Below are 57671 nucleotides of genomic sequence, written 5' to 3'. Positions count from 1 at the left end.
ACCCATCGGCGCTGTGGTCTTCGGCCACTTCGGTGACAAGATCGGCCGCAAGGGCACCCTGGTCGCGTCTCTGTTGACCATGGGTATCGCCACGTTCCTCATCGGCCTCCTGCCTGAGGCAGCCCTCCCCGGCTGGGCCGTCCTCGCGCCGCTCCTCCTTGTTGTCCTGAGGTTCTTCCAGGGCCTGGCACTGGGTGGTGAATGGTCCGGGGCCGCGCTGCTTGCCACGGAGAACGCCCCGGAAGGCAAGCGCGCCATCTACGGAACTTTCCCGCAGCTGGGTGCGCCCATCGGGTTCATCATCGCCAACGTCATCTTCATTTGGATGAACACCGCACTGTCTGCGGAACAGTTCCTTGCCTGGGGTTGGCGTGTGCCGTTCCTCTTGAGCGCCGTCCTGGTCATCGTGGGCCTCTACGTCCGCCTGAAGTTGGTGGAGAGCGCGTCCTTCACGAAGGTGGTCCAGCAGGACAAGGTCCAGAAACTGCCGTTGGGCGCGACGTTCAAGAAGCACTGGCGGCCCGTCATCGCCGGAACCTTCATCATGCTCGCCACCTACGTGCTCTTCTACATCATGACCACGTTCACGCTGTCCTACGGCACCAAGCCCACGCTGGCCGGGGCCCAGGCAGCAGCTGACGCCGCCGGGAAGCCGATGACGGCAGAGCAGGTCGCCGCCTTTGTCCCCGGCCTGGGAATCCCTCGCTCCGACTTCCTGTGGATGCTGATCATCGGCGTAGTCTTCTTCGGCATCTTCACGGTGGTCTCCGGACCGTTGGCTGAGAAGTGGGGCCGCCGGAAGTTCCTGCTGGGCGTCACTGCGGGCATCTTCGTCTTCGGCGCACTCTGGTTCACCATGTTCGGACCCGGCCAGGCGGCCGCGATGGTCGGCCTCATTGTCGGATTCACGCTCATGGGCCTGACCTTCGGTCCCATGGCGGCCATCCTGCCTGAACTGTTCCCGGCAAACGTCCGCTACACCGGTTCGGCGGTTGCGTACAACCTGTCCTCGATGATTGGTGCCGCTCCAGCGTCCTTCGTCGCCATCGCCCTCTGGTCGGTGGCCAACGGAAGCACCTGGCTGGTGGGCGTTTACATGGCTCTTGCTGCCGTGATCACCTTCATCGCGCTGTGGTTCACGCGCGAAACCAAGGACACGGACTACGAGAACAACGTCGCCTGAGTACCCCAATTACGACGTCGGCCCCGCACCGTTTGGTGCGGGGCCGACGTCGTTAGGGGTACTTGCCGTTAGTCCTCGATAGTGGCGATCACTGCGCCGGCAGCGACTGTTTCGCCTGCCTGGGCTGCAAGGCCGCGGACCGTTCCGGCCTTGTGGGCGGTGAGGGGCTGCTCCATCTTCATGGCCTCGAGGACCACGATCAGGTCGCCTTCGGCAACGACATCGCCGTCGGCTGCAGCAATCTTGACGATCGTGCCCTGCATGGGGGAAGTCAGCGCGTCTCCACCGGCAGCCGCAGCCGCGGCACCCGCAGAACGGGAACGCTTCTTCGACTTGCCGCCCTTGGCTCCGGAAGCGCCGGACGTTGCAGCGACACCGGCACCCAAACCGGACGGCAGGACCACTTCGAGGCGCTTTCCACCGACCTCGACGACGACGCGCTGGCGATCGCCCGCGTCGGGCGTTTCCGCACCCGCGCCGTTGGCAGACCAAGCCGGGATGTTGTTCACGAACTCGGTCTCGATCCAGCGGGTGTGGACCTTGAATGGGCCCTCCGTGGGAGCGAAATCGGGATCGGTGACAACGGCGAGGTCGAACGGGATAACGGTGGGGATTCCTTCAACCACCATCTCCTCAAGTGCCCGGCGGGAGCGCTGCAGTGCCTGCTCACGGCTGGAGCCCGTCACGATCAGCTTCGACAGCATGGAGTCGAAGTTGCCGCTGATGACGTCGCCCTGCTCCACGCCGGAGTCAACACGGATGCCGGGGCCCGTGGGGTTCTTCAGCATGCTGATGGCGCCCGGGGCCGGCATGAAGTTGCGGCCCGGATCCTCGCCCGTGATGCGGAATTCGAAGGAGTGGCCGCGGACCTCGGGGTCGTCGTAGCCAAGGGCCTCACCGCGGGCAATGCGGAACTGCTCGCGGACGAGGTCGATTCCCGTGACTTCCTCGGACACGCAGTGCTCCACCTGAAGACGCGTGTTGACTTCGAGGAAGGAGATGGTGCCGTCCTGGCCCACCAGGAACTCGCAGGTGCCGGCGCCCAGGTAGTTGGCTTCCTTCAGGATCGCCTTGGACGACTCGTAGAGACGCTTGTTCTGCTCTTCGCTCAGGTACGGTGCGGGGGCCTCTTCCACCAGTTTCTGGTTGCGGCGCTGCAGCGAGCAGTCGCGGGTGGAGACCACAACCACGTTGCCGTAGCCGTCTGCCAGGCACTGGGTTTCCACGTGGCGCGGGGAGTCCAGGAAGCGCTCGATGAAGCACTCGCCACGGCCGAAGGCTGCCACGGCTTCGCGGACCGCGGATTCATAGAGTTCGGGGATTTCCTCCATGGTCCGGGCGACCTTGATGCCGCGGCCGCCGCCGCCGAAAGCTGCCTTGATGGCAACGGGGAGTCCGAACTCTTCGGCGAACTTCAGGATCTCATCTGCATCCTTGACCGGGTCGGCAGTGCCCGGGACAAGCGGTGCGCCAACCTTCTCGGCGATGTGGCGGGCCTGGACCTTGTCGCCCAAAGCAGAGATGGCTTCGGGTGAAGGGCCGATCCACGTGATGCCGGCGTCGATGACCTTGGCGGCAAACTCGGCATTCTCGGCGAGGAAGCCGTAGCCGGGGTGGATACCGTCCGCGCCGGACTGCTTGGCGACGTCGATGATCTTGTCCATGACAAGGTAGGACTCGGCCGCAGTGTTGCCACCCAGCGAGTAAGCCTCATCAGCCAGGCGGACGTGCAGTGCGTCCCGGTCCGGGTCTGCGTAAACGGCAACGGAGGCGATGCCTTCGTCCCGGGCTGCTCGGATGATGCGGACCGCGATTTCGCCGCGGTTGGCAATCAAGACCTTGGTAAGAGGGCTGGAAATGGGCTGCGCCGGGTTAGCTGACAAGTTTTTGACTCCTTCTGTCCTTGAGGAGCGTAGCGTGATTGTGAGGGTTCCGCCCATATTGATGGGGGATTCCGTGTGTGAGGCGGCGTTCCTTTGTAGGGTTGCTACAAACTGGTCTCTTGGGTCTGCGGCGCCCACAGTTCCGTGACGCTGACGTTCGCGTGGACCAGCAGTTCGCGGAGGGTCGAGATGGAAAGACCGACGACGGCGTGCGGGTCACCGTCCACCTTGCGGATGAACGCACCGCCCAAGCCGTCGATCGTGAACGAACCTGCACAGTGCAGGGGTTCACCCGTGGCGATGTATGCTTCGATGTCCTCCGGGGACATCTCCGCGAAGTGCACTTCCGCGCTGGAGACGGCACCCAAGGTGGCGCCCGTGCCCTCGGGGGTCTCGTCGTCGTCGACGTCCACGGCGGTGTCCCGGCAATCAACCAGCCAGTGCCCGGTGTGCAGGACGCCCTTGGAGCCGCTCATACGCAGCATGCGCTCGCGCGCAACCTCGGCTGTGTAGGGCTTGCCGTGGGACTCGCCGTCGAACTCGAACACCGAATCGCAGCCGATCACCAAGGCGCCCTCCGCCTCAGGAAGCGAAGCAACGGCCTCGGCCTTTGCGCGGGCCAGGAGCAGGGCGGTGTCGTGGGGATCCGTCACGCCGTAGCGCGCCTGGACCGCGTCCTCGTCCACGTCCGATACAAGTACGTCATGTTGAATGCCCGCCTCCGTGAGGAGCTTGGTGCGGGCAGGGGACTGGGAAGCAAGGATCAATCGGGTCACGCCTCCCAGCCTAATACCACGCTCTCTCACCGATGACCCGTTTTTCTGGCTCGCTCTCTCACGGATGGCCGGGTTTTCCTGGTCGCTCTCTCACTGACGGCAGGCCTAGGCAGGGTAGATGGTGCTTCTCGTGGTTCTGTTAACACCCTGGTCGACGGGACAGTGGCGTTCAGAAAGTAGAGCGGGTGTCGAGGGAACGCCAAACGCCCCCAGGTGAGAGAGCGATCGTCAAAAGGGGGCGTTTGGTGAGAGAGCGTTAGTGGACTAATTCCTCGGAGCTCGCCTTGCCGCGGTCGCTGCGGTTCAGTTTGGCGCCTTCGACGTCAACGTCCGGCAGGATCCGCTGGAGCCACTTCGGTAGCCACCAGGCCTTTTCACCCAGGAGGTACATGATGGCCGGAACGATGGTCATGCGGACCACGAAGGCATCGATCAGCACACCGAACGCCATGGCGAAACCGAGGGGCCGCACCATGGTGAGGTGGCTGAAGATGAAGCCCGCGAAGACGCTGACCATGATGATGGCGGCAGCCGTGACCACCGCTGCTGCATGGCTGAAGCCTGTTCGGACGGCATGGCGGGCGTCTTCACCGTGCATGAAGGACTCACGCATGCCCGATGTAATGAAGACCTGGTAGTCCATCGCGAGGCCAAACAACACACCGATCAGGATGATCGGCAGGAAGCTCAGGACAGCGCCTGGGTTGGCGACGTCGAACACCTGGCCCAGCCAGCCCCACTGGTACACCGCCACCACGGCACCGAATGCTGCAGCGAGAGAGAGGAGGAACCCGCCCGTGGCGAGCAAAGGCACAACGATCGAACGGAATACCAGCAGGAGCAGGATCAGGGACAGCCCGACGACGATCGCCAAATACGGCGGCAGTGCGGCACCGAGCTTGGCGGAGACGTCGATGTTGCCGGCTGTCTGCCCGGTCAGGCCGATAGTGGCGCCGGTGTCCTGGCGGATCTCGGTGCCTTTCCCCCGGAGTTCTGAAACCACCTTGACAGTGCTGGCGCTTGCCGGTCCTTCCTTGGGGATGACCTGGTAGACGGCGGTGCTGCGGTCCTCACTCAGCGCCACGGGCACTGCTGCGACCACGTTCTCCACGCTCCGCAACTCGTCCGCGACGTCGAATTGCTTGTTCTTGGCGTCCGTCTCACTGAGGCCTTCAGGGAATTCGGCCACGACGACGATCGGCCCGGTTACGCCTTCGCCGAAGCTGTCGCGGGTGAGGTCGTAGGCCTTGAAGGCCTGGGAATCGACCGGTTCCGAACCGCCGTCGGGCAATGCCAGACGCAGTTGGGAAGCCGGCAGCGCCAGGGCGCCAAGGAGCACAACGCTCGCGAGCAGGGCGACCCACGGATGACGCGTCACGAACCCACCCCAACCACGCGTGCTGCGTTTCTCGTCGAGGGCGCGGTCCGCGGCCTCGTGGCCGGGTTCGGCATTGTGCTTTGCGGCCTTCGCCCAGGCCCGCTTGGAGATCAGGCGGCGGCCGATCAGGCCCAGTATTGCGGGTGTCAGTGTCAAAGCCACGACGACGGCGACGGCAACTGTCGCTGCGGCAGCAACACCCATGACCGCGAGGAACGGAAGCCCGGGAACCACCAGAGCGGCCAAGGCAATAATGACGGTAAGGCCGGCGAACAGCACGGCGTTGCCGGACGTGCCTGTAGCCAACGCCGCCGATTCCTCGCCGTCCATTCCGGCCAGGAGCTGATTGCGGTGGCGGTTGACGATGAAGAGTGAGTAGTCGATTCCCACGGCCAGGCCCAGCATCAGGGCGAGCATGGGGGAGATGGAGCTCATGTCGATCACGCTGGTCAGTGCGAAGGTTCCGCCCACACCAACGGCGACGCCAACCAGCGCCATCACCAGCGGTAGCCCGGCGGCGATCAGCGTGCCGAGCATGAGGATCAGGACAAGGGCCGCGACTGCGACGCCGACAATTTCAGCCACACCGAAGATCTGCGAAACGTCTTCGGTGATTTCCTTGCTCGCGTAGGCAGTGACGCCGACGGATGAAACCCCGTGGACGATGTCCTGGACTTCCTTGCGGACGGCCGGATCCACGGCATTGATGGAGGTCTTGAACTGGACCTGCGCGATCGCGGCTTTGTTATCGCTGGAAACGAAGCGCATGCCTTCCGATGCTTGCAGTTGTCGCTTGGCGAGGGCCAGAGCCGTGGCGCCGTCGGCCGCTTCCTTCACACCGGCGTCGAGCTTTGCTTTCCCGGCGGCGAGTTCGGCACGCTGCTGTCCCAACTGGCCTTCAATCTGCGCGGGCGTCAGTCCCGCGGCGGCAAGCTGCTGCTCGGCGCCGGTCAACTGCGCTTCGCCCGCTGCCAGTTGAGCGCGCGAGGCGTCCAGCTGGGCCTGACCCTCGGCGGCCTTCGCTTCACCGGCAGCGATTTGGCCGGCGGCGTTGTCGAGCTGCTCCTGGGTGGTAAACGGGTTCACGGTTGCCTGCACGTCCGGCAGGGTCTCCAGCTTCTTCAAGGCGTCCGCAACGGCATCCCTGCCGGCCTGATCGAAACCGGAGTCACCGGCTTGGAACGCCACACTCGCTGAGCCGCCCGACGCATCAGGCAGCGCCTCTTTGAGTTTGTCGGCCATCCGCTGGGTTTCGGTCCCGGGGATGGTGAAGTTGTTGGACATCGTTCCGTGGAACGCTGCAGCTGATCCGCCCACGGCCACCAGGACCGCCAGCCATATCGAGATGACCAACCAGCGGCGGCGATACGAAAACTTGCCGAGGCGGTAAAGGAACGAGGCCATGTCAGAACCGATCTGTGGTGGTGGGAACGGAGGACGGTGCGGCGGCTGCCGCTGGATTATTAACGCCCGACGGCGGCGCGAAGCCGGCTCCCAGGAGCCCCATCGCATCGATGAGGTGCTGGCGGAGGACAGCGAGGGACCCGGCCGAAAGATCGGGTCCGCGCTGGGCGAACCAGACATTCATGGCCGCTTTGCCGCAGGAGATCACGGAGCCCGCCAAGGCATGGAGGTAGAGCTCGCTGACACCGGTGCCAAGCCTGTTGCGGGCGGCATCGATGATTTGCTCTGTGCAGTGTTCCCAGGCTTCGAGTTCGGAACGGGCCAGGGAACGGTTGTCCTGGGTGAGGCTGAACAGCTCGGCCATGGGTGCGACGGACATCGGGTCAGCCAGTGCCATCAGGGCTGCTTGGGCTGATTCGAGGATTGACTCGTCTGCGGGGCGCAGGCGGAACTGCTCGAGGGCGTGGTCCATGAAGCCATCGGCGACGGACGCCAGAGCCGCTTCAAGGCTGGGGAAGTAGTTGAAGAAGGTCCGGCGCGACACGCCTGCACTCGCGGCGATGTCTTCAACCGTGAAGTTTCCTGCCCCCTTGGTGCGTAGTAACTCAAGCGCTGCGGTTGCAATGGAGTTGCGCGTGGCAGCTTTGTTGAGTTCACGCCTTGAGGGGCTGGGGTCGGTTGTTGAAGGCAACGCCGTATCGGTTTGCGGTGAGGTCACTTATTTACACTAAGTGCAACTTTGCACTGTGCGCAACTTGCGGGTTTCTGCTGTTTCCGGGTACCGCCGGCTAATAATGTCGGACCCCTTTGGAAGAGTTGGGGCATGGACGGGATGAGGGCAGGGCAGGCGAGTAGTGCACGGGCGCTCCTGCCTGTTCCAGGCCCGACCTCTGTTCAGTCGGGCACGTCTGTTCGACCTGATACGGTTGCGGGTGACCTGATTGAGCAATTGCGTGTGCTGGAGGATATGAAGTCCGCCATTTCCGGTCTTCAGGCGAAGATCGCGGTGGCCTTTGACCTTGCCCAGCGACAAGCCCAGGCAGAGACCGGTGTTCCGGCCTCCGAGCAGGGCAGAGGGGTTGCGGCGCAGGTGGCCTTGGCCCGCCGCGAATCTCCGAACAAGGGCTCCCGGCTGCTCGGGCTCGCCAAAGCTCTGGTGACCGAGATGCCCCGGACCATGGCCGCGCTGGAGACCGGCCGGCTCAACGAGTGGCGGGCCACGCTTCTGGTCAAGGAAACAGCTTGCTTGTCTGCCGAAGACCGTGCTGCTGTGGACGAGGAGCTTGCCCCGGACGCCGGAACTTTTGAGGGTGCCGGCGATCGCGCCATCATCGCCGCAGTCAAGGCTGCCTCCTATCGGCGGGACCCGCGTTCCGTGACGCGGCGTGCGGCGCGGGCTGTCACGGAACGGCATGTAAGTCTTCGGCCTGCACCTGACACCATGGCCATCCTCACCGCCCTCTTGCCCGTTGCCCAGGGCGTAGCCGCGTACAAGGCGTTGAATGACGCCGCGGACTCGGCGCGCTCGTCGCGTGATGAGCGGTCACGCGGGCAGGTTATGGCGGACACCTTGGTTGAAAGGCTCACCGGCACACCTGGTGGGATCGGCAAAGTCGAGGTACAGCTCGTCATGACAGACCGCACACTGTTCCAAGGAGATGCTGAACCAGCACGGCTGAAGGGCTACGGCGTGGTGCCCGGCGGTTGGGCACGGGAATTTGTCGGACTGGCTGGCCAGGAGCCGGCGGAGGCGTTCGATCTGCCGCAGGCCGCTGGGGCGCTGCAAGCGACTGCCCACTGTCCGACTCCCCAGCATCCCACGCCGGAAAGGGCAGGCCCGGCGTTTGAGGTGTTCCTACGCCGTCTCTTCACGGCACCGGCCAGTGGGGAGCTTGTGGCCACGGATTCCAAAGCCAGGCTCTTTCCCCATGGTATGCGCCGCTTCATTGAAGCCCGCGACGATAGCTGCCGCATGCCCTACTGCGACGCACCCATCCGGCATATCGATCACATCGTCCCCTGGTCAAGGAGCGGTGGGACGGAGCTGAAAAACGGCGCAGGACTGTGTGAACGGTGCAATCACACCAAGGAAAATCCCGGTTGGAAATCAACGTCCGCATTGCCGAAGTCGGCCAGGCACACCCTTGAGATCAGCACACCCACGGGGCACAGCTACCGCTCCAAAGCGCCACCCCTCCCCGGGCACAGGCTCGTTCCAACGCCATCGTCCGTACCCTGATAACGGGACATGACAACTAAACCAGAGGCCCGGGGATACCAGGACTCAAGTCACACGCTAGAACTGCCCCGGCTGCTGGAAGCTGCCCTGCTGCGGGTGGCCTGGCTGTTGCGGGGAAGTGGGCTGTTGCGGGGATGCGGGCTGCTGCGCCGTGGTCTTGGTCAAGTAGACGGACTGTCCCGTAGCGCCCGGCTCGCCTTCGCCGAGGGGAAGTACGTACACAGCCGTGCCGTAGGCGCAGACTTCGGTCCAGTTGGTGCCCATTTCCGAGGTATCGAAGCGCATGGCCACAATCGCATTGGCGCCACGCTGTTGTGCCTCGTTGACCATGCGGGCCATCACTTCCTGGCGGCTCTCGTAGAGTGCCCTGGTCATCTCGGGCAGTTCGCCGCCGCCGAGGGAGCGGAACCCTGCCAGCATCTGCGAGCCAATATCACGGGAACGGACGGTAAGACCCATAACTTCGCCAAAGACGGCGTCAATGCGGTGGCCTGGAATTTCATTGGAGGTGACGATCAACATGATCCGAGCCTATCCAGCTTTCAGCCTTAAACCGTGCAATCCCCCGGGGAGAACTCCCCAGGGGATTGCAGCGGCCAGGAAAACCCTTGGTTGCTAGGCTTTCGTGTCCGCGAGGTTACGGTCAGCAGGCTGCTCGGCGGCGGTGCTGGCGGCGAACTCGTCGGCGAACGCGGCACCGTTGCGCGGCGCGTTGTACAGCGACTCGTCGAGGATGCCTTGGCGCTTGGCCACGATGGCCGGAACCAGGGCCTGGCCCGCTACGTTGACGGCAGTCCGGCCCATGTCCAGGATCGGGTCGATGGCGAGCAGGAGTCCGACGCCGGCAAGCGGCAGTCCCAGGGTGGACAGCGTCAGTGTGAGCATGACGACCGCACCGGTGGTGCCGGCTGTCGCAGCGGAGCCGAGGACTGACACCAGGACAATGAGCAGGTACTGGCTGAAGTCCAAGTTGATGCCGAAGAACTGTGCCACGAAGATTGCGGCGATGGCCGGATAGATGGCTGCGCAACCGTCCATCTTGGTGGTGGCGCCAAGGGGCACTGCGAAGGATGCGTATCCGGAGGGGACGCCGAGGTTCCGCTCGGTGACGCGCTGCGTGAGCGGCAGCGTGCCGATGGAGGAGCGGGAGACGAACGCCAGCTGCACTGCTGGCCACACTCCGGAGAAGTACTGCTTGATGGAGAGGCCGTGCACGCGTACCAGCACCGGGTAGAGGACGAAGAGCACCAGCGCCAGGCCGATGTAGATGGCGGCGGTGAACTTGCCGAGGGATCCGATCGTGTCCCAGCCGTAGATTGCGACTGCGTTGCCGATCAGGCCGATGGTGCCCAGCGGCGCGATGCGGATGATCCACCACAGGACCTTCTGGATCACGGCAAGGGCGGAAGCGTTGAACGTCAGGAAAGCTTCGGCCTGCTTGCCGACCTTAAGGGCGGCAATGCCGACGGCAATGGCGATCACCAGGATCTGTAGCACGTTGAAGCTCACGGAGGTGCTGACCGTGGTTGCGGCGTTCGCGCTCTCGGTGACCGTGGAGCTCGCCCCGAGTCCGAGGAAGTTCTTGGGGAACAAGCCAACCAGGAACGCCCACCAGTCACCGGTCTTTCCGGCGTACTCGGCCTTCTGCGTGATACCGGTGGCCGCACCCGGCTGCAACAGGACGCCCAGGCCGATGCCGATCAACACCGAAACCAGGGAGGTGATGGCAAACCAGAGCAGGGTGTTCCACGCAAGGCGCGCGGCGTTGGATACCTGCCGCAGGTTGGCGATAGAGCTCACCACTGCGGTGAAGATCAAGGGAACGACGGCGGTCTGCAGCAATGAGACGTAGCTGGAACCGATGGTTTGGAGGGTAGCACCAAGGCCATTGGGGGCGGCTTTGGTGCTGCCCGTGTACTTGGCGATAAGTCCAAGGACAAGGCCGATGATGAGGGCAGCGATGATCTGGACGCCGAAGGAGCCTGCCCACTTGGGCAGGCTGAAGCCGGTCTTGCCAGACGTCGGGGTGATGTTGGATGAGGTGCTCACCGGAACACGGTAGGTGCTCGTCAAATAACATAGCGAACGGACGTTTAGAAATGTTACGTGCGTAAAAGTTATTCCGTGTGCGTTTGTGATGTTGATCCCAGCAGCGCTTTCTTTAGCACGTCCAAACCGACCGAGCCGATGTTCAGCGCTTTGCTGTGGAAGGACTTGAGATCGAAATCTTCCCGGGTTTCGAGTTCGGAACGGATTTGCTCCCAGAGACGCTGGCCCACTTTGTAAGAAGGCGCCTGTCCCGGCCAGCCGAGGTAGCGCGCGAACTCGAATTGCAACTGCCCTTCGCTGATGTCCAGGTTGGCCTTGAGGAAGTCGAAGCCCTTCTCCGGCGTCCACGTCCCCGTACCCCAGCGTTCGGGGACAGGCAGTTCCAGGTGCACGCCGATGTCGAAGACCACACGTGCCGCTCGCATGCGTTGTCCATCGAGCATTCCCATGTGGTCGCCCGGATCTTTGAGGTAGCCAAGTTCCAGCATGAGCTGCTCGGCGTACAGTGCCCAGCCTTCGCCATGACCGGAAACCCAGCAAACGTTGCGGCGCCAGTTGTTGAGCAGCTCGCGGCGATAGGTTGCCGTGGCGACCTGGAGGTGGTGGCCCGGAACGCCTTCATGGAACACAGTGGTGGTTTCGGACCAGGTAGTGAAGGTGTCTTCGCCCGCGGGGACGGACCACCACATGCGCCCGGGGCGGGAGAAGTCGTCCGAGGGCCCCGTGTAGTAGATTCCGCCTTCGTCAGTAGGGGCGATCATGCATTCGAGGGTCTTCATGACGTCCGGGATGTCGAAGTGGACATCGGCGAGCTCTGATACAGCCCGGTCCGAGAGTTCCTGCATCCATGCCTTCAAGGCATCGGTGCCTTTGATCCGGCGTGCGGGATCGTTGTTCAGGATGCTCTTGGCTTCCTCAATCGACGCGCCGGATGTGATCTGCCCGGCCACCTTCTCCTGCTCGGCGATGAGCCGCTCGAGTTCCTGAACACCCCAGGCGTACGTCTCCTCCAGATCAATGCGGGCCCCGATGAAGGATCGTGAGGCCAGGGCGTAGCGCTCCCGGCCCACGGCGTCCTTCTCCGGAGCAACCGGGAGGAGTTCGTCCTGGAGGAACGCGGCCAGTGAACTGTACGCTTTCCGCGCGGCCAGCGCACCGGCGTCGAGCTTGTCCTGAAGTGCCGCGGGAAGCGGCGAGCCGCCGATGGCGGCCTGGGCAGCCATCTTTGCGAAGAACCCGTCGTCGGCCGCGTAGCGGGTGGTCTGTTCGATGACGATACGGACCTGACGGGCGGCAGCAACTTTGCCGGCCGCGGCAGCGGATCGCAATGATTCGATGTACCCGGCAATCGCCCCGGGAACGTTGGTGGCGCGCCCGGCGATGTGTTCCCATTGCTCAACGGTGTCCGTCGGCATGAGGTCGAAGATGGCGCGGATGTCCTGGGCGGGGGAGGCGATGTTGTTCAAGTCGGCAGCGCCCCAGCCTGACTCGTGGATCTCCAGCTCCAGCCCGAGCCGTTCGCGCATTGCGTCCAGCGTGACAACATCGGACTCATCGGAGGGCTCCAAGGCGGCCAGCGATTCCAACGCCTTCCGGGCCGCGTCCGCGTGGGCTTCTGCGCCGGCAGGCGAGAAATCCTGGTACTCGGTTTCGTGCCCGGGCAGGCCCAGCGTGGTCGCGAAACCGGGGTTGAGTTCGATCAGCTTTTCTGTGTAGGCGTCGGCAACGGCATCGATGGCGGACTTTGGCCGTACAGGGGTGTTTGCAGTAGTCACCCACAGAGCCTAACCGCGACTTCCCTCACGTGAAAGGGTTGTTGAACTTACGCCCCGAGCGAGGGACCGGGATCAGCCGCGACTGCGCTTCCACGCGCCCGGACCCGGTGTGGGTTCCAGGCGCAGCTGCTGACGGCGCACCCAGTGCCGGACGTTTGGCTTTGTAGGCGCCGGCGTCTGGGGTACTCCAACGGAAGCCACGACGGCGGCCAGCGCAGCGAGCTCTTCGGGCGTGGGTTCTCCCTTGACCACGGAGAACATGGGCAGCACGGGCTCGCTGGCGGGTAAGGGGTTCTTGGCAGCACTCACAGCGGAATGTTCCCGTGCTTCTTGGTGGGCAGGCTGGCGCGCTTGTCACGCAGCGCACGCAGCCCACGGATGATCTGCAGGCGTGTGTCGGACGGCGCAATTACGGCATCAACATAGCCGAGCTCAGCGGCCTGGTACGGGTTGAGGAGTTCTTCCTCGTACCCCTGGATGATTTCCGCACGCTTGGCTTCCACGTCGCCACCTGCTTCTGCCACGGCTGCGAGGTCGCGGCGGTACAGGATGTTCACTGCACCCTGCGCACCCATGACGCCGATCTGCGCCGTTGGCCAGGCAAGGTTGAGGTCGGCACCGAGCTTCTTGGAGCCCATCACGATGTAAGCGCCGCCGTACGCCTTGCGGGTGATGACAGTGAGCTTGGGAACGGTGGCCTCGGCGTAGGCGTAGAGGAGCTTGGCACCGCGACGGATGATGCCTTGGAATTCCTGGTCCTTGCCCGGCAGGAAGCCGGGCACGTCAACCAGCGTGATGATGGGAATGTTGAAGGCGTCGCAGTGGCGGACAAACCGGGCAGCTTTCTCGGAAGCGGAGATGTCCAGGGTGCCGGCAAACTGCATCGGCTGGTTCGCGACGATGCCCACAGTGTGACCCTCAACGCGTCCGTAGCCGATGATCACATTGGGAGCGTAGAGCGACTGCATCTCGAGGAAGTGTGCATCGTCCACGATCTGCTCGATGACCTTGCGCATGTCATAGGGCTGGTTGGCGGAATCGGGGATCAGCCCGTCCAGGGCGTGGTCGTCATCGTCGAGTTCCAGTTCCTGGTCGTGTTCCACTACCGGGGCCTCGGAGAGATTGTTGGAGGGCAGGAAGTCCAGGAGTTCCCGAACAAACTCGATTGCATCGGCTTCGTCCGAAGCGAGGTAGGTGGACGTTCCCGTGGTGGCGTTGTGCTGGCGGGCACCGCCGAGGGTTTCCATGTCCACGTCCTCCCCGGTGACCGTCTTGATGACGTCGGGGCCCGTGATGAACATGTGGGAGGTCTTGTCCACCATCACCACGTAGTCGGTCAGCGCGGGGGAGTAGGCTGCGCCACCGGCACACGGGCCCATGATGAGGGAGATCTGGGGGACCACTCCCGAGGCGTGGACGTTGTTGCGGAAGATGTCCGCGAACATGGCCAAGGAGGCAACGCCTTCCTGGATGCGGGCGCCGCCGCCATCATTGATGCCCACAACCGGGCAGCCGTTCCGGAGGGCGAATTCCTGGACCTTGACGATTTTTTCACCGTTGACCTGGCTAAGCGAGCCACCGTAAACGCTGAAGTCCTGGCTGTAGATGGCTACGAGGCGGCCGTCCACGGTGCCGTAGCCGGAGACCACGCCATCGCCCAGGGGTTTCTTCTTCTCCATGCCGAATGCCGTGGAGCGGTGAACCGCGAGGGCGTCGAACTCGACGAACGATCCGGGGTCAACCAGCAGGTCAATGCGTTCGCGGGCGGTGTTCTTGCCGCGCGCGTGCTGCTTTTCGATAGCTTCCGGGCCGGAAGGCTGCTCGGCACGTGCCTGGCGGTCGCGGAAGTCTGCAATCTTTCCCGCAGTCGTTGTCAGATCGTGGCTCATCAAGTGTCTCCGGCTCTGTAGCTGATATTCGCTGGGCGCAGTCCAATGCCGGTCGACTAGCTGACTTAAGTAGCTTCCGTACAAAGAAGAGGCCCCGGTGGCCAGTCTAGTGACGCCATTGCCGTGAACCGCTGTAGAAACCCTACAATTTTCCGCGCCCAAGCCAAAGCCGTCGCAATGTTACCCGCGAGTAACATAGTTGGGCTAAAGTGTCTCCATGACTCCCTATACGGCCAGCGGCTCACTCAAAGGCAAGACCATCATCATGTCCGGCGGCAGCCGGGGCATCGGGCTCGCGATCGCAATCCGGGCCGCCCGGGACGGCGCCAACATAGTGCTGATGGCAAAGACCGGGGAACCCCACCCGAAGCTCGAGGGAACCGTCTTTACGGCCGCCGAGCAACTGGTCGCCGCCGGCGGCCAGGCTCTGCCCCTCGTGGGGGACGTTCGCAACGACGACGACGTCGCCGCAGCGGTGGGTGCCGCCGTCGAGCGTTTTGGCGGGATCGACGTCGTTGTTAACAATGCTTCCGCAATTGACCTGTCCCGTACGGACGCCTTGGACATGAAGCGCTACGACCTCATGCAGGACATCAACGTCCGCGGCACCTTCCTGCTCTCCAAGTTGGCCCTCCCTGCCTTGCGTGAATCCGGCGATGGGCACATCCTCACGCTGTCTCCACCCCTGAATCTCGACCCCAAGTGGGCCGGCATGCACTTGGCCTACACCATGGCCAAATACGGAATGAGCCTCACGACGCTGGGGCTCGCCGAGGAACTCAAGGACGACGGTGTATCGGTCAACTCCCTATGGCCCTGCACCTTGATCGACACCGCAGCCATTCGGAACATGCCCGGCGGGCAGCAGATGGTGCAGGCGGCTCGCGGCCCGGAAATCATGGCTGACGCGGCGCACGCCGTCTTGACCGGAGCGAACCTCGCCGGTGGCGGTCGCGGTACGGGAAACTTCTACACGGACGAGGAAGTCCTCAGGGCCTCCGGAGTGACGGACTTTACGCCATACAGCCTCGGTGCGCCCGAAGACCGCCTGGTGCCGGACATCTTCCTCTAAGCGGATTCACATGTTCGCCGACGCAGTCCTGAGGGCGCCAACTGGATAGGATTCTGCTATGGATGCCGAACTGCCCGAACCGCACGATTCCCAGCCCCGCGCCGCCTTGGACCGCGAGGCATTGCAGGCCCCGGATTTTCTGTCCGCCACCGGCATTTCGCAACTGAAGGTCGTCGAATCCACGGGCTCCACCAACGCGGACCTGGTGCGGGCCGTCACGGTGGAACCGAAAAAGTGGGCTGACCTCGCGGTCCTGACAGCAGAGCATCAGACGGCGGCTCGCGGCCGCTTGGACCGGCACTGGGAATCGCCGGAACGTTCAGCGGTATCGGTCTCCATGGTCCTGCGCCCCGTAACGGCGGACGGTATGCCAGTTCCCACTGCGAGCTATTCGTGGCTGTCCCTGCTTGCAGCTGTTGCCCTGCGGGAGGCCCTGCAGGAAACGGCAGGCGTCACGGCAGAGATCAAGTGGCCTAACGATGTCCTGGTCAACGGCCGGAAGATCGCCGGCATCCTGGCGCAGATGACTCCGCTGGGCGATGGTTCCGTCCCGGCGGTGATCCTTGGGGTCGGCCTTAACGTTTCCTTGGCAGAAGACGAGTTGCCGGTACCAACGGCAACGTCGCTCGCCTTGGAAGGAAGTACGACGACGGACCGCACCGCGCTGCTCAAGAGTTACCTTTCGCGTTTTGCCCGGTTGTACCGCAGCTTCTGTAACTCTGAAGGCGATCCCGCCGCCGGTTTGGCCGGTGGCGCCTCCCTGCACAAGAGGGTGGAGTCCGCCATGGTCACCCTGGGGCGCGAGGTGCGGGCGCACCTGCCGGGCGACCATGAACTGGTGGGCCATGCCTCACGCTTGGACGAGCACGGTTCGCTGTTGGTGGTGGACCACGGCGGACGCGAGCACGTGGTGACGGCCGGGGACGTGGTGCATCTGCGCGCCACAGAAAGCGGTTATGCGTAAAGAACTGCTTCCGGGGGAGCAGGTCATCACCATCACGCGTCAACAGGCTCGCTCCCTGTTCTTTCCGGTGCTTGCTTTCATCGTCATACCTGCCCTGGCTGCCTACGCCTGTGCGTGGATCGTCAAGGGCAACCCGCAGCGGCTTGCGGGGTTCATTACAGTGGAGTGGACGCCGTGGTTGATGGGCGCTTGCATCGGCCTGGCCGGACTCGTGCTTCTGGCCTACAGCCTCAAGCGGTTCCTGAGATGGCGGGCCCACAGGTACATCCTGACGAGCCGCCGGATCATCGCCAGGTTCGGGGTCTTCAGCCGTGGCGACTGGCAAGTGTCCCTGATGTCGGTCCGTAGTGTTGGCATCCAGCAGACCCTGCTCCAGCGATCGTTGCATTCAGGGAATATATCCTTGGATACCGGACCCTCCGGCACAGCGGTCCTGGCCGACGTTCCGGAGGTCGGGAAATTCAGGGGATTCATCCTGGACGCCATGGATGACCTCCCAAAGGGTGAGGTCTTTGAGGGTGAAGTCCTGACGGACTATGACGAGTTGCCGTGGGAATTGAGAGAAGGTGGAAGAGATGAGCGTTGAGGATCAGCAGTCCGGCGAGGACCTGGACCAGGAGTTCGACGCCGTACCCGAACCTTCAGTGGATGAGGACACGGAACCTGAGCCGGCCCAGCCGGCCGTGACCGCAGGCCCGCCCACCGGCGTGATGTCCGCCGAGCGGGTGGCGATCAAAGCGCTCGAGGCAAGGCTCCTTGGCGGGGAACGAAAGCTCCGTCGTCGTGAAGTCGCCGCGGGAGCAGGAGTGTCCATCCTGTCCGCAAGGAAACTGTGGCGCGCCCTTGGCTTCCCCAACTTCGGCGACGACGACGTTGCCTTCACCGAACGTGACCAGGCCGCGCTGTCCACCATCCTCGATCTCGTCCGCGCCGGGCTCCTGACGGAGGAAGCTGCAATCTCAGTGACGCGTTCCATTGGCCAGATGACGGACCGCATGGTGGTCTGGCAGGTAGAAGCCCTGGTGGAAGACATGGTCCAGGAGCACGGGATCCCGGATGCTGTCGCCCGTAAACAGTTGGTGAGCCAGCTGCCCGCACTCGTGGATTCCTTGGAAGAGATCCTCGTTTACTCCTATCGTCGTCAGCTCAACGCGGGCGTCCAGCGCCTGGCCGTTCGCGCTGAAGCAGGTCTGCAGGCAAGCGAGGAGGGGCGCGAGGGCGACGAAGACGACGCACCGTTGCCGCTGGCCCGTGCCGTAGGGTTTGCGGACCTGGTTTCTTACACCAGCCTGTCGCGCCGCATGAACGAGAAGACACTGGCCCAGATGGTCCAACGCTTCGAGAACAAGTGCGCCGAGATCATCTCGGTGGGCGGTGGGCGATTGGTTAAGACAGTGGGCGATGAAGTCCTGTACATCGCGGAAACCCCGGCTGCCGGAGCGGAAATATCCCTCGCGTTGGCCCAGGCTTTCACCGAGGACGAGATCCTGCCGCAAGCGCGGGTGTCCATGGTGTGGGGCCGTATTTTGTCCCGCCTTGGGGACATCTACGGGCCGACAGTCAACCTTGCAGCGCGGCTGACCACCTTGGCGCAACCGGGCACCGTGCTGGTCGATGCCATGACTGCCGCGGCGCTGGGACAGGACGAGCGCTTCGTGCTGGTTCCGCAGAAATCGGAAAACGTCCGTGGATTTGGCGAAATCCATCCGGTCATGTTGGCGCGCGGGCGTGGCAAGGGCTTGGTCCTGGACTGATCTGCGACGGACATCACAACTGAACCAATCGATGGATTAACCCAGTAAGCTGGGTGATTGTTCGCGTTAAGCCAGCCGCGCGTTTCCTGCGGGCTGCCAATTTTCCGGGGGATGTGCATGGCGAAACGCCGCACCAAAGTCCTGACAGCCACGGCTTTCACGGCCGCTGCGGCTGTCCTTGTCACCGGGGCCATCCTCTACCCGGGATTCAAGACCACCGACGTCGACCTCAACGACGGCGGCGTGTGGGTGGTGAGCAAATCCAAGAATGCCGCAGGACGGTTGAACTATCCTTCCAAGTCCCTGGATGGCGCGGTCACCCCGGCCAGCACGGATTTCGACATCCTGCAGCAAGCCAGCGACGTCTTCATCGACGATGCCGGCGGGGCGACCATCAACCCGGTCAGCGCCGCCAATATGCGTCTTGGAGGCGACCAGAAACTCCCTGGAGCCGCGGAAGTCAGCTTTGGCAGCAAGGTCCTGGCGGTTACAGACCCTTCGAAAGGCAAGGTCTGGGCTGTATCGCCAACCTCGCTCGGCGGATTCAGCGAAGAAGCCGAGCCCCTCTTTGAACAGTCCGCGGGAATTGTGACCGAGGTCGGTGTGGACGACACCATCCACACCCTGGACCCGAAAGCGGGCCAGCTCACGGCCACTACCGTGGACGCCGACGGCGAGGCCGTTGACTCGCAGGTCCGGACAGACGACGCGCTGAAAACTGACGGCGAGGTGCAGCTTACAACAGTCGGGACCAAGGCTGTGATCCTCGACCAGGCAAGCGGAACCATCGTCCTTCCGAACGGCGCCAAGGTCCAACTCGACAACGCTAGAGACGCCAGGCTCCAGCAAAGCGGTCCGGAAGCCGATGCCGTAGCGATTGCTACTCCCGAGGCGCTCCTCCTGCAGCCCCTCGACGGCGGAACGGCAAAGGTTGTCCAATCCGATGGCCACGGCATCCCCGCAGCGCCGGTCCATTTGGGCGGGTGCACCTACGCTGCCTGGTCCGGCACCAACAAATACGTTCGTGAATGCCGCAACGAAGCGGACAACCGCCGCGCCGACGTTCCCAAGGCGAGTGCGTCGCCGTCGTATGTTTTCCGGGTAAACCGCGATCTCGTCGTGCTGAACGACGTCAACTCCGGCAACGTCTGGATGGTCAACCAGAACATGCAGCTGGTCAACAACTGGGACGACGTCATCCCCCCGCAGCAGACTTCGGACGACGCCGAACAGGACTCAGCCGACGAAGTACAGCAAACCGTGCTCCCGGACCGGAGCAAACCGAATACCCCGCCCATGGCCAAACCGGACGCGTTTGGGGTTCGGGCGGGCAAGACCACTATCCTTCCGGTGCTGGACAATGACGCTGATGCGGACGGCGACGTCCTCACCGTCAGCTCCAGCCAGCCGCTCAAGTCCGGCGCCCTGTCAGCCGTTTACGGCGGAACAGGCTTCCAGGTTGCCGTGGCTTCCGGCGCCACGGGTTCGGAGACGTTCACCTACTCAGTGGACGACGGCAGGGGCGGCACCGGCTCGGCCGACGTTGATCTGCGGATCGTGCCTCCCGAAGAAAACAGCGCGCCGCAACAAAAGCCGAACCGCAACAACACGCTGGTGGTTCAGTCCGGCAAGCCGGCCAGCCAGTTCGTCCTTACTGACTGGACAGACCCCGACGGCGACGACATCTTCGCCGTCGCCGCCTCCAGTAGCGATCCGGCTGACCAGGTCCGGATCAGGCCGGACGGCTTGCTCACCTTCCAGGACTCGGGGGCCGGCCCGGGCCGGAAGACGCTCACAGTGACCGTTTCGGACGGTTCGCTCACCACGGAAGGCCGGATCACCGTGGACGTCCGGGCGCCGGGTGCATTGCCTCCCATCGCCAATGCCGACCACGTTGTGGCCGTCGCCGGCCAGGACACCGTCATCGCACCGCTCAAGAACGACACCGACCCCCAGGGCGGGACTCTCCGGTTGGCCCAAGCACAACCGGACGGACAGTCAACCGCCGTCGTCGGCCCCGATCAACAGACGTTCACGTTCAATTCAGCAGCAGTCGGCGCCCATTACGTCACCTACATGGTGACCAACGGGCCGGCGAGTGCGCAGCAGTTGGTGCGTGTCGACGTCGTCTCCGGAAACAATGACGGCGCCCCCGTCGCGGTGCGCGACATTGCACTCCTGCCAAGCGGCGGCAGCACCGTGGTTGACGTCCTGGGCAACGACTCCGACCCCGCCGGCGGCGTCCTCGTGGTGCAGTCCGTGACGGCAGCCGACGGCCTCCCGGTCAGCGTGGCTGTCTTGAATCATTCGGTGGTCAAGATCACTGATATCCGCGCCGAGGGCCAGCTCTCCCTGAAGTACACAATTTCGAACGGAAAAGCCTCCGCCACGGGTGACATCTCTGTCCAGGTGGTACCGGCACCCACCAAGCTGCAGGCTCCACAGGCCAAACCGGACGAGGCAACGGTACGCGCCGGAGACGTCGTGACCATTCCGGTGTTGGAGAACGATTCCGAACCCAACGGTGGCGAGCTCACCCTTGATCCCGTTCTTGCGCAGCAGCCGGATGACGTCGACGGCCGGATGTTCGTGTCCGGCAATACCCTGCGGTTCATCGCCGGCGAAGAGGCGAAGACGGTCTATGCGATCTACAAGGTCACCAACGACTCCGGGCAAACTGACTCGCAACAGGTGACCATCCGAATCAGGGCACGCGATGATGCCGCCAACACGCGTCCCGAACCGAAGAACCTGACCGCCAGGGTGGTGGCCGGGATGACGGTCAAGGTTCCCGTCCCGCTGGACGGCATTGACGCGGACGGAGACTCCGTCCAGATCATCGGCATCGACAAGGCCCCCGCCATGGGAACAGCAGTCCTCCGGGACGGCTATCTCGAGTACACGGCGGGCGGAAAGTCGTCCGGCACCGATACTTTCAGCTACCGGGTGCGGGACCGCATCGGGGCAGAGAACGCCGGCACGGTCATCGTTGGCATCGCCCCGGCCGAAGTCGACAACCAGAAACCGATCGCCGTTGACGACGTCGTTGACGTCCGTCCCGGCCGCCGGGTCGCCGTCGATGCGTTGCAGAACGATTCGGATCCCGACGGCGATCCCATCGGCTTGGTGCCGACGTTTGAGGCGAAGCCCGAGCTTCAGGTTGAGGCGGATACGGGGAAAGTCGTGCTGACGGCACCGGGAATGGCGGGCAATGAGAGTGTCAGTTACCGCATCCAGGATGACAAGAAAGCCGAAGCCAGCGCGGTAATCCGCGTCCAAACGAGCCCCACAGCGGCATTGCACGCACCCGTAGCAGCGGACGACAGGGTGACCCTGGCTGAGACCCTCGGCAAGACGGCCGTGGATGTGCCCGTGCTCAAGAACGACTCAGACCCGGACGGCGTCGCGGAGGACCTCAAAATCTCCCTGCCCGACGGGAACCCGAATGCACGCGTGGACGCAGCTGGAAGCGTGGTGGTGACGCTGGCTCCCCAGGACCAGCTGATTCCATACACCGTCACCGACATCGACGGCCAAACGGCTATGGCAGTGATGTGGATTCCAGGCCAAGGCCTCCAGTACCCGACGCTCGCGAAGAACGACGTTGTGGAAGTGACCGCTGGAGACGAACTGATTTTGGCTTTGCGCGACTACGTCAAAGTCAGGGACGGCCGGACCCCGCGCATCACTGTGGCGGATAAGGTCCGGGTCCAAGGCGGGGATCCGCTGAACGCCATTACGGGTGACGGAACAGCCCTGCGCTATGCAGCCCAGCCGGACTACGTAGGTCCGGGCTCCGTGACGTTCGAAGTGACCGACGGTTCCGGTCCGGATGACGCCGACGGACTGAAGTCAACACTGACCATCATGACCAAGGTCCTGCCTGATCCCGACGCCAATCACCCGCCTACCTTCAGCGGGGCCGCGATTGACGCTCCCAAGGGCGAAACCACCGAGCTCGACCTTGCGAACCTGGCCAAGGACGTAGACGAACAAGACCAGGGCAAGCTCACGTTCGAGCTCGACGGACAGCAGCCGGGCGGATTCGAGGTAAGGGTCGATGGCAGCACCCTCAAGGTCACGCCGGGTTCGTCAATCAACCCCGGTGCCCGCGGTACCTTCCCGTTGAAGGTTGCCGACGGCCGGTCGGATGCCGTCAGGGCTGCCGTGACGGTCACTGTGGTTTCGTCCAACCGGCCAAAGCCGGCGGCGAACGACGACACCGTGGAGAAGGCCAACGCGGGAAAGCCGGAAACGGTCAATGTACTCGCCAACGACTTCAACCCCTTCAGCGAAACTCCGCTGAAAATCGAGTCTGCCGTGGTGGAAACAGGCTCGGCTTCCGGGCAGCCCGCTATCGCAGGGGATTCCATTACGGTGACCCCTGCCGACGGCTCCAAGGGGGTGCTCGTTGTCCGCTACACCGTGAAGGACAAGACTGACGATCCCAGCCGCCAAGCCGTGGGACGGGTCCGGATTACTGTTCGGGACAAGCCGGACGCCCCGTCCGCTCCCGTGGCAACCGACGTCCGCAGCCGGACGGCCGTCCTGAAGTGGGCGCCGCCGTCGGACAATGGCGCGTCCATTACCAAATACACCGTCAAGGCGGCCGGCTTCCAGCAGGAATGCCCCACCACGACCTGTACGCTCACGGGTCTGACGAACAACGTGAAGTACGTCTTCACCGTCACGGCCACCAATGAGGTGGGCGATTCGCAACCCTCGGTGGCCTCCAATGAGATCCGGCCGGACGAGAAGCCGTCGCCGCCGGATGCCCCGTCCGTCAAGGCAGGCGACAAGGACCTCGCGATCACCTGGACCCCGGCAAAGACCGAAGGCTCACCGGTGAAGCACTACAACCTGGAGATCTCACCACCTCCGGCAAACGGGATCGCCGTCAAGAACGACGTCACCGGCCTGAGCTACACGTGGCCGGGATTGACGAACGGCGTGAAGTACAAAGTCCGCGCCCAAGCAGTCAACGACCTCGGCCCTTCCGAATGGAGTCTGTACTCCGGCGAAGACCACCCCGCGGGACTGCCCGGAGCCCCGGCAGCGCCGAGCACCGCCGTAGTATCTTCCGTTGGTTCGCAGAACCAACTCCGCGCTGACTGGACGGAACCGGACACTAACGGAGACCCCATTAAGAATTACTACGTCACCATGAGTGGCGGTGGCGGAGCGACGCAGACTCAAACCATCCCGGGCAACGTCCGTTCGGCAACGTTCACGGCCAACAACTCCGAGGCCGGCTACACGTTTACGGTCCAGGCCGAGAACAAAGCCGGCAAGGGTGCCGTGAGCGCAGCATCGGCACCACGAAGGGCCACTGGAAAGTTGGGAACAGTGGCGAACGTCAGCGCCGCGCCCGCCAACACCGGGGGAGCAGGCGGACAGCTGACGATCAACTTCAGCGTGCTCAGCGCAGCCCAACGCAACGGCTCCAGCGCCAGCGAGGTCAGCTACACGTACAGGGCCAGCACCGGGCAGTCCGGGCCCATCCAGCCGGGCCAAACCATCGGCGGCTTCGCCAACGGCCAGGCCACCAGCATCACGGTGACGGCCAATTCCTCCGTGGCGCCCAGCTCCGACGCCAGTGCCCCCGCGACAGCTACGCCGTTTGGCTCTCCGGGAACGCCGTCGGCGTCAGGCACGAATGGTGCCCTTAACAACCAGTCGGTGACCCTCAATTGGTCTTCACCTTCGCCGGCCACCAACGATGTCAGGACCACAAAAATCCGGATCGACAACGGCGCCTGGGAAACGGTGGCAGCGTCGGGCAGCAGGACCATCAACACCGGTGGCTGGGAGCAGACCCGGACTATTTACGTCCAGACGTTCAACTCCCTCGGAACTCCGGGCCCGGAGGTCAGCGCAAGCGCCACCTCGGGTAAGCAAGGCGTCTGGGAAGGCGTCCTGAATACCTCGGTGGTCCAGCGCTCCTGCACGTACACCTTGGGCGGTGACAACTACAGGCCTTCGCCCTACTTCACCTGTGATGGCGTGAACGCCAACGTTCCACCGTGGGAGTACCCGGGCCAAAAGATGGTGGTGAAGTGCTACGTCGTCCAGGGTGACCAGGACGACCGGATGTTCACGTGGTGGCGGATTGAAGACGGATCGGCCCGCAACGTGGGCCGCTACATCATCTCGTTCCACACCACCGTCGGGGAGCCTGGACCGCTGGGAGCTCCGCATTGTTGAGGGTAGTTGTCCCCATCGCGCCACCTGTGGAGGACCACTTAGGCTGTCAAAGCCAATGGAGAGCCCGATCTCGGGTTCCCTTGGCTAGCCGTTTGGCGCGTGGGATAGTCTTAGGGACTGAAAATTCCGCCGCCGTATGGGGGTACTGCGGAATGCGCGGCTGCCGGCACTTGCCGGACGGCCAGGAAGCTGCTTCTCGGCAGCTGTACGACAAGGGAATTTTGGGGCTGTGACATCTTTCTTCGGCAAGCTGGGGCTGAAAAAGCGTCGAAACAAAAAACTCATAACGGCTACAGCCGTGTCCGCGGCCGGTGCCGTACTGGTGGCGGGTGCCGTACTGTACCCGGGGTTCAAGACCACCGAGGTGGACCTGAACGACGGCGGCGTGTGGGTAGTCAGCAAGACAAAGAACGCCGTCGGCAGGTTGAACTATCCGTCTCGTGTCCTTGACGGGGCAGTGACGCCCGCGAGCACCACTTTCGATGTCCTGCAGCACGACGGCAACGTCTTCGTGGACGACGAATCCGGGTCCACCATCAACCAGGTCTCGGCAGCTAACCTCAAGCTTGGCGGCGATAAACAGCTCCCGTCATCCTCGCAAGTCAGCTACGGCTCCACCGTCCTGTCCGTAACCGACCCCGCTCGAGGCAAGGTGTGGGCCCTTTCCCCGTCCTCAGTGAACGGGTTTGACGAAGAAGGAACGGAGCCGGTCCTCACCGGCTCGCAGGGCATCGTGTCCGCCGTGGGCCAGGACAACCGGATCTACACGGCTGATCCCGGCAAGGGCGAGATCACCATCACCACCGTGGACGCTACCGGCGAGCGGACGGCTTCCGAAGCGACCAAAGTGGACGAGCTCAAGGGCGCCGGAGACCTGCAGATCGCCGTTGTTGGCGACAAGCCGGTGGTTCTGGATGCGGCGTCCGGAAACCTCTTCCTGCCGGGCGGACGCAAGCTCCAATTGCAGGACGCGCGTGAAGCCAAACTCCAACAGAGCGGCGAAGACAGCGGCTTTGTGGCTATCTCCACTCGGAAATCACTGTTGAAGCAGCCCTTGGACGGGTCGACGGCCGCCACCGTCAATGCCGACGGCGAGGGTGTTCCCGCTGCGCCCGTGCAGGTCAGCAAGTGTGTGCACGCTGCGTGGTCCGGGGCCAACAAGTACGTCCGCGATTGCGACAACGACGCCGACGACAAGAAAAACGACGTACCCAAGGCCAGCGCATCCCCGAGCTACGTTTTCCGTGTGAACCGGGACCTCGTGGTCCTCAACGACATCAATTCCGGCAGCGTATGGCTGGTCAACCAGAACATGCAGTTGGTCAACAACTGGGACGATGTGGTGCCGCCGAAGAACCAGTCCGATGACCAGGACCAGGAATCCGCGGACAACAACACCATCAATGTCCTTCCCGACCGCACCAAGCCCAACCGGGCACCCGAAACCAAACCGGACGAGTTTGGCGTCCGGCCCGGCCGGACGTCCATCCTGAGCGTGCTGGACAACGATTCAGATCCCGACGGCGATGTCCTCACCGCCGCGGTTGGCGCCAACGGCCCCAGGGCCGGGACCCTCGAAAACATCTACGGCGGTTCAGCGTTCCAAGTCAAAGTCCCGGCCGAAGCCACGCCCGGTACTGAAGTTTTCGACTACAACGCCTCCGACGGACGCGGATTGTCGGCCGGCGGCAAAGTTACCCTGCGCGTGGTGGCCCCTGAAGACAACAGGCCCCCGTTCTTCAAACGCGCCGAACCTACCACCATGCTCGTAGAGCAGGGTAAGTCGGTAAGCCAAAACATCCTCACGGACTGGATGGATCCCGATGGGGACGACCTCGTCCTGTTGGATGCCAAGGCCGACAACGAGCAGGACCAGGTCAAAGTACGCCGTGACGGTCTGCTGACCTACCAGGACTCCGGTGCGGCCGCCGGCAAGAAGAACGTGACCATTACGGTGTGGGATGGCCGCGCCACCACCGAGGGCCGCGTCGTCGTGAACGTGCAGCCGCCGGGCGCCCTCGCGCCTGTGGTCAATGCAGACCATGTCACCGCCGTCGTAGGCCAGGACCTGGTGATCGCGCCCCTGAAGAACGACGTCGACCCCAACGGCGGCGCCTTGCGCGTGGCACACGTTGAGGCCGCCGGCCAGGCCGAGCTGGGACCCGTGACCGACGGCGGGACCTTCACCTTCCGCAGCAACACTCCCGGCCCCGTGTACCTCACCTACATTGCCAGCAACGGTCCCCAGAGCAGCCAAGGGCTGATTCGCGTGGACGTGGAGTCCGGTAAGGACGCAGGAGCGCCGGTGGCTGTCCACGACGTCGCCCTCCTCCCGGTAGGCGGCAGCGTACTGGTCGATCCGCTCGCGAACGACTCCGATCCTTCCGGTGGCGTGCTGGTCCTTCAATCCGTCAACGTGCCCCCGGGTTCCTCTGCTTCCGTCAGCGTGATTGACCACAGCGTCCTGCGCGTCACCGATGTCCTTGGCGCCAAGGAACCCTTCGTTTTCAGTTACACCATGTCCAACGGCCGCGGTTCGGCTACGGGGACGGTAGGTGTGATGCCCGTCCCGGCCCCCGCCGTCGTCGAAGCTCCGCAGCCGAAACCCGACGAAGTCAACGTACGCGTCAACGACGTCGTCACCATCCCCGTCCTGGACAACGACACCCACCCGCAGGGCGAAAAGTTGTCCGTTGACCCGGAGTTGGCCCAGACGGTAGCCGAAGAAGACGGCAAGGCCTTCATTTCCGAGAACACCCTGCGCTTCATCGCCGGCCCCACGCCGAAGACCGTGCGTGCCATCTACAACGCCGTCGATCCACAGGGACAGAAGAGCGCAGCAGCGGTCACCATTCACATCCTGCCGCTGGAAGGCGCCCAGAACTCGCGGCCACAGCCGCAGAACCTTACAGCGCGCGTCGTGGCCGGCGGTACGGTACGGATTCCGGTGCCGTTGGACGGCATCGATCCGGACGGCGACTCCGTCCAGCTCACCGGCATCGACAGCACGCCCACCATGGGAACCGCGACGGCGGGTAGCAACTTCATCGATTTCGTCGCCGCCGGCGACGGTGCCGGTACCGATACATTCCGGTACAAGGTGATCGACCGCCAAGGTGCCGTCAACACCGGAACGGTCACCATCGGCGTCGCGCCCCGCGGTGAAGACAACCAAAAGCCGGCTCCGGTGGACGACGAAGTCAAGGTCCGGCCGGGCCGCCAAATCGCGGTGGACGCGACGGCGAACGATACCGACCCCGATGGCGACCAGATCCGGATCCTGAGTGACAGCATCGAAGCCGACGAAGGCCTGGACGCGCAGGTCAGCAAGACCAGCGGCCGCATCCTCGTTACCGCTCCTGCCGCCGAAGGCACCGTGAACGTCCGCTATTCGGTAGCCGATGACCGCGATGCCGTAGGCCAGGCCACCATCCGCGTGATCGTCAAGAACGACGTCCCGCTGCAGGCTCCGATTGCCCGTGACGACCGGGTTACCTCGGCGCAGACACTCGGGAAGACGGCAGTGGATGTTCCTGTCCTCAAGAACGATGAGGATCCCGACGGTGTGGGGGAGAACCTGAAGATCAGCACGGGCCTTGAGACGGCCCGGCCTGGTTCCGAGGGCAACGTGGTTGTGGACCTGACCGAGCAGGCGCAACTGGTGCCCTACACCGTGGAAGACGTGGACGGCCAGAAGTCGACCGCCATCATTTGGGTTCCGGGCATCGGCCAGCAGGTTCCTACGCTCGCCAAGGATGAGGTTGTTGAGCTGGTCTCCGGCCAGTCCGTCACCGTGAATCTTGCTGACTGGGTCAAGGTGCGGGACGGACGTACGCCCCGTTTGACGCAGACGGACCGCATCAAGCTGATCGGTGCCGACGGCAGCGATCCTGTTGCCGGCAACGGAACTGCCATCAAGTACACCGCAGGTACTGAATACGTGGGACCCGGCTCCATCAGCTTCGAAGTGACCGATGGAACCGGCCCGGACGACCCCAACAGTTTGAAGTCCACGCTCAGCATCCGGACCAAAGTCCTTCCGGACCCCAACAAGAACAACCCGCCCACGCTGCTCGGCAGCGAAGTTGAGGTGCCCAAGGGAGATTCGGCCAGCCTCGACCTGGAGAAGCTGACCTCGGATCCGGATGCGGACGACGTCCCGAACATGGCGTACGAGCTGGTGGGCGCTGCCCCCGGTGGCTTCAGGGTGAACATCGACGGGAAGACCCTCAGGGTATCCGCCGAGGACTCCGTGCAGATCGGCCAGGGCGGCACTGTCCAGGTGAAGGCCAAGGACCGCCGCGGCTTGGAAGCGCTGGCCACCTACAAGTTGTCAATGACAGCCTCCAACAGGCCCAAACCTGTGGCCAACGACGACGTGGAGCCGGAGGCCCAATCAGGGAAGCCTGTCACGGTCAACGTGCTGGCCAACGATTCCAACCCGTTCCCGGAGACGCCGTTGAAGATTGCGGCGGCGGAAACAGAAACCGGCAGCGGCAACACCGAGGTGGCCGGAGACTCAGTGACGGTGACCCCTGCTCCCGGATTCACCGGAACCTTGGTGGTCTCCTACACAGTGGCGGACAAGACGGGGGAGACCTCGCGGCAGGCAACGGCCCGTATCAGGCTTACCGTCAAGGACAAGCCGGCTGCGCCCAGCACTCCCCTTGCGCAGAGCGTGGGGGACCAGACTGCCCTTCTGACGTGGAACGCTCCCGCTGACCGGGGCTCGCCCATCACCAAGTACACGGTGTATGGAGAGGGAGGATTCAAGCAGGACTGCCCGGCCAATACGTGCACCTTGACGGGGCTCACCAACAACGTGAAGTACCACTTTGCAGTGACAGCTACCAACGCCATCAACGAGTCGGACCGTTCTCCGGTGTCCGCGGAAGTGCGCCCGGACGTCAAGCCGGATACTCCGGCGGCACCCACACTGAAGTACGGGGACAAGGAGTTGTCCGTTGCCTGGGTTCCCCCGGCCAGCAAAGGTTCGCCGATCAAGTCCTACGATCTTGAAATCTCACCTGCTCCGGCAGGGCAGAATCCCCAGATCCAGAACCTCACCGGCGCGAGCTACGTGTGGAAGGGGCTGACCAACGGCGTTGCCTACAAGGTCCGCGTCCTTGCCCGCAACGATGCCAAGGAACCATCCGAGTGGAGTCCCTACTCCGCCGCGGAAACCCCGGCGGGAGTACCCGCAACGCCCGCGGCACCGACTGTGTCCGGGGCCGGGTCTGTCGGCGACCAAAGCCAACTCAAGGTGAGCTGGGCGGCGCCCAACAACAATGGTGACCCTGTGTCCACCTACACGCTGACCACTTACCGGGGCGGCGCCGTCGTGGGCTCCCAAGCGGTGGCTGCAACGTCGCAAAACGTGACCGTAGCCAACGCCGAAGCCGACTACACGTTCACGGTTTCGGCTACCAACAAGGCCGGCGTCAGTGGCGTCAGCCAGCAATCGGCCGCTATCCGGGCAGCAGGAAAGCCGGGCATGGTGGGGAGTGGTTCCGTTACTGCAACCGGCACGAGCGGGCAACTGCGGGTGACCTTCACCCCGTTGACTGCTGCCGAGCGCAACGGCTCGCAGGACGGTGAGATCACGTACCGCTGGCAAACAGCTCACGGCTCCGGGCCGATCGGCAGGGGCGGAGGCGACATCGGTGGCCAGCCAAACGGGACCAACGTGGTGGTCAACATCATCGCCACGTCCGTGAAGAACAATATGTCCGGCGATGCGAAGGCCATCGGCACCGGCAACCCCTACGCGCCTCCGAATGCGCCGAACGTCAACGGCGGCACGTCCGCCAAGGGTGATGGCGAAGTGCATTGGAACTGGAACCCGCCGAACATGAATGGCCGGCCCCTGGACCACTACGAAGTGAAGCTTGACGGCGGCGCGTGGCAGTCGGTCGGTGGAGCCACCAGGTTTGACGCTTCCGGCGGTGGCTGGAACAAGACGCGAACGCTTGAGGTTCGGGCCGTCACGGTTGTCGCGGGTGCCGTCGGACGGGCCAACGCCACCAGCGGGGACGACCCCACGCCGCCACCGCCCACGTCCTGGACCATCACCGCAACGCCCGTGCGCAGCTGCACCGAGCCGCGCTACGGCACGGACAGTTTCCGGGCCGGCAACCCGTCGTCGTGTGTGGGCGAGGGCAAGTGGCTCAACGCAGGAGCCTCGGGCCAGTCGGATTACTACGTGGTCTGGTACAAGAGCGCGGACAACCCGAGCGGCATCTGGTATCACCTGACGTCAGGAATGGCTGCTGGAAACTTCGTCCGTCACGATACGACCAACCGGGATGGCCAGGGACCACCTCCGGGAATGCCGCAGCGATGAAATATTTAGCCGCAGGACTTAAGCTAATCGATGGACTAAGTGGCGTGTCATCACGTTGCTCCAGGAAAACCAAGAAAAGGAACTCAACGCCATGACCATGACCAGCGAGCAGGCCGCGTGGTTTGCAGAAACGTTCGAAAAGCTCGTTGCCAACGTCGGGCAGGCAGTCCTCGGTAAGGAACACGTCATCCGGCTCACGTTCACGGCGATGTTGGCTGAGGGACACGTCCTGTTCGAGGATGCGCCCGGGACCGGCAAGACCTCCTTGGCCCGCGCTTTGGCAGCCACGGTGCAGGGTTCCCACAACCGCATCCAGTTCACGCCCGATCTCCTGCCATCGGACGTGACGGGCGTGACCATCTATGACCAGAAGACCCAGAAATTCGAGTTCCACAAGGGCCCGGTGTTCAGCAACATCGTCCTCGCGGACGAAATCAACCGTGCCTCACCGAAGACGCAGTCGGCCTTGCTGGAGGTCATGGAAGAATCCCGCGTCACGGTTGACGGGACCACGTACGACGCCGGCCGGCCGTTCATGGTTCTGGCAACGCAGAACCCCATTGAGCAGGCCGGAACCTACCGACTGCCCGAAGCCCAGTTGGACCGCTTCCTGATCAAGACCTCCATTGGCTACCCGGACCACTCGTCCACGGTGCGTTTGTTGGGCGGCACCAATCTCAAGGATCGGTCGAAGGACCTCTCCGCGATCATCACCACCCAAGCCGTTGCGGACATGGCGGACCTCGCGGCCACGACCCACGTGGACACGGCAGTGCTGGAATACATCTCCCGCCTGTGCGAGGAAACCCGAAATGCCACGGAAACGCGACTCGGTGTCTCCGTCCGTGGAGCCCTGGCCATGGTCCGCGCGGCGAAGGTGTGGGCTGCAGGGCAGGGCCGTAACTTCGTGCTGCCGGACGACGTCAAGGAACTCGCGCCTGTGGTGTGGACGCACCGTTTGGTGATGGATCCCGAGGCTGAATTCTCGGGCGCGACTCCCGAGGTCGTGTTGGCACGCGTCCTCGCCGAGGTCGCCGCCCCGCAGCAACGCGCGAGCGCCTAGGCCCGGCGACTCCCAACCCCGCACTCCCGGTTCGAACAAAGGTCCCCAACATGTCCTCCAGCACACCCCTGAAAAGGGCTGCTGAATCGCTCAAGCGCGCATCGTCGGCGCTTGGCGGCAAGATCCGCGCCCTCCGCGGTCCCGGTAACGGCAAGTCCGGCAAGCTTCACCCAGCGGCCGTCTGGTCGGAGGCGATCGGGACGGCAGGGGAGTTTGTTGCCCCTGCGTGGGCCAAGGTCCGCGACGTGTGGTTGCGGTTTGCCTGGCCCGTGCTTTCGGTGGTGAGCGTGCTCGGTTGGGTGGTTCTTGCCACGGCTGTTGGTCTCTGGATCGTAGGCCAGTCGTGGGGCTGGCAGGAGGCGAAGTCGGCCGCCCTGGTTGCGTTCCTCTTGTTCGTGCTGGCGGTGGCTTTCATCGTGGGACGCTCGGCGTACGGGGTGGTGCTTGACCTGGCGAGGACCAGGGTTGCCGTAGGGGATGATGCGGTGGGCAGCATTGCGGTCTCCAATGTGTCGGCCAGGCCCTTGCTGCCGGCCGCTTTGGAGCTTCCCGTGGGCGCTGCAACGGCGATCTTCCACTTGCCGCGCATGAAGCCGGCACAGGTGCACGAGGACCTGTTCACCATTCCTACGGCGCGCCGTGCCGTGATCGTCGTGGGACCTGTGAGGTCCGTGCGGGCGGACCCGCTTCACCTTCTCCGCCGGCGTGTCCTGTGGACGGAGCCCGTGGACCTTTTCGTGCATCCACGGACTGTCCCATTGGGTGGCTCGGCAGCAGGGTTCATCCGGGATTTGGAAGGCATGCCCACCACGGAGCTTTCCAGCGCCGACGTATCCTTCCACGCGCTGCGCGACTACGTGCCGGGGGACGACCGCCGGCATATCCACTGGAAGACAACCGCCCGGACAAACAAGCTCATGGTTCGCCAGTTCGAGGAGACACGCCGCGCGCACCTTGCCGTATCACTGTCCATCAACACCGATGAGTACGACTCGGAACCGGAATTTGAGATGGCAATTTCCGTGGCCGCATCCATTGGCCGCCAGGCTATCCGTGAACAGCGCGAACTGGACGTCCTGACGCAGAAGGGACCGCTGCGCTGTGAGACCGGCCGCAACTTGCTGGATGACATGACGAGGATCGTCGGGGCACCCATGCGGAAGACCGCCGTCGACCTCGCCCGGACCCTGGCCGATACGGTCCCGAACGCTTCCGTGGTCTTTTTCGTCGTCGGCAGCCACGTCACGGCAACCCAGTTGCGTTCCGCGGCGGCGTCCGTCCCGCCCGGTGTCCGCAGCCTTGCCGTGCGGGTCCAACCCGGCGCGGCGCCGTCGAGGGCGAACATCGCTGACCTCACGGTCCTGACGGTGGGCGACCTTGACGACCTGGCCATCGTTCTTCGAAAGGCGGCAGCATGAGCACCGCGCCGAATCTTCGCGATCGTTCGCGGCAGGGCAAACGGACAGCCGGCAGGGCAGCCAACCGCTCGGAATCGTCGGTCTTCCAGGACGGCCGTCCTTTATGGCATTTCGCGGTGGATTGCGGCGCCTTGGCGGTCCTGTTGTTCCTGGGCGTGCTGGGTTTCAGCCTGAGCTTCGGGGGAGACCCCTACTACCTGATCGCCGGAGTGGGCGGAATCGTTCTGGGTCTCGGCTTGGCGGTCCTTAATGCGCACCTTCGGCTTGGACTGCTGATCACCACGGCGATGGCCTTTGGTGCCTACATGCTGTTCGGCTCTGCGCTGGCGGTCCCCGACACCGCAGTGCTCGGTTTCCTGCCCAGCCTGGACTCCCTGCGGACTTTGTTGCTGGGAATCGTGTTCGCATGGAAGGACATGCTGACTGTTGGCGTCCCGGTGGGCACCGCGAACGGCATGCTGATCGTGCCCTTTTTGAGCTCGCTGCTCATGTCGCTGGCCGCCGGCCTGTTGGCGTGGCGCCTCAGGAGCCCCTATTGGCCGCTCTTTCCAGTGCTGGTGCTGTTTGTGACCGGTATCGCCTTCAGCACCAGCGCGGGCTTTCTCAACGTGGAACGGGGCGTGTCGCTGACCATTGTTTCCATCGTGTGGGCCACGTTCCGCCGGGAAGCCTTGCGGCAAAGCAGTACGCGGACAGTTTCGGCCAACAGGCCGGATTCCGACGCCGGTGCGGCCCGCCGCGGCAAGCTTCGTCGGCTGGGGACTGCTGCAGGCGTCATCGCGGTGGCGGTTGGCGTCACGGCGATCGCCTCGCCCGTGGTCACGGCGGGCGATGACCGCAAGGTGCTGCGCAACACTATCGTGCCGCCCTTCGATCCCCGGGACTACATCACGCCCTTGGCGAGTTTCCGCAACTTCGTGAAGGACGAGAAGGACACCACGCTGTTCACGGTCAAGGGCTTGCCGAAGGACGCGCGCGTCCGCTTGGCGGCGCTGGATGCCTTCAACGGCTTGAACTACACCATGGATCCGAACAGCTCCGGCAACTTCAGCAAGGTCGGCGACGCCCGCTCGCTCAATACCCTGGCCGATACGGGAAGCCCTGTTGCCGGGTCCAACTACACACTGGAAATCAGCATCGAGGACTACCAGGGCTACTTCGTTCCGGGTGGCCGTCACACTACCGGCATGAGTTTCCTGCAGAGCTCGGGGGCAGCGTCGGGTCTTTACTTCAACGCCGGCACTGACACAGCCGTGACCACCAAAGGCCTCGCCAAAGGCGATACGTATACGGTCCAGGTTTCCGACCCGGGCGTACTGGAACATGGCCAGCTGACTCAGTACGACTTCGCAAAGCTCACCTTGCCGGAAGCCCAGGAAGTCCCGCCCATTGTGGCGTCACAGGCCAACGAACTTTCGGCTGATGCTCCGACAGCCATTGACCGTGTCCGGCAGATCGAAGCCCACTTCCAGAAGAGCGGTGCCTTCAGCAACGGCTTGGTCGCTGAGGGCCAGGTGCCGAGCTTGCCGGGACACAGCGCGGCCCGTGTCCGCAATCTGCTGTCTGCCAAGCAGATGCTGGGCGACGACGAACAGTACGCCGTGTCCATGTCCCTCATGCTCCGCCACCTCGGCATTCCGTCCCGCGTCGTGATGGGGTTCTATCCGGATCCCAAGAGTCCGGAAAACGGTGCCGGCGACGTCAAGATCACGGGCAAGGACGTGCACGCCTGGGTGGAGGTCGCCTTCGACCGCGTTGGTTGGGTTGCCTTCGATCCGACTCCGCCCAAGGACAACGTACCGATTCCGCCGGACCCGGAGAACAAATCCAAGCCCAAGCCCCAGGTGCTGCAGCCTCCGCCTCCGCCGCAGGAGCCCGCAGACCTGCCACCGGACTCCACTCCGGACGCCCTGGACGCCGACGAGAAGAAGGACAACCCGTGGCTGTTCTGGGGTCCGTTGCTTGCCGCCATCGGCGTTGCGTTGATTCCCTTGGGGATTCTCGCCGTGCCGCTGCTGCTGATCCTTCTGCTGAAGGCCCGACGCCGGAAGGCCCGCTTCCGTGATGGCCACCCGGCCCAGCGGGTCGGCGGAGGGTGGAACGAGGTGATCAGCCTCGCCACGGATATGGGTGCCTCCATCGACCCCAAGTCGACCCGCCGTGAGTCTGCCACTGTCCTTGCCGATGCCTTCCCGAACGCAGGCAACACCACCACGATGCTGGCGCACAGGGCCGACGCCGCGGTCTTCGGTGCAGGCCAGCCAAGCGAGGAAGAGGTCAAGAAGTACTGGGAGATCGTGGATTCCTCGTTGGACGACATCACGGGAAGCGTTGGCTTCTGGAAACGGCAGCAGGCCCGTTTCTCCCCGCGTTCATTGCTGTCGGACGGACGCGCGGCACTGCGCCGACGTGAATACCTCAAGAAGGGCAAGTCTGATGGCCAGTGAAGCTGAACTGTGCCCGGCGTGCCGCCACGCGGTCCGCCCGGGCGCGGCGTTTTGCACGTATTGCGGCTCGCCGCTCAGCAACCGGGGTGCCCGGAAGGAACGGAACGTGAACCAGTCGCAGAAAGCTGCCCTGGACTTCGCAAACCGTCAGGGTCAGCCCGATCCCGGTAGTATCTCGGTAGCGTCGTCGCCGGTTTCAACGCCGCCGGGAGCAGGTCACCCGGATGGTTCGCGATCGGCACACGGTGCAGGAACAGGCTTACTAGCGGGACCAGGGGGAGGGACTACCATGACTGCGCAGCTTGAGCTGGTGCCGGGGTCTGCCGGGAAGCGTCTGGGCGCGGCGGTGCTCGACTGGCTGGGACCCATTGCTGTGCTGGCGACCACCTTCGCGATCGGCATCGCCGGTATCACCCAAACACGCAGGAACGGGTTCATCGTCTACGACACCGGGTTGCTTGTCCTTCTGGGCAGCATCGGCCTGGGCGTCACCGTGGTCTACATCTTCGTGATGCTTGCGCTCGAAGCCAAGTCCGGCAACACCATCGGCAACCAACTCATGGGCATCCGCAGCACTGATGCCGACGGCTACGCGCCCGGCGCAGGAGTGGTCTTCGTTCGCGGCATCCTGACCGGGGGGCTCCTGTTGCTGGGGACCATCGTCGGAGCCGTGTTCCTTGGCCTTGGGCTGCTCGGCCTCGTCCTTTGGATCGCACTTCCCGTCATGGTCCTCGGAGTGGCCTGGGCCATCCTCGTGGTTGTTTCCAACGCATGGGACAGCAACGGCAAGCTGCGTGGCTGGCATGACAAAGCCGCGAAATCACTGGTCTTCGACGTAGGCGCGGGTCGGAACCCGGTGACTACGGGTGGTATTCAGGGCCCTTACAGCTTTGCTCCTGTGGACCTGCCGCCCGTGCAGCCTGTGGCTTCCCCCGTGCCGACGGCCTCCGTTAAGCAACAACCTTCGCATGATCCGAACCAGTGGCATCCGCCTGCGGCTTCGCGGCCCGTTGCTGTTGTTCCCCAGGTATCCGCCCAGGCTCCCGCAGTGCTGCAGCCCGCCCACCCTGACGATGTCGTAGAGCGGACCCGGATGCGTCCCGGTGCGCCCTCCCGTGGACAAGCCGCGCTCCGCATCCGCGTGGATGACGGCCAGGACGTCCAGTTGGCAGGCACTGCGCTTTTGGGCCGGAACCCCGCGCCGCAGCCCGGCGAAACGGCCGAGCAGTTGCTTCCGGTCTCTGATCCGGGCCGGTCCATTTCCAAGACCCACCTGCATCTTCGCACCGACGGTGATGGTGTTTGGGTGACTGACCGCAACTCCACCAACGGCAGCGCCGTCACAACGCCCGATGGCATCCAAACGCGGTTGCATCCAGGCGAAGCAGTCTTCGTCCGCCCCGGTTCCACCGTTCACTTCGGGGACCGTTCCTTCCACCTAGGACAAGCATGAACTCACAGCCGGCAACGCCTGCCGACGCCGATCCCGCTGCAGGCGGATCTTCCTTCCGGCTTAGTTATGGTTACGGCACAGACCGTGGCCTCAGGCGCGAATTGAACGAGGATTCGTTTATCGCCTCGGATCCCGTCTTTGCTGTCGCGGACGGCATGGGCGGCCACGAGGCCGGTGAAATCGCGAGCGGCATGTGCGTGCGGACATTGGGCAGCGCCCCGGAATTGGCCGCAGGGGTCCGTACAGCTTCGGCCGCAGACCTTCAGGCCTGCCTGCTGAAGGCCGACGCCAGCATCCGCAAGGCAACGGGGGCGCGCGCCGGCACCACGCTTTCCGGCGTCGTGGTGGTTGAACAAATGGGTGTGCCGTACTGGTTGGTCATGAACATCGGTGATTCCCGGACCTATCGCCTCAGCCAAGGGGAGTTCGCCCAAATCAGCGTGGATCACTCCGAAGTCCAGGAATTGGTGGATTCCGGTGACATCACGGCTGACCAAGCCGCCATCCATCCTCGCCGGCACGTCGTGACACGGGCCTTGGGCACGGGCGACGAGACCGAGGCTGATTTCTGGTTGTTGCCCATCCAGGAAGGCGACCGCATCATGGTCTGCTCCGATGGGCTCAACGGCGAACTGGGCGATGACCATATGTTCCGCATCCTCAGCACTGTGGCGCATCCGCAGGACGCCGTTGACGCCCTGATCCAGGCGGCCCTCCGCAGCGGCGGACGCGACAACGTCACCGTGATTGTGGTGGACGCCAAGAACGTCCTGAACGACGCCGGCATCGCCACCACCGCGCCACGGCCGGAAAGCGAAACCGAGGTGGAGGAGGACACCCTCCCCAGGGCCTGGGTCACCGGTACTGACACGGAGGAGCCTGCTGATGGCCAGCGATAGCCCCGGGGCTGAAACCCGCTACCAAGGCGGAGACTGGTTCGCTATCGTCCGTCAGGGCACTGTCGTATTGCTCGGGTCCGACACCACTCCCGCCTTGGTTCACTCCGTGTGGGAATTGCTTGCGTCCAAACCCGAGGCCCACGAAGTCCTCCATGCTGTCACCGACGCCTTCGGTGTCTCGCTGAGCCGAATCCCGCCCTTTGGCATCATCGACTCCAAGGACGGCCTCCGCGTCTTCCTGCGCGGTGACCTTGAGCTCGCCGTCACTCTGCCTACGGGGGAAGAGCACCTTTCCGGCCGGGACGTTACAACGTGGACGGAGCGCCGCCTGCCTGCCGCGGATTCGTACAGCTTGCAGATTGGCCCGGGCACCGGTTCGACGCCGGACGGCGGCTTGCCGTTGACTGAAGGCGTAGTGCGGCTCGCCTCACTTGAAGTTGTGCTTGATCCCGCTGCTGAGCCGCGTGTTTCTCATTCGCGGCATGTGCCGGATGAACGGCCTGTTTTTGACGAACATCCTCAACCAGATGAGCGGCGTGTATCCGATGAGACCATGATCGGCTTTACGGAGGCTGATCTGGGACTGACCATCGCGCCCGCCCAGCTCGGGGCTGATGCCGTACCCGCTGAGGGGCTTGGTGCTCCCACTGACGAGGCTGTTGCCGCCGCCAATGAGCCCGCCGAATTTGCCGAGGAACCCGGCCAAGCCGCGCCTGAGGATGACTCCGGTGACTCACAGGACGTCCCGGTGCACACAAGCACCACGGATCCCATCGTCCCGGCGTTGGAGACCACCACCAACTATGACCACCTGTGGGACAAAACGGTCATGCGGAACATCGAAGATGCAGCGGTGAGGTTGGACGCGGACTCCGACGGACATGATGCCCCAGCGCTCCTTGGAACCCCGGCTCCAGCACCCGAATCAACGCCAGCACCCCAGACGGTCGAACCGGCTACAGCGGAAGGCGGGAAAGCCGCCGTCGGAGGTTCCGCCGTCGAGCAGGAACGGAACGGGGTGCAGGAACGGCAAGGGGTGCAGGAACGGCAAGGAGTGCAGGACCAGGAAGGAGCGGCTCCCGCCCAGGGCCTGATCGACTCGGTTCCGTGGCTACGCAGCAGCGCCGCGGAGCAGGCGTCCCAGCCGGCACCGCAGGTCCCTGCCGGGTGGTCGCAACCGCCCGCCGGCCCGCCATCGGTTCCTGCGCCGCCTCCGATCGCGGCACCACCTCCCATCGCGCCTGGCGTCGAGGACTTCGACCATGACGGCCAGACCATCATGAAGAGCAGCGTCGTGGGCGAGGCGGCAACTCCAGCCGGCAAGCCGCAAGAGGACCCGGCAGCTGGCAATGGTCCCAGCGTTTTGGCACGCGTGTGCTCCCAAGGGCACGCAAACCCGCCGACGTACCCGCAGTGCGCTGCCTGCGGCTCGCCATTGTCGGGCGATGCCGTTCAGGTGCCCCGGCCGCGCCTGGGCAGGATGCGGTTGTCCACGGGCGAGTTGATCGACCTTGAGCAGTCGCTCATCATCGGCCGGCAGCCCTCAGTGTCGCGTGTGCAGGGCGGAACCATGCCCCGCCTGATCCAGGTGGAGAGCCCGGGCGGGGACATTTCCCGATCCCACGTCGAGGTTCGGTTGGAGGGGTGGCACGTGATGCTGTGCGACCTCAAGGCAACCAACGGCACCGTGCTCGTCAGGGAAGGGCAGGCCCCGCGCCGCCTTGCCCAGAACGAGATGGCAATCCTGCTGGACGGTGACATCGCTGAACTGGGCGACAACATTTCATTGCGTTTCGAGGAGATTCTTTGAGTTCCAAGAGGCCCCCCGCGCCGCCTCCCGCCATCCCCGGCTTCAAGTACGTCAGCCTGTTGGGTTCCGGCGGCTTTTCCGATGTGTTCCTCTACGAGCAGGACAGGCCGCGCCGGAAAGTAGCCGTGAAGGTCCTGTTGTCGGATCTCAAGACCGAAGGTGCGCGTCGGCGCTTCGAGTCCGAAGCGAACCTGATGGCCCAGCTGTCCTCCCACCCCTACATCGTGACGATCTTCGAGGCCGAGATCACGGAGGACGGACACTCCTACCTCGCCATGGAGTACTGCTCCCGGCCGAGCCTCGATGTGCGCTACCGCCGTCAGCGCTTCAGCGTGGACGAGGTCCTTGCCGTCGGCATCCAAGTGGCCTCCGCCGTCGAAACCGCCCACCGTGCGGGCATCGTCCACCGGGATATCAAACCCGCCAACATCCTGGTGACGGACTACAACCGCCCCGCCCTCACCGACTTCGGCATCTCCGGCACCATCGGTGCAGATACTGACGACGACGCGGGTATGTCCATCCCATGGTCTCCGCCTGAGCAATTCCGCGGGGGACCGGTAGACGGTGTACCCGTGGACATCTGGGCACTCGGTGCCACTCTGTACACCCTGTTGGCCGGACGTTCGCCGTTCGTGCTGCCGGGGCAGGATAATTCCCAGCGGGAACTGATAGCGCGGATCACCAACTCCCCGCTTCCCAGGCTGGGCCGCGCGGACGTGCCGGAATCCCTGGAACTGGTCCTGGCGACCTCCATGGCCAAGTCGCCGGACTCGCGTTACTCCTCCGCCCATGCCTTTGCCCTGGCACTGCAGCGGATCCAGACGGAACTGAACCTGTCGGTGACGCCCTTCGAGGTGCTTGAGGAACCGGGCCACGGCGATGACCACCCGGACGATAACTTCGAGGAAACCAGGGTCCGGAGTATCGCCTCGATCGATCCGGACGCGTCCGGGACGGCGACTACCGGCTCTGCACCGACGTTCCCGGCCCGCACGTTCCCCTCCACCTTGCCCGGGCAAACCCGGCCCGGTGCCTCACCCGTCACCGGACAGGCACCGCAGCTTCCACCCGCCGCCTTCCACTCGCCGGAAACAACTCCTCCGGGCAATTCGGAGTCAACGGTCCTGCGGGGTTGGCAGCCATCCGGCCGGCAGGACGCCGTCGACGCCACCGTCGCGCGCTCTGCGGTGCAATCGCCCGCTGCCGCGTCGGGAGAAGCCGAACCGGCCAACCACGGCAAACGTAACCTGTGGCTCGCGGCGACGGGCGCGGCGGTGCTGGCTGTCGCCGTCGTCGTTGGCGTGGTCCTCGGGGCCAACGCGCAACCCAAGGCGGTGCCCACCGAGACCGCCAGCCAGCCGCCTGCCGACGCACTTGGAGACGGCGGTGTTCCGGACGTGGAGGGGCTCGTGGGCATTCGGGATCCCGAAAAGCCCGACTTTGCCGACTTCTCGTGGACGAACCCCCAGCCCAAGGACGGTGATACGTACAAGTGGCGTTACAAAACGGTCCTGCTCACCGAAAGTGAGTACAACACCTCCGAAACGGAGCCCCGTGCACGGGCATGGTTTGGTGGGGACACAGAGCTCTGCATCCAGGTGATCATTGTCCGTGCCGACGGCACAGCCTCTCCCGGAGGCCCCGGTTCAACAGCCTGCGTTGAGGACTAGCCGGCACATGACACTTATTTACCGCCGACCGAGGAGGCACAGATCATGGGGGATCTAGCAATAGATTTCTGTGGAGAATGGTACGAACCATCGGACGAGGACATCTTCAACATCGGCCGTGAAGGTGACCTGGAAGTCGACGACAACCCGTACCTCCACCGGCGCTTCCTGCAGATCGCCCGCTACGACGGCATTTGGTGGCTCAGCAACGTCGGCAGCATGCTGTCTGCCACCATCGCTGATGGCTCAGGTGGGATGCAGGCTTGGCTGGCCCCCGGTGCCCGGATTCCGCTGGTCTTCAGCCACACGAACGTCATCTTCACCGCCGGCCCCACCACCTACGAGTTCGCCGTGCACCTGAAAACACCGTCATTCCGTCACGAAGCGCGCGATCAGGACCAGGCAGGCGACACAACCATTGGTCCGGTGGTGTTCACCGATTCCCAGAAGGCGCTGATCGTTGCCTTGGCCGAACCCATGCTGCGACGCGAAGGGACCGGTTTCAGCGCGATTCCGTCATCGGCCGAGGCAGCCAAACGGCTGGGCTGGGCACTGACCCGCTTCAACCGGAAGCTGGACAACGTCTGCGACAAGCTGGACCGCGTGGGGGTGGTGGGCTTGCGTGGCGGTGCCGGCAAACTGGCCACCAACCGCCGTGCACGGCTGGTGGAACACGCTGTCACGTCGCATCTGGTGACACCCGCTGATCTGCACCTCCTTGAAATTATGACTGGAGCCGACGACGCATGAAGTTCCGTTTGACCCTGCGGCGGGACCCCGCGGAAGCGAAGGACCTCGCCGTAACCGTAGACGGCCGTGCCACCGTGGCGGACATTGCCACCGAGCTTTGGACCGCCGACCCCGCACGAAAGGGGACCGAACCGCCGTCGAACCTGTCCATCAGCGTGGACGAAGCGTTCGTTGGCGGCGGGCTGTCCGGCCACGTCCTCAACCCCTCGGATAACCTGCTCGAATCCGGGCTCCGGCCCGGATCCAAGGTTTCGCTCGCGCAAGTGAGCGAACAATTCGGAGCGAACGGCGGCCCCCACGGGAACGGCAGAGGACCCGCTGCCGCCACTCTGCGCGTCATGTCAGGGCCCGACGTCGGCCGCGAGTTTTCCCTGCCTTTCGGCACCAGCTACATCGGCCGGGACCGGGACGCCGATATCCGGCTCACGGACCCGCTGACGTCCAAGCGCCACGCCCGCATCACCGTGGGCGAAACCGTGGAGATCGTGGACACGAACTCAGCCAACGGGCTCCTCATGGACGGGCTTCCAGTAACCCGTGCCACGCTCGAATCTTCGGACACCGTGACGCTGGGCGATACATCCGTGGGTGTCGTCGCCCTGTCGCGGAACCACGGAGGCGGTCCAACATCTCCGCTGGTTGATTTCAACCGCTCGCCACGGGTGCTGCCGCGTTTTGAATCACCCAAGCGGGTACCTCCCGCGGGCCCGAAGCGTCCGGAACATCAGCCGTTCCCGTACATCATGCTGATCGCGCCGCTGCTGATGGGCGGGGTGCTCTTTGCCTTCACGCAGAACCTGCTCTCCGTGCTCTTCATGGCCATGATGCCGCTCTTCATTGTTGGCCATTATGTGGACCATAAAATGCAGGGCAAGCGCCAAGCGAAGGAAGGCCACAAGCAGTTCAAGGCTGCCATGCTTGCTTTCCGTGAGGACATCGACAGGCAACAGAACATTGAGCGCGCCGTCCGCTTGCAGGAGGCGCCGTCGGTCAGCGATACCGTGGATGCGATCTACAAGCTCGGTCCGCTCCTTTGGACGAACCGCCCCGAGCATCAGCACTTCCTGGGTGTCCGGTTCGGGCTGGGGTCCGCGCCGTCGCGCATTCAGTTCGACGAACCCGGCGCCAACGATACCGAGCCCCGATACATGCGGGAGATCCAGGAATGCCTGCAGCAGGTCCGGATCATTGAAGGCGTGCCGATCGTGTCGCAACTGCGGACGTCCGGATCCTTTGGCGTTGCGGGGGAGCGCAGCGTTGTGGACGACGTCGCCCGTGGCATGGTTCTCCAGCTTGTAGGACTCCACTCGCCGGCTGAGCTGGTGCTGACCGCGCTGACGTCCGGCCGTTCCCGTGAGCGTTGGGACTGGTTGCAGTGGCTCCCTCACGTCGGGTCCGGCCACAGCCCGTTGTCCGGTGACCACCTTGCTGCCGGCCCGGGCGCCGGAGCCTCCCTGCTGTCCCGTTTGGAAGACCTCGTGGAGCAGCGCGAAGCCCTCGCCACCGAACCCGGCCCGCAGCCTCGTCCCGCTTTGAAGGACGAGAATGAAGAAATTCCCGGCCCGGTAGTGCCGGCGATCCTGGTGGTAGTCGAGGACGACGCCCCCGTGGACAGAGGACGGCTCACCCGCCTCGTGGAACGGGGACCGGACTTTGGCGTCCACGTCATGTGGGTAGCAGCCAACGTTCAGTCCTTGCCGGCAGCATGCCGTGATTTCCTCTCCGTCGACGGCGACCACGGCACCACCACCGGCCAGGTCAGGCTGGGCCGGCACACCTACCCGGTGAGCTGCGAAAGCCTCGACACCGGCCTCGCCACGCAGCTGGCCCGCATGATGTCCCCGCTGGTGGACGTTGGGAACCCGCTGGAGGACGACTCCGACCTTCCACGTGCCGTCTCCTACGCCACGCTGATCGGCAAGGAGTTGATGGACAATCCACAGGCCGTGGCCGAACGGTGGCAGGAGAACAACTCGGTCCATGCAACGGCCGTGCCCAACCGCAAGGACAACGGAAGCCTTCGCGCGCTGGTGGGATCCAAGGGCGTGGAGCCGTTCTACCTGGACCTGAAGAACGAGGGGCCGCACGCACTGGTCGGCGGAACCACGGGTGCCGGTAAATCCGAATTCCTGCAGTCCTGGGTGATGGGCATGGCTGCGGCCTACAGCCCGGACCGGGTCAGTTTCCTCTTCGTGGACTACAAAGGCGGTGCCGCCTTCGCGGACTGCCTCCACCTGCCGCACACTGTGGGCCTCGTGACGGACCTCTCGCCGCACCTGGTCCGCCGGGCCCTGACTTCGTTGCGCGCCGAGCTCCACTACCGCGAACGGCTGCTCAACCGGAAGAAAGCCAAGGATCTGCTGGCCTTGCAGCGCGAAGCCGACCCCGAAGCGCCGCCGTACCTGATCATCATCGTGGACGAGTTCGCGGCGTTGGCCACGGAAGTCCCGGAGTTCGTCGATGGCGTGGTTGACGTTGCCGCACGTGGCCGTTCCCTGGGCCTGCACCTGATCCTGGCCACCCAGCGGCCCGCCGGCGTCATCAAGGACAACCTCCGGGCCAACACCAACCTTCGCGTTGCGCTGCGCATGGCCGACGAAGTGGATGCCGTGGATATTCTCGGCGTTCCCACGGCCGCCTACTTCGATCCTTCCATCCCCGGCCGCGGCGCCGCGAAGACGGGGCCGGGGCGGATCCAAGGCTTCCAAACCGGATATGCGGGCGGCTGGACCACGGATAAACCGCAGAGACCACGGATCGACATCGTGGAGATGGCCTTCGGATCCGGTCCGTCGTGGGAGCCGCCACCCCTTGCTTCGGTCGAGGAGGAACCCGCAGGTCCCAATGACATCGCCAGGATGACGGCCAACATCATCAGGGCAGCAGACGTCCTGGCAATCGAGCCCCCGCGCAAGCCGTGGCTCAACGAACTCGCCACCACCTACGATTTCTCCAAGCTGCCGAACCCGCGCACGGATGAACGCCTCCTGCTCGGTGTTGCCGACGATCCCGCCCACCAGGACCAGCCCACCGTCTTCTACGAGCCGGACAAGGACGGCAACATGGCCGTTTACGGAACGGGTGGTTCGGGCAAGTCGGCGGCGCTGCGTGGAATTGCCATTGCCGCCGCCGTAACACCGCGCGGAGGACCGGTGCACGTTTACGGCATCGACTGTGGTTCGTCCGGCTTGAAGATGTTGGATGGTCTTCCGCACGTGGGCGAGATCATCAACGGCGACGACGTTGAGCGGGTGGGCCGCCTCCTGCGGTGGCTCAAGGAGATTGCCGACGATCGGGCCGCCCGCTTTGCCGAGGTCAGGGCAGCCACAATCGTCGAGTACCGCCAGCTCGCCAACCGACCGGATGAGAAGCGGATCTTCGTGCTGGTCGACGGCATGTCCTCCTTCCGCGAAGGCTACGAGTACAGCAACCTCTCAGCGCTGTGGGACATCTTCCTGCAGCTCGCTACGGATGGTCGTCCCCTTGGTATCCACTTGGTCGTCAGCGGTGACCGCACCAACTCCGTACCGGCGTCGTTGCTTGCCTCCATCCAGAAGCGGCTGGTCCTGCGCCTCAGCTCGGAGGACGACTACATGACGCTGGACGTGCCCAAGGATGTCCTCAACGCAGCCTCGCCTCCCGGGCGTGGGTTGCTGGACGGACTCGAGGTCCAATTGGCAGTGCTGGGGGGCAACTCGAACCTTGCGCTGCAGGCACGCGAAGTGTCCAAGCTCAGCCAGGCCATGCTGCGCCAGGGACTCGAACAAGCGCCGCAGATCCAGAGGCTGCCGGAGCTCGTGGACCTGGACATCCTGCCCACCGGCGTTGCGGACAACCCCGTGATTGGCGTCGACGACGAGACGCTGGGGTCTGCTGCCATCGCGGCCAAGGGCTCGCTCCTGCTGGCCGGTCCGCCGGGTGCCGGGCGTACCGTCGCCCTGGTCACTTTGGCTTACGCGCTGCGCCGGTCCAACCCCCGCACGGACTTTATCTACATCGGATCCCGTCGTTCAGCCGTAGCATCCCTGAATATCTGGAGCCGCTCGCTCGTCGGGCCGGATGAGGTCTCGGACGTCGTCGACGATCTGATCGACAAAGCCACGGACAACCCGGGCTCCATGGCCATCTTCATCGAGGGCCTCACGGAATTCACGGATACGCTCGCCGAATCAGGGATCGGACGGTTGGTCACGGCGGCCATCAAGGCAGACCAGTGGGTGGTGGGAGAGTCCGAAACGTCCACGTGGTCGCAGGCTTGGTCCCTGGCGCAGCCGTTCAAGTCGGGTCGCCGCGGCCTGCTGCTGAATCCGGGAGACGTGGAGGGGGACAGCCTTCTCAATACGTCCCTGGGCCGTATCAGCAAGGACTTCATTCCGGGCCGGGGCTACATCGTGGGACGAGGCAAGGTACGCAAGCTGCAGATCGCCATGCCGCCTGAGAACCGGAGCTAGGATTTGCATCCACGCGGCTTCTTGTAGGAGGATGCCGGAAGCATTTGCCCTTCCCGGATCGCCCAAGCGCCCCAACGCCCCAAGCGAGGTTAAGCTCCATGCAACGCACCGTTCCTCCTGCCGTTGTGCCATCTGCCCCGGGACGCCGCGTGCCCATCATCCTGGCGGGAGCCCTGCTCGCCGCCGGCGTTTGGTTGGTGCCGCATGGGTCTGCGCAGGCAGCCCCTTGCGTACCCGAAACGGGCGGGACGTGTCCGGCGCTGACCGCTCCGACCGAGCCCACCCCCACGGAACCGGTCCTGGCACCCGAGGCCGGTAAGACCAAGCCGACGCCCAAGCCTCAACCGACCATTGTGCGTGAAGCCCAGCAGCCACCGGCTCCCGCCCCGGCGGGCCCGGCCCCGGCGGTGCAGGCGCCCCAACCGGCCGTCGTTGCTCCCGTGACGGCGGCATCCCAGGTGACGCCAACGCCGTCGGCGGCTCCGGAAACCACGACGACGGCGACTGCGACGGCCAGCGCGTCGGCGACCCCCACTCCTTCGTCCACCCCAAGCCCGTCGAAGTCCTCCAACTGGAACACGCCGATTGATAGGGGCAAGGAAACACAGGCCGCGGTCATGGCCTCCTCATCATGGGAGGGGCCCAACATGCTAGGACTGTTCGCCTTGGGTGGCGGCGTGTTGTTGATCGGCCTGGGTGGACTGGTCTTCGCACTGTGGAGCAAGAACCGGCTCTCGGAGCACTAAGGCAATATTGTCGTGGCCTTACGGCAAGATAGACGTGTGAGCACACCAGAGAATCCAGATCGGGTCGAAACCACAGCCGGCGGATCCGCCGCAGCCATCGTCGCCGAGGAGGGGACGCCGCCGTCGGAGAATCTCCGGGACGAGTACGAGCAACTGGTGGACCTTGTCCGGAAGTACCGATACTCGTACTACCAGGAGGACGCTCCTACTGTTTCGGATGCCGAGTACGATCGCCTGTACCGGCGACTCGAAGAACTCGAAGCGCTGCATCCGGAGCTCGTCTCCAACGATTCCCCCACCCAGGAGGTGGGCGGTGAAGTCTCTGCCGCGTTCGCTGCCGTTGAGCACCTGCAGCGCATGTACAGCCTCGATGATGTTTTCTCCCTGGAGGAACTCGAAGCCTGGGTCCGCAAGGCCGAAGCTTCCGTAGCCAAGCTCGGGGACCGCGTGCCGGACATCGCCTGGCTGACGGAACTGAAGATCGACGGCCTGGCCGTGAACCTGCTGTACAGGGATGGCCAGTTGGTCCGTGCCGCCACCCGCGGTGATGGCACCACGGGTGAGGATATTACCCACAACGTGCTCACCATCAAGGAGATCCCGCGGCAACTCAGCGGCTCGGGCTACCCCTCGGAAGTGGAGATCCGTGGTGAGGTGTTCATCCCCTCCAAGGCATTCATAGAATTCAACGAGGCACTGGTAGCTGCCGGGAAAGCGCCGCTTGCCAACCCGCGCAACGCCGCCGCCGGTTCACTCCGCCAGAAGGACCCGGCAGAAACAGCCAAACGGCCACTGAGCATGTTCGTGCACGGCATCGGTGCCCGGGAAGGCCTCGAGGCACAGAGCCAATCCGAGACCTACAAGTTGCTGGAAGGCTGGGGACTTCCGGTCAGTCCGTACTTCAAAGTCCTCGATTCCTTTGAAGGCGTCCTGAAGTTCATCGCCCACTACGGCGAGCACCGGCACGACCTCCACCACGAGATTGACGGCATCGTGGTCAAAATCGATGACTTTGCCACGCAACGGGCTCTCGGCTACACCTCGCGCGTGCCACGGTGGGCAGCTGCCTACAAGTACCCGCCGGAAGAAGTCCACACGAAGCTGCTGGACATTCTCGTCAACGTGGGCCGCACAGGCCGCGTCACGCCTTTTGGCCTCATGGAGCCCGTGAAAGTCGCCGGCTCTACTGTCGGGATGGCTACGCTGCACAACCAGGATGTCGTCAAGGCCAAGGGCGTCATGATCGGCGACATCGTGATCCTCCGCAAGGCCGGCGACGTCATCCCGGAAATCGTGGGCCCGGTGTTGGCGTTGCGCGACAAACAGGACCCGCCGGTACGTGAGTTCGTCATGCCCGCGGAGTGCCCGTCCTGCGGGACCCCCTTGGCGCCGTCCAAGGAAGGCGACGTGGACATCCGTTGCCCCAACGGAAAGTCCTGCCCATCGCAGTTGCGCGAGCGCGTGTTCCATGTGGCCAGCCGTGGCGCCTTCGATATCGAGGCCCTGGGCTGGGAAGCTGCGATTGCGCTGACGCAACCTGCCGAGCCCGAGACTCCGCCACTGACCAGTGAGGCCGCACTTTTCAGCCTGACCCGAGAGGATCTGGCCAACGTGCTGATCCGCAGGGAAAAGAAATCCAAGGGCGTAGGCACAGGTACTTACGAGCTCGTCCCGTACTTCTACACCAAAGCCACGGCCAAGTCCCCGTCCAAGCCGACGGCAACCACAGAGAAACTGTTCGTTGAGCTGGAAAAAGCGAAGAAGCAACCGCTCTGGCGTGTGTTGGTGGCCCTGTCCATCCGGCATGTCGGCCCCACGGCCTCCCGGGCCCTGGCAACGGCGTTCGGCAGCATGGACGCCATCCGCAACGCCACGGAGGAACAGCTTGCCCACGTTGACGGCGTAGGCCCCACGATTGCCGTGGCACTCAAGGAGTGGTTCGCCGTGGACTGGCACAACGAGATCGTGGACAGCTGGGCTGCCGCCGGAGTGCGCATGGAGGACGAACGCGATACCTCGGTGCCGCGAACCCTTGAAGGCCTCACTGTGGTGGTGACGGGAACCCTGCCCAACTTCAGCCGGGACGAAGCGAAGGAAGCCATCATTATCCGAGGTGGCAAAGCTGCGGGTTCCGTGTCGAAGAACACCAGCTACCTGGTGGCCGGCGAGAGCGCCGGTACCAAGCTTGATAAAGCCGAACAGCTCGGAGTTCCCGTGCTGGATGAGGACGGATTCCGGGAGTTGCTGGCCAAGGGACCGGCGGCATTCGGATCCGGGACTGAGGCCGAAGACGCCGCTGCTGAGGCAGTGCCGGCGGAAGAATCCGCCGGATGACGGACGGACTGAGCCGCCCGGATGCCTTGGAACTGCTGGAGGTAGCCAAGAGGGCAGCCGCTGCCGGCGCGGCCGTGCTCGGGGCAAGGTCGGCACGCGGCACCGGCGGTGACGGACTGGGTGTCTCGAACAAAGGCGATGCCGGTGACTGGGTCACGGAGTTCGACGTCGCCGCAGAGAATGCGGTCCGGCAAGCAATCGTTGCTGACCGCCCCCGGGACGCCATCACAGGGGAAGAGCATGGCACCACACGCCCGGAACAAGCGTCCGGGTACCGCTGGTCCATCGATCCCTTGGACGGAACCACCAATTTCATCCGCAACATCGTCTACTACGCCACGTCGGTGGCCGTAGCGGATCCCGACGGCGCATGGCTGGCCGGCGTGGTGCACGCACCGGCGTTGGGACGCATCTATTCGGCGGCACGAGGCCACGGAGCGTGGCTTGAGGTGGCGGGAGAACGCACACGCCTTGCCGGGCCGGTCCCGGAGCGGAGAGGGTTGATCCTGGCTACCGGATTCAGCTATGACCCGGCCACTCGTGCAAGCCAGGTGGCAGGACTTGCCGAGTTGATGGACGGCTTCGCCGATGTGCGAAGACTGGGCTCGGCGGCTTTGGACCTTTGCCTCGTGGCGGACGGAACCTACGATGCTTTCGGCGAACGCGGCCTCAACGAGCATGACTTCGCCGCCGGTGCCCTGATAGCAGAGGAAGCCGGCTGCTGGGTCCGCAGGCCGCGCCTTGAAAGCCCTCTGGACGGCGGCCCCAGTGCGGAGGACCGCTTGGCGGCGTGGATGTGCGCCGGAACTCTGGAACTCTCCGGCAAGTTCCCCTTGTGACGCGGCCATGATCAGGACCCTCGCCATCGCCAACTACCGTTCCATCCGGGACCTGGCGATCGAGCTCCACGGCCTTGACGTGGTAACCGGAGCCAACGGAAGCGGTAAGTCCTCGCTGTACCGGGCCTTGCGTTTGCTGGCGGAGTGCGCCGGCGGTGACTCAGGAAACGTGGTGGGGTCCCTTGCCCGCGACGGCGGGCTTGCCTCCACCCTATGGGCAGGTCCAGAGGCGATCAGCGAGGCCATGCGCCGTGGCGAGGTTCCCGTTCAAGGGACGGTACGGCGGGACTCCGTCAACCTGAAGCTCGGGTACTCCGGGGATGACTTCGGGTACCTCGTGGATCTCGGCATGCCCTCATCCAGCGGTGCAGGGTTCGACGAAACCACGGGCAAGCCCCGCCCCTCCGCCTTCAGTCTTGACCCCGAGATCAAGCGTGAACAGATCTTTTCCGGCCCGGTTGCGAGGCCCGGCTCGCTCCTGGTGGACCGTAAAGGAAGCCTCGCGAAGCTCCGCGGACCGGACGGCGAGTGGACCGGGCTTTCACGGCGGCTGGACACTTTCGAGAGCATGCTTACTGAAGTTTCGGACCAGGACCGGGCTCCGGAGGTCCTGCGCGTTCGAGATTCGGTTCGCTCGTGGCGGTTCTATGATCACTTCCGAACCGATCCTGAAGCGCCGGCCCGCCAGGCGCAGCTCGGCACCCGCACTCCTGTACTGCACCACAGTGGGAAGGATCTGGCCGCCGCCCTCCAAACACTGCGCGAGGTTGGCTTCGAGCGGCAGTTGGCCGCCGCCGTCGAGCATGCTTTTCCAGGAAGCCGGCTGGAGATTGCGGTCAACGAAGGTCGTTTCAGTGTGGAGTTGCGTCAACCGGGCATGCTGCGACCCATGAAAGCAGCTGAACTTTCGGACGGTACCTTGCGGTTCCTCCTCTTGACTGCCGCTCTCCTGACGCCGAGGCCGCCAGAGCTCATGGTGCTGAACGAACCGGAAACTAGCCTGCATGTCGACCTGATGCCGGCACTGGCCGGACTCATCGTCCAAGCCAGTGCCAACAGCCAGATGATCGTGGTGACCCACTCAGAGGCTTTGCTCAGGGCGCTGCGGTACAGCGGCGCGGCCTATGAACACGAGCTCTACAAGGACCTCGGCGAGACACGGATCAAAGGCCTCGGATCGCTTGAAGGTCCACTGTGGAGCTGGCCGAAGCGCTAGAAAGCTGATCCGATCGACGTCAGCTCCCGGGCTTCCTGGTCAGCGAACAGGTTGGCGGGTCGGTCCAGGCCGTAGTGCCCCCGCAGCGTGGAAGCACTGTACTCCGTGCGGAAAAGTCCGCGTTGCTGAAGGATGGGCACCACCTGGTCAACGAAGATCTCCAGGCCGGAGGGGAGTACGGGCGGCATGATGTTGAAGCCGTCGGCCGCGCCTGCCTGGAACCAGTCCTGGATGGCATCAGCAACCTGCTCGGGGGTGCCGGAGAAGGTCCGGTGTCCACGCCCGCCTCCCAGACGCCCAATCAACTGCCGGACTGTAAGCTGCTCCCGGCGGGCGAGTTCGACGATCAGCGTGTAGCGGCTTTTGGCGCCCTCGATTTCGTCCTCGGAGGGAAGGTCGGCCGGGAGTTGCCGGTCCAGGGGAAGGTCTTCCGGGGACAGCCGCAGGGTCTTCGCCAGCTGTTCGCGGGCGTATTCGGGCTTGATCAGCTCGTCCAGCTCCCGCTCAAGTTTCAGGGCTTCAGCCTCCGTAGCCCCGATCACCGGGACGATGCCCGGGAGGATCTTGATGCCTTCGGGATCGCGGCCGGCGGCGAGAGTGCGTGCCTTGAGGTCCGAGTAGAAGGCCTGCGCGTCGGCCAGGGTCTGGTGCGCAGTGAAGACGGCCTCGGCGTACTGGGCGGCCAACTTCTTGCCGTCCTCGGAGGAACCTGCCTGGACGATGAGCGGGTGGCCCTGCGGTGAGCGCGGAACGTTCAGCGGCCCACGGACGCGGAAGTGCTTGCCCACGTGGTCGATCGCCCGGATCCTGGTGGAATCGCCCCACACACCTTCGGCTTTGTCCGCCAGCACGGCGTCATCCTCCCAGCTGTCCCACAACTTCTGCGCGACCTCAAGGAACTCGGCAGCCCTCTCGTAGCGGACGGCGTGTGCCGGCTGGTCGTCCACGCCGAAGTTCCGCGCAGCGTCCGGTCCCGCCGTCGTCACGACGTTCCAACCGGCGCGGCCCCTGCTGACCCAGTCCACGGAAGCGAAACGGCGGGCAAGGTTGAAGGGCTCGTTGTAGGTGGTGGACGCAGTGGCGATGAGGCCGATCTTCTGCGTCGCGGCCGCGATTGCCGTCAGGAGGACGGTGGGTTCCAGCTTGCCCACCGGCCGACGTCCGACTTCCCCGAACAGCACGGGGGAGTCGGCGAAGAAGATGGAGTCCAGCTTGCCGCGTTCGGCGGTGCGGGCCAGGTGCTGGTAGTGCTCGATTTTGGTGGATGCGAAGGGATCACTCTCCGGCAGCCGCCACGAGGCCTCGTGGTGGCCGGTGCTCATGAGGAATGCGTTGAGGTGGAGCTTGCGTGGTTCGGTAGTCATGGTTCTCCGTAGGTGTCTGGTTGAAAGGGGTTGGGTGGAAGGGTTCAGGCAGCCGCGTGGATGCCCGTTGATACGTGGACTCCCAGCGCGGACAGCAGTTCCTGCCGCAGGGGTGAATGTTCGACGCCGGTCCCCGCCTGCCGCTCCAAGGCAACGCGCCCGCCTTGGAGCACGATGATGCGGTCGGCGAGCGTCATGGCCTCGTCGACGTCGTGGGTGACGAGGAGGACCGCGGGACGGTGTGCGGCCACGAGGTCTTTGAGCAGTGCGTGCATTTTCAAGCGGGTGAGTGCGTCCAAGGCACCGAACGGCTCGTCCGCCAGGAGCAGCCGCGGTTCCCGGACCAGGGACCTCGCCAAGGCCACGCGTTGCTGTTCACCGCCGGAGAGCTCGTGGGGCCAGGCCTTTTCACGGCCGGCGAGTCCCACTTCGGCGAGGGCACGGCGGCCGTGGGTATCGGCGTCGTGGTCCTTCAACCCCAAAGTAACGTTGCCCAGGACGGTGTCCCACGGCAGGAGCCGGGAGTCCTGGAACACCACCGAGACTTGTTCCGGAACTCGTACCACACCGCTGCCGCGGACGTCCCGGTCGAGCCCGGCCAACGCGCGCAGGAGCGTGCTCTTGCCGCAACCGCTCGGGCCAAGAAGGGCTACGAATTCGCCAGGAGCGATGTCCAGGTCCACCCCGTTCAGGACGCCTTTCGGTCCGAAGCTGCGGATGAGGTTGCGAACAGAGACTTCACGGGTGGGGGATGCGGCGGTCAGCCCGCCAGTGTGCGCTGCCATGCGAGGGCCTTTCGTTCGAGGAGCCGGACTGATGCGTCAGACAGGAGGCCAAGGATGCCGTACACGGCCAGGCCCAGGACGATGATGTTGGTTTGGCCGTATGTGCGGGCGAGCTCCATCATGTAGCCGATCCCGCTGGTGGAATTGATCTGCTCGACCACCACCAAGGACACCCAGGCCCCCGTGACAGCGAAGCGCAGGCCCAGGAAGAATCCGGGCAGCGCACCCGGGAGGACCACGCGGCGGATGAAGCCACCCCTGCCCAGGCCCACGGTTTGCGCCAACTCCACGTACCGCAGGTCGATACCTCGCAGTCCGGCGTGCGTTTGCAGGTAGATCGGGACGAAGACACCCAGCGTGATGGTGAGGACCTTCATGGTCTCGTCAATGCCGAACCACAGAATCAACAACGGGATCAGGGCGAGCCCCGGAATGGCGCGCTTGATCTGCACCGGCCCGTCAATGAGCGATTCACCCACCCGGCTCAACCCGGAGACCAGCGCCAACACGGCACCAACAACAATGCCGAAGAACAGTCCCAACCCGGCGCGCCGGGCGGAGATCGCGAGGTGTTCCTGAAGGCGGCCATCGGCGATCAATTCACCCGCAGTGTTGACCACAGTCCATGGTTCGGAAAGTATCCGGGGGTCCAGCAGGCCGGTTGCCGAGGCAACAACCCACAGCAGGACGAGTGCGGAGGGTCCCACCAAACCGGCGAAACGGCGCCGTGGCCCAGGACCCAAACGGCGACTGCCGGGCCGGATATCGGGCCGACCCGCCAAGGTGGGGTCGAGATGGGGCTCGACGGCGGTAGCCGGCCGGGTGCCCGCGTCGGGTCCGTAGGGGGCACCGCTGGTGAGCGGTGCGCTGCGGGTAGCAGTGGTGGTCATGGCTGGGCCTTTCCTGCATTCGCGTAGGCGGTGCCGCCGATGGTCTCGAAACGGAGGTCATACAGCTTGGCGGCGTCCAGCTTCGGCTTTTTCTGTTCGCGTGCCAGCAGGTCGATGGTCTCTTGGTGACGGGCGATGGCGTCGGTCCAGGAAACGGGAAGGTCGCGCTCGCCGGCGGCGTCGATCAAGTACTGCCCGTCCTCGGCGGACAGGCCCTGGTTCTTGACGTAGTAGCCCTCAAGCCATTCCTTGGGGTGGTCCTGGATCCATCTCTGGGCTTGGCCCCACAAAGCGACGTATTCGGCCACAGCTGCTGCCTTGGCCGGATCATCCAGCACTTTGGCGGGAGTGTAGAGGTGTCCGGGATCATCGCGAAGTCCGTGCCTGAGCGTGGTTCCGCCGTCAGAGCCGTATTTGGCGAGGTAGCGCTTGATCTGGACGCCTCCCAGGGGTGCAGCGTCCACTTGCTTGCTGGACAGTGCGGTGGAGTAGGCATCGCCGGTGCTCGGCAGTTCGATGAGTTTCACATCGCCCTGCTGCAGGCCCGCTTTTTCCAGGATGCGGAGCACCAGTGCGCCCTGGGCCTGGCCTGGGCTGTAGGCGACCTTCTTACCCCGCAAACCTTGGAGGTCCTTGATGTCCGCGCCGGGAGCGATGCCCAGTGCGTAGAGCGGATGGTTCACGGCGTCTTTGCGGTAGGCGCTGGCCACGATCCGCACCTCCAGTCCTGTCCACGTCGCGTGGATGGGGGGAATGTCGGCCACGGAGCCCACATCCAAGGCGTTGGCCCGGAAGGCCTCGGTAGTGGCGGGCCCGCCGGAAATGTTGGCGAACTTCACCGGGAAGCTCAGTTTCTTGTCCAAGCCGGACAATTCGAGGGCGACCTGGACGGCGGGATCGCCCACCACGAGTGTTGTTCCTTGCGGGACTGCTGTGGGCAATGGTGTGCTGACCTGGGCCGCCTGGGTGGCCTGGCCACTAACTGCCGCGGTTGCATTGCAGGCCGTAACACCGGCCAGGACGGGCAGTGCCAGCAGGGCACCGAGCACGTGGCGGCGGTTGGGCCGGGAGCCGTTGTTGGGGGAGTGCGAGGTAAAGAGTGTGTGGACGCGAGGGGTCGCGGGGGACATGGAAAGCCTTTCAGGTGCGGAGGTGGCCGCAGCCCGGCGTCAGTGGTGTCAGACGGGCGCAGCAGTGGGGATCGCTGGGTTCTGAAGGCAAAGCTGACAGCAGGCTTGAGCCGGCGTTGCACTGGGGTTGGCGTGGGGCATCGTTCCTCCTGTTCTTTCTTCCGGGGAATGCTTGGTGGCAACTCAAACATGGCCGCAACCCGCTCCGCCAGCAGTCCGACACGAGCCCGCAACACCACGAAACCCGGGTTCACGGCGCGCAACGGGAGTCAATTCCAGGCCATGTGGGGCAACATAAAAGCAGCCCATACCCGCAGCAGCCGTCAACGTGACGCAACATACCGGCGTCGTGGTTTTCCGGGGCGACAGGTGATAGTTCTGTCACGGAAAGGGCACTTTGGCGCTGTTCGCCGGGAAGCTGCCACTACCATTGACAGGTGCTTTCGCCGATTACTATCCGTCCCGCCTTGCCCGAAGACTATGATGCCGTTGCCCGCATCACACAGGACTCCTACGTCACGGCGGGGTACTACGGCAGCGCGGACCACCCGTACCTTCAACAGCTCAAGGACGTCGCGGGCCGGGCGAAGCACGCGGACGTCCTGGTGGCCGAACGTGACGGTTGTGTGATCGGCTCCGTCACCGCAGCCCCGGCGGGAGGCGGCTTTTCGGACATCGGCCTGGAAGGCGAGCTGGAGCTCCGAACCCTCGTTGTAGACCCGGCAGTCCAGCGTTCGGGCGCCGGACGCGCATTGGTGCAGGCCGTCGTCGAGCAGGCCAAAGCGACCGAGGGCATCAACGCCGTATGCCTGACCACCGGCGCCACGTGGGAGAGTGCCAACGCGTTGTACCAACGGACGGGTTTTGACCGTGCCCCCGAGCGGGACTGGTTTGTGCCGGGTACCGACATAAAGCTGTTCGTTTACAAGCTGGAGCTTGCGCAGCCATAAAGTTTCCTCGTAAACCCGGTAACCGGCCGGGAAGCGACAGGAAAGGCGCGGCATGCGCAAGACATTCGGCACGGGTTCCGTTTGGGAACAGACCCTTGGTTACTCCCGCGCAGTCCAGGTGGACAACACCCTCTTCATTTCTGCCACAGCGGCCAGTGGGCCTGACGGGATCGTCGGGGACGATTTCTACTCGCAGACCAAATACATCCTGGAGAAGCTTGGCTCCGTGCTGGAAGACGCCGGCTTCTCCTACGAGGACGTGGTGCAGTCCAAGCTGTACCTGACTGACATCAGCAAGTGGGAAGACGCCGGGCGCGCACACGGTGAGGTTTTTGGCGAGATCCGCCCGACGCTCTCGCTGGTACACGTGCTGCCGTTCCTCGATCCCCAGATGCTGGTGGAGATTGAGCTCGTGGCGCAAAAGTCCGCGTAGGCACCCAACTGGGTCGCAGTTAAGCGACTCTTCTATGGTTGTCAACGTAGCGACGGTTCGAGGCTGTTGGCGTTGAGTGTGCGGTAGATCCGTCGGGCGAGGTAGCG

36 protein-coding genes and 1 pseudogene (1 of these 37 running past the window's edge) are annotated in these 57671 nt (G+C 64.3%); 24 read left to right on the top strand and 13 right to left on the bottom strand.

Translation table 11 applies throughout. From position 1 onward, the window contains the following. Positions 1-1183, top strand: partial view of an MFS transporter gene (locus AB0N65_RS13150; RefSeq protein WP_364162011.1) — the 3' portion only. Its footprint begins 227 nt before the window's first position; the window shows 1183 of its 1410 coding nt (coding positions 228-1410); the start codon falls outside the window, past its left edge; it ends in the stop codon at positions 1181-1183. A gap of 68 nt (positions 1184-1251) precedes the next feature. Here the strand turns inward: AB0N65_RS13150 and AB0N65_RS13145 are convergent, their stop codons facing one another. The 4 genes from AB0N65_RS13145 to AB0N65_RS13130 all read right to left on the bottom strand — a co-directional run bounded on the left by AB0N65_RS13145 (position 1252) and on the right by AB0N65_RS13130 (position 7315). Beyond that, positions 1252-3123, bottom strand: coding sequence for a biotin carboxylase N-terminal domain-containing protein (locus AB0N65_RS13145; protein WP_364162008.1), 1872 nt, complete (start codon positions 3121-3123; stop codon positions 1252-1254). A gap of 47 nt (positions 3124-3170) precedes the next feature. Next, positions 3171-3842, bottom strand: a complete 672-nt coding sequence (locus AB0N65_RS13140; protein ID WP_364162005.1) for a nucleoside triphosphate pyrophosphatase — start codon at positions 3840-3842, stop codon at positions 3171-3173. Positions 3843-4098: 256 nt separating this feature from the next. Then, positions 4099-6624 carry an MMPL family transporter gene (locus AB0N65_RS13135; protein WP_364162002.1) on the bottom strand — a complete coding sequence of 842 codons (2526 nt, stop codon included), beginning with the start codon at positions 6622-6624 and terminating at the stop codon, positions 4099-4101. A gap of 1 nt (position 6625) precedes the next feature. Then, positions 6626-7315: a TetR family transcriptional regulator gene (locus tag AB0N65_RS13130; protein ID WP_364162167.1), complete on the bottom strand. Its 690-nt coding sequence runs from the start codon at positions 7313-7315 to the stop codon at positions 6626-6628. A gap of 141 nt (positions 7316-7456) precedes the next feature. On the opposite strand from AB0N65_RS13130, the gene AB0N65_RS13125 reads away from it, so the two are divergent. Next, positions 7457-8863, top strand: a complete 1407-nt coding sequence (locus tag AB0N65_RS13125; RefSeq protein ID WP_364162164.1) for a DUF222 domain-containing protein — start codon at positions 7457-7459, stop codon at positions 8861-8863. A gap of 57 nt (positions 8864-8920) precedes the next feature. Here AB0N65_RS13125 and AB0N65_RS13120 read toward each other — a convergent pair whose 3' ends face one another. The 5 genes from AB0N65_RS13120 to AB0N65_RS13100 form a co-directional block, all read right to left on the bottom strand. Then, positions 8921-9385 carry a YbjQ family protein gene (locus AB0N65_RS13120; protein ID WP_364161999.1) on the bottom strand — a complete coding sequence of 155 codons (465 nt, stop codon included), beginning with the start codon at positions 9383-9385 and terminating at the stop codon, positions 8921-8923. Positions 9386-9478: 93 nt separating this feature from the next. Next, complete coding sequence (locus AB0N65_RS13115; RefSeq protein WP_364161996.1) at positions 9479-10912, bottom strand: dicarboxylate/amino acid:cation symporter; 1434 nt, start codon at positions 10910-10912, stop codon at positions 9479-9481. 68 nt (positions 10913-10980) lie between these two features. Beyond that, complete coding sequence (locus tag AB0N65_RS13110) at positions 10981-12687, bottom strand: DUF885 domain-containing protein (RefSeq protein WP_364161993.1); 1707 nt, start codon at positions 12685-12687, stop codon at positions 10981-10983. 72 nt (positions 12688-12759) lie between these two features. Further along, positions 12760-12948 (bottom strand): acyl-CoA carboxylase epsilon subunit, encoded by a 189-nt coding sequence (locus AB0N65_RS13105; RefSeq protein WP_364162161.1) that lies wholly within the window; start codon positions 12946-12948, stop codon positions 12760-12762. 44 nt (positions 12949-12992) lie between these two features. Then, positions 12993-14576 (bottom strand): acyl-CoA carboxylase subunit beta, encoded by a 1584-nt coding sequence (locus tag AB0N65_RS13100; RefSeq protein WP_364161990.1) that lies wholly within the window; start codon positions 14574-14576, stop codon positions 12993-12995. A gap of 217 nt (positions 14577-14793) precedes the next feature. On the opposite strand from AB0N65_RS13100, the gene AB0N65_RS13095 reads away from it, so the two are divergent. The 20 genes and pseudogenes from AB0N65_RS13095 (at position 14794) to AB0N65_RS13000 (ending at position 52012) form a co-directional block, all read left to right on the top strand. Then, on the top strand, positions 14794-15648 hold the full coding sequence (locus AB0N65_RS13095) for an NAD(P)-dependent oxidoreductase (protein ID WP_364161988.1): 855 nt from the start codon (positions 14794-14796) through the stop codon (positions 15646-15648). Between the two features lie 58 nt (positions 15649-15706). Further along, the gene (locus AB0N65_RS13090; RefSeq protein ID WP_364161985.1) at positions 15707-16612 is read left to right on the top strand and encodes a biotin--[acetyl-CoA-carboxylase] ligase; all 906 of its coding nucleotides are present in this window, start codon (positions 15707-15709) and stop codon (positions 16610-16612) included. Further along, positions 16605-17198: a PH domain-containing protein gene (locus AB0N65_RS13085; RefSeq protein ID WP_364161982.1), complete on the top strand. Its 594-nt coding sequence runs from the start codon at positions 16605-16607 to the stop codon at positions 17196-17198. Before AB0N65_RS13090 ends, AB0N65_RS13085 begins: the two co-directional genes overlap by 8 nt. Continuing rightward, positions 17188-18366, top strand: coding sequence for an adenylate/guanylate cyclase domain-containing protein (locus AB0N65_RS13080; RefSeq protein WP_364161979.1), 1179 nt, complete (start codon positions 17188-17190; stop codon positions 18364-18366). Before AB0N65_RS13085 ends, AB0N65_RS13080 begins: the two co-directional genes overlap by 11 nt. Before the next feature lie 117 nt (positions 18367-18483). Beyond that, positions 18484-24570: an Ig-like domain-containing protein gene (locus tag AB0N65_RS13075; RefSeq protein WP_364161977.1), complete on the top strand. Its 6087-nt coding sequence runs from the start codon at positions 18484-18486 to the stop codon at positions 24568-24570. A gap of 229 nt (positions 24571-24799) precedes the next feature. Next, entirely contained in the window at positions 24800-30913 is a 6114-nt protein-coding gene (locus AB0N65_RS13070; RefSeq protein ID WP_364161974.1) for an Ig-like domain-containing protein, read from the top strand. 91 nt (positions 30914-31004) lie between these two features. Further along, positions 31005-31976, top strand: coding sequence for a MoxR family ATPase (locus AB0N65_RS13065; protein ID WP_364161971.1), 972 nt, complete (start codon positions 31005-31007; stop codon positions 31974-31976). Positions 31977-32026: 50 nt separating this feature from the next. Beyond that, on the top strand, positions 32027-33394 hold the full coding sequence (locus AB0N65_RS13060; RefSeq protein ID WP_364161968.1) for a DUF58 domain-containing protein: 1368 nt from the start codon (positions 32027-32029) through the stop codon (positions 33392-33394). Beyond that, positions 33391-35841 carry a transglutaminase domain-containing protein gene (locus tag AB0N65_RS13055; RefSeq protein ID WP_364161965.1) on the top strand — a complete coding sequence of 817 codons (2451 nt, stop codon included), beginning with the start codon at positions 33391-33393 and terminating at the stop codon, positions 35839-35841. Before AB0N65_RS13060 ends, AB0N65_RS13055 begins: the two co-directional genes overlap by 4 nt. Next, positions 35831-35911 (top strand): annotated as a pseudogene (locus AB0N65_RS13050) (zinc-ribbon domain-containing protein); the annotation flags it as partial. The gene AB0N65_RS13055 and the pseudogene AB0N65_RS13050, both read left to right, overlap by 11 nt. A gap of 219 nt (positions 35912-36130) precedes the next feature. Next, on the top strand, positions 36131-37294 hold the full coding sequence (locus AB0N65_RS13045; protein WP_364162159.1) for an RDD family protein: 1164 nt from the start codon (positions 36131-36133) through the stop codon (positions 37292-37294). Beyond that, the gene (locus tag AB0N65_RS13040; protein ID WP_364161962.1) at positions 37291-38193 is read left to right on the top strand and encodes a protein phosphatase 2C domain-containing protein; all 903 of its coding nucleotides are present in this window, start codon (positions 37291-37293) and stop codon (positions 38191-38193) included. Before AB0N65_RS13045 ends, AB0N65_RS13040 begins: the two co-directional genes overlap by 4 nt. Next, positions 38180-40003, top strand: a complete 1824-nt coding sequence (locus tag AB0N65_RS13035) for a hypothetical protein (RefSeq protein ID WP_364161960.1) — start codon at positions 38180-38182, stop codon at positions 40001-40003. Before AB0N65_RS13040 ends, AB0N65_RS13035 begins: the two co-directional genes overlap by 14 nt. Beyond that, positions 40000-41676 (top strand): serine/threonine-protein kinase, encoded by a 1677-nt coding sequence (locus AB0N65_RS13030; protein WP_364161957.1) that lies wholly within the window; start codon positions 40000-40002, stop codon positions 41674-41676. The genes AB0N65_RS13035 and AB0N65_RS13030 overlap by 4 nt, the downstream gene beginning before the upstream one ends. A 45-nt stretch (positions 41677-41721) precedes the next feature. Continuing rightward, the gene (locus AB0N65_RS13025; protein ID WP_364161954.1) at positions 41722-42426 is read left to right on the top strand and encodes a hypothetical protein; all 705 of its coding nucleotides are present in this window, start codon (positions 41722-41724) and stop codon (positions 42424-42426) included. After that, entirely contained in the window at positions 42423-46877 is a 4455-nt protein-coding gene (locus AB0N65_RS13020) for an FtsK/SpoIIIE domain-containing protein (protein WP_364161952.1), read from the top strand. The genes AB0N65_RS13025 and AB0N65_RS13020 overlap by 4 nt, the downstream gene beginning before the upstream one ends. Before the next feature lie 98 nt (positions 46878-46975). Further along, positions 46976-47623 carry a hypothetical protein gene (locus AB0N65_RS13015; RefSeq protein WP_364161949.1) on the top strand — a complete coding sequence of 216 codons (648 nt, stop codon included), beginning with the start codon at positions 46976-46978 and terminating at the stop codon, positions 47621-47623. Between the two features lie 36 nt (positions 47624-47659). Next, entirely contained in the window at positions 47660-49957 is a 2298-nt protein-coding gene (ligA, locus tag AB0N65_RS13010) for an NAD-dependent DNA ligase LigA (protein WP_364161946.1), read from the top strand. Beyond that, entirely contained in the window at positions 49954-50796 is an 843-nt protein-coding gene (locus AB0N65_RS13005; protein WP_364161943.1) for an inositol monophosphatase family protein, read from the top strand. The genes ligA and AB0N65_RS13005 overlap by 4 nt, the downstream gene beginning before the upstream one ends. 7 nt (positions 50797-50803) lie before the next feature. Continuing rightward, the gene (locus tag AB0N65_RS13000) at positions 50804-52012 is read left to right on the top strand and encodes an AAA family ATPase (RefSeq protein ID WP_364161940.1); all 1209 of its coding nucleotides are present in this window, start codon (positions 50804-50806) and stop codon (positions 52010-52012) included. Here the strand turns inward: AB0N65_RS13000 and AB0N65_RS12995 are convergent. From AB0N65_RS12995 to AB0N65_RS12980, 4 genes are read right to left on the bottom strand one after another with little or no spacing between them, the layout of a single operon-like run. After that, positions 52009-53376 (bottom strand): LLM class flavin-dependent oxidoreductase, encoded by a 1368-nt coding sequence (locus AB0N65_RS12995; RefSeq protein WP_364161937.1) that lies wholly within the window; start codon positions 53374-53376, stop codon positions 52009-52011. The two genes, AB0N65_RS13000 and AB0N65_RS12995, sit on opposite strands and share 4 nt — an antisense overlap. Positions 53377-53420: 44 nt before the next feature. Further along, on the bottom strand, positions 53421-54161 hold the full coding sequence (locus tag AB0N65_RS12990; protein ID WP_364161934.1) for an ABC transporter ATP-binding protein: 741 nt from the start codon (positions 54159-54161) through the stop codon (positions 53421-53423). Continuing rightward, a complete protein-coding gene (locus tag AB0N65_RS12985) occupies positions 54137-55051 on the bottom strand; it encodes an ABC transporter permease (RefSeq protein ID WP_364161931.1) in 915 nt (304 codons plus the stop codon). Before AB0N65_RS12985 ends, AB0N65_RS12990 begins: the two co-directional genes overlap by 25 nt. Next, the gene (locus tag AB0N65_RS12980) at positions 55048-56181 is read right to left on the bottom strand and encodes an ABC transporter substrate-binding protein (RefSeq protein WP_364161929.1); all 1134 of its coding nucleotides are present in this window, start codon (positions 56179-56181) and stop codon (positions 55048-55050) included. Before AB0N65_RS12980 ends, AB0N65_RS12985 begins: the two co-directional genes overlap by 4 nt. Positions 56182-56618: 437 nt before the next feature. Here AB0N65_RS12980 and AB0N65_RS12975 point away from each other — a divergent pair, with 437 nt between their 5' ends. Next, entirely contained in the window at positions 56619-57131 is a 513-nt protein-coding gene (locus AB0N65_RS12975) for a GNAT family N-acetyltransferase (RefSeq protein WP_364161926.1), read from the top strand. A 52-nt stretch (positions 57132-57183) separates the two neighbouring features. Beyond that, the gene (locus AB0N65_RS12970; protein ID WP_364161923.1) at positions 57184-57564 is read left to right on the top strand and encodes a RidA family protein; all 381 of its coding nucleotides are present in this window, start codon (positions 57184-57186) and stop codon (positions 57562-57564) included. Positions 57565-57671: the final 107 nt, after the last annotated feature.

It is taken from the genome of Paenarthrobacter sp. NPDC089322 (assembly GCF_040684895.1).
GTDB lineage: Bacteria > Actinomycetota > Actinomycetes > Actinomycetales > Micrococcaceae > Arthrobacter.
This window is presented reverse-complemented; position numbering and strand designations above follow the sequence as displayed.

What these genes read in the sequence shown, in the direction of transcription:
- AB0N65_RS13075 (WP_364161977.1), top strand. Translation starts at nt 18,484, where the DNA reads ATGGCGAAACGCCGCACCAAAGTCCTGACAGCCACGGCTTTCACGGCC.
- AB0N65_RS13090 (WP_364161985.1), top strand. Translation starts at nt 15,707, where the DNA reads ATGGATGCCGAACTGCCCGAACCGCACGATTCCCAGCCCCGCGCCGCC.
- AB0N65_RS12970 (WP_364161923.1), top strand. Translation starts at nt 57,184, where the DNA reads ATGCGCAAGACATTCGGCACGGGTTCCGTTTGGGAACAGACCCTTGGT.
- AB0N65_RS13000 (WP_364161940.1), top strand. Translation starts at nt 50,804, where the DNA reads ATGATCAGGACCCTCGCCATCGCCAACTACCGTTCCATCCGGGACCTG.
- AB0N65_RS13025 (WP_364161954.1), top strand. Translation starts at nt 41,722, where the DNA reads ATGGGGGATCTAGCAATAGATTTCTGTGGAGAATGGTACGAACCATCG.
- AB0N65_RS13125 (WP_364162164.1), top strand. Translation starts at nt 7,457, where the DNA reads ATGAGGGCAGGGCAGGCGAGTAGTGCACGGGCGCTCCTGCCTGTTCCA.
- AB0N65_RS13135 (WP_364162002.1), bottom strand. Translation starts at nt 6,624, where the DNA reads ATGGCCTCGTTCCTTTACCGCCTCGGCAAGTTTTCGTATCGCCGCCGC.
- AB0N65_RS13045 (WP_364162159.1), top strand. Translation starts at nt 36,131, where the DNA reads ATGACTGCGCAGCTTGAGCTGGTGCCGGGGTCTGCCGGGAAGCGTCTG.
- AB0N65_RS13085 (WP_364161982.1), top strand. Translation starts at nt 16,605, where the DNA reads ATGCGTAAAGAACTGCTTCCGGGGGAGCAGGTCATCACCATCACGCGT.
- AB0N65_RS13040 (WP_364161962.1), top strand. Translation starts at nt 37,291, where the DNA reads ATGAACTCACAGCCGGCAACGCCTGCCGACGCCGATCCCGCTGCAGGC.
- AB0N65_RS13055 (WP_364161965.1), top strand. Translation starts at nt 33,391, where the DNA reads ATGAGCACCGCGCCGAATCTTCGCGATCGTTCGCGGCAGGGCAAACGG.
- AB0N65_RS12990 (WP_364161934.1), bottom strand. Translation starts at nt 54,161, where the DNA reads ATGGCAGCGCACACTGGCGGGCTGACCGCCGCATCCCCCACCCGTGAA.
- AB0N65_RS12985 (WP_364161931.1), bottom strand. Translation starts at nt 55,051, where the DNA reads ATGACCACCACTGCTACCCGCAGCGCACCGCTCACCAGCGGTGCCCCC.
- AB0N65_RS13035 (WP_364161960.1), top strand. Translation starts at nt 38,180, where the DNA reads ATGGCCAGCGATAGCCCCGGGGCTGAAACCCGCTACCAAGGCGGAGAC.
- AB0N65_RS13020 (WP_364161952.1), top strand. Translation starts at nt 42,423, where the DNA reads ATGAAGTTCCGTTTGACCCTGCGGCGGGACCCCGCGGAAGCGAAGGAC.
- AB0N65_RS13015 (WP_364161949.1), top strand. Translation starts at nt 46,976, where the DNA reads ATGCAACGCACCGTTCCTCCTGCCGTTGTGCCATCTGCCCCGGGACGC.
- AB0N65_RS13080 (WP_364161979.1), top strand. Translation starts at nt 17,188, where the DNA reads ATGAGCGTTGAGGATCAGCAGTCCGGCGAGGACCTGGACCAGGAGTTC.
- AB0N65_RS13095 (WP_364161988.1), top strand. Translation starts at nt 14,794, where the DNA reads ATGACTCCCTATACGGCCAGCGGCTCACTCAAAGGCAAGACCATCATC.
- AB0N65_RS13120 (WP_364161999.1), bottom strand. Translation starts at nt 9,385, where the DNA reads ATGTTGATCGTCACCTCCAATGAAATTCCAGGCCACCGCATTGACGCC.
- AB0N65_RS13060 (WP_364161968.1), top strand. Translation starts at nt 32,027, where the DNA reads ATGTCCTCCAGCACACCCCTGAAAAGGGCTGCTGAATCGCTCAAGCGC.
- AB0N65_RS12995 (WP_364161937.1), bottom strand. Translation starts at nt 53,376, where the DNA reads ATGACTACCGAACCACGCAAGCTCCACCTCAACGCATTCCTCATGAGC.
- AB0N65_RS13105 (WP_364162161.1), bottom strand. Translation starts at nt 12,948, where the DNA reads ATGTTCTCCGTGGTCAAGGGAGAACCCACGCCCGAAGAGCTCGCTGCG.
- AB0N65_RS13005 (WP_364161943.1), top strand. Translation starts at nt 49,954, where the DNA reads ATGACGGACGGACTGAGCCGCCCGGATGCCTTGGAACTGCTGGAGGTA.
- AB0N65_RS13145 (WP_364162008.1), bottom strand. Translation starts at nt 3,123, where the DNA reads ATGGGCGGAACCCTCACAATCACGCTACGCTCCTCAAGGACAGAAGGA.
- AB0N65_RS12980 (WP_364161929.1), bottom strand. Translation starts at nt 56,181, where the DNA reads ATGTCCCCCGCGACCCCTCGCGTCCACACACTCTTTACCTCGCACTCC.
- AB0N65_RS13100 (WP_364161990.1), bottom strand. Translation starts at nt 14,576, where the DNA reads ATGAGCCACGATCTGACAACGACTGCGGGAAAGATTGCAGACTTCCGC.
- AB0N65_RS13065 (WP_364161971.1), top strand. Translation starts at nt 31,005, where the DNA reads ATGACCATGACCAGCGAGCAGGCCGCGTGGTTTGCAGAAACGTTCGAA.